At 65.4% G+C, this 56,056-nt stretch carries 59 protein-coding genes (1 of these 59 cut by a window edge); 33 read left to right on the forward strand and 26 right to left on the reverse strand.

Translation table 11 applies throughout. The features are described 5' to 3' along the window. Positions 1–79: 79 nt before the first annotated feature. The gene (locus N825_RS23435) at positions 80–877 is read right to left on the reverse strand and encodes a 4Fe-4S cluster-binding domain-containing protein (protein WP_051512827.1); all 798 of its coding nucleotides are present in this window, start codon (positions 875–877) and stop codon (positions 80–82) included. Positions 878–1,144: 267 nt separating this feature from the next. Between N825_RS23435 and N825_RS23440 the strand changes: the two genes are divergently transcribed. Together N825_RS23440 and N825_RS23445 are read left to right on the forward strand one after the other, a co-directional pair. Beyond that, positions 1,145–1,435, forward strand: coding sequence for a hypothetical protein (locus N825_RS23440; protein ID WP_037457623.1), 291 nt, complete (start codon positions 1,145–1,147; stop codon positions 1,433–1,435). A 318-nt stretch (positions 1,436–1,753) separates the two neighbouring features. Beyond that, positions 1,754–2,386: a sensor histidine kinase gene (locus tag N825_RS23445; RefSeq protein ID WP_198038866.1), complete on the forward strand. Its 633-nt coding sequence runs from the start codon at positions 1,754–1,756 to the stop codon at positions 2,384–2,386. Positions 2,387–2,498: 112 nt separating this feature from the next. On the opposite strand, the gene rplS is transcribed toward N825_RS23445, so the two are convergent. The 8 genes from rplS to N825_RS23485 form a co-directional block, all read right to left on the reverse strand. After that, positions 2,499–2,900, reverse strand: a complete 402-nt coding sequence (gene rplS / locus N825_RS23450) for a 50S ribosomal protein L19 (RefSeq protein WP_037457625.1) — start codon at positions 2,898–2,900, stop codon at positions 2,499–2,501. Between the two features lie 71 nt (positions 2,901–2,971). Then, positions 2,972–3,739 carry a tRNA (guanosine(37)-N1)-methyltransferase TrmD gene (gene trmD, locus N825_RS23455; protein WP_037457626.1) on the reverse strand — a complete coding sequence of 256 codons (768 nt, stop codon included), beginning with the start codon at positions 3,737–3,739 and terminating at the stop codon, positions 2,972–2,974. Continuing rightward, positions 3,739–4,383, reverse strand: coding sequence for a ribosome maturation factor RimM (gene rimM / locus N825_RS23460; RefSeq protein ID WP_051512830.1), 645 nt, complete (start codon positions 4,381–4,383; stop codon positions 3,739–3,741). Before rimM ends, trmD begins: the two co-directional genes overlap by 1 nt. Before the next feature lie 51 nt (positions 4,384–4,434). Further along, positions 4,435–4,812: a 30S ribosomal protein S16 gene (rpsP, locus tag N825_RS23465; protein WP_037457627.1), complete on the reverse strand. Its 378-nt coding sequence runs from the start codon at positions 4,810–4,812 to the stop codon at positions 4,435–4,437. A gap of 73 nt (positions 4,813–4,885) precedes the next feature. Continuing rightward, positions 4,886–6,250, reverse strand: coding sequence for a signal recognition particle protein (gene ffh, locus N825_RS23470; protein ID WP_037457628.1), 1,365 nt, complete (start codon positions 6,248–6,250; stop codon positions 4,886–4,888). A gap of 620 nt (positions 6,251–6,870) precedes the next feature. Further along, entirely contained in the window at positions 6,871–7,242 is a 372-nt protein-coding gene (locus N825_RS23475; RefSeq protein ID WP_037457629.1) for a type II toxin-antitoxin system VapC family toxin, read from the reverse strand. A gap of 17 nt (positions 7,243–7,259) precedes the next feature. Continuing rightward, positions 7,260–7,451, reverse strand: a complete 192-nt coding sequence (locus N825_RS23480; protein WP_037457630.1) for a ribbon-helix-helix domain-containing protein — start codon at positions 7,449–7,451, stop codon at positions 7,260–7,262. Positions 7,452–7,581: 130 nt separating this feature from the next. Beyond that, complete coding sequence (locus N825_RS23485) at positions 7,582–8,490, reverse strand: LysR family transcriptional regulator (RefSeq protein ID WP_037457631.1); 909 nt, start codon at positions 8,488–8,490, stop codon at positions 7,582–7,584. 129 nt (positions 8,491–8,619) lie between these two features. On the opposite strand from N825_RS23485, the gene N825_RS23490 reads away from it, so the two are divergent. The 4 genes from N825_RS23490 to N825_RS23505 all read left to right on the forward strand — a co-directional run bounded on the left by N825_RS23490 (position 8,620) and on the right by N825_RS23505 (position 12,429). Further along, complete coding sequence (locus N825_RS23490; protein ID WP_245613209.1) at positions 8,620–9,690, forward strand: 4-oxalomesaconate tautomerase; 1,071 nt, start codon at positions 8,620–8,622, stop codon at positions 9,688–9,690. Between the two features lie 101 nt (positions 9,691–9,791). Next, positions 9,792–10,805, forward strand: coding sequence for an ABC transporter substrate-binding protein (locus N825_RS23495; protein WP_037457633.1), 1,014 nt, complete (start codon positions 9,792–9,794; stop codon positions 10,803–10,805). 12 nt (positions 10,806–10,817) lie between these two features. Continuing rightward, positions 10,818–11,669 (forward strand): ABC transporter ATP-binding protein, encoded by an 852-nt coding sequence (locus tag N825_RS23500; protein ID WP_084165002.1) that lies wholly within the window; start codon positions 10,818–10,820, stop codon positions 11,667–11,669. Continuing rightward, positions 11,653–12,429: an ABC transporter permease gene (locus tag N825_RS23505; protein WP_037457634.1), complete on the forward strand. Its 777-nt coding sequence runs from the start codon at positions 11,653–11,655 to the stop codon at positions 12,427–12,429. Before N825_RS23500 ends, N825_RS23505 begins: the two co-directional genes overlap by 17 nt. A 66-nt stretch (positions 12,430–12,495) precedes the next feature. Here the strand turns inward: N825_RS23505 and N825_RS23510 are convergent, their stop codons facing one another. After that, positions 12,496–13,389 (reverse strand): MBL fold metallo-hydrolase, encoded by an 894-nt coding sequence (locus N825_RS23510; RefSeq protein ID WP_037457635.1) that lies wholly within the window; start codon positions 13,387–13,389, stop codon positions 12,496–12,498. A gap of 187 nt (positions 13,390–13,576) precedes the next feature. Between N825_RS23510 and N825_RS23515 the strand changes: the two genes are divergently transcribed. From N825_RS23515 to N825_RS23530, 4 genes are all read left to right on the forward strand, one after another. After that, on the forward strand, positions 13,577–14,908 hold the full coding sequence (locus N825_RS23515; RefSeq protein WP_037457636.1) for a pentapeptide repeat-containing protein: 1,332 nt from the start codon (positions 13,577–13,579) through the stop codon (positions 14,906–14,908). 23 nt (positions 14,909–14,931) lie between these two features. Beyond that, positions 14,932–15,441: a MarR family winged helix-turn-helix transcriptional regulator gene (locus N825_RS23520; RefSeq protein ID WP_198038867.1), complete on the forward strand. Its 510-nt coding sequence runs from the start codon at positions 14,932–14,934 to the stop codon at positions 15,439–15,441. A gap of 49 nt (positions 15,442–15,490) precedes the next feature. Next, entirely contained in the window at positions 15,491–15,874 is a 384-nt protein-coding gene (locus tag N825_RS23525; protein WP_037457711.1) for a tautomerase family protein, read from the forward strand. Positions 15,875–15,992: 118 nt separating this feature from the next. Beyond that, positions 15,993–16,427 carry a tautomerase family protein gene (locus N825_RS23530; protein WP_037457638.1) on the forward strand — a complete coding sequence of 145 codons (435 nt, stop codon included), beginning with the start codon at positions 15,993–15,995 and terminating at the stop codon, positions 16,425–16,427. Positions 16,428–16,614: 187 nt separating this feature from the next. Here the strand turns inward: N825_RS23530 and N825_RS23535 are convergent, their stop codons facing one another. From N825_RS23535 to N825_RS23545, 3 genes are read right to left on the reverse strand one after another with little or no spacing between them, the layout of a single operon-like run. Continuing rightward, a complete protein-coding gene (locus N825_RS23535) occupies positions 16,615–17,979 on the reverse strand; it encodes a glutamate--cysteine ligase (protein WP_037457639.1) in 1,365 nt (454 codons plus the stop codon). Between the two features lie 10 nt (positions 17,980–17,989). Then, positions 17,990–18,799: a 16S rRNA (uracil(1498)-N(3))-methyltransferase gene (locus N825_RS23540; protein ID WP_051512832.1), complete on the reverse strand. Its 810-nt coding sequence runs from the start codon at positions 18,797–18,799 to the stop codon at positions 17,990–17,992. Then, on the reverse strand, positions 18,796–19,674 hold the full coding sequence (locus tag N825_RS23545; protein ID WP_037457640.1) for an alpha/beta fold hydrolase: 879 nt from the start codon (positions 19,672–19,674) through the stop codon (positions 18,796–18,798). The genes N825_RS23540 and N825_RS23545 overlap by 4 nt, the downstream gene beginning before the upstream one ends. A 282-nt stretch (positions 19,675–19,956) precedes the next feature. Here N825_RS23545 and N825_RS23550 point away from each other — a divergent pair, with 282 nt between their 5' ends. Then, the gene (locus N825_RS23550) at positions 19,957–21,165 is read left to right on the forward strand and encodes a hypothetical protein (protein ID WP_157619501.1); all 1,209 of its coding nucleotides are present in this window, start codon (positions 19,957–19,959) and stop codon (positions 21,163–21,165) included. Positions 21,166–21,201: 36 nt separating this feature from the next. Here the strand turns inward: N825_RS23550 and N825_RS23555 are convergent, their stop codons facing one another. Further along, positions 21,202–21,465 (reverse strand): hypothetical protein, encoded by a 264-nt coding sequence (locus N825_RS23555; RefSeq protein WP_037457642.1) that lies wholly within the window; start codon positions 21,463–21,465, stop codon positions 21,202–21,204. Positions 21,466–21,717: 252 nt separating this feature from the next. Here N825_RS23555 and efp point away from each other — a divergent pair, with 252 nt between their 5' ends. The 6 genes from efp to N825_RS23585 all read left to right on the forward strand — a co-directional run bounded on the left by efp (position 21,718) and on the right by N825_RS23585 (position 28,142). Continuing rightward, entirely contained in the window at positions 21,718–22,284 is a 567-nt protein-coding gene (efp, locus tag N825_RS23560; RefSeq protein ID WP_037457643.1) for an elongation factor P, read from the forward strand. 9 nt (positions 22,285–22,293) lie between these two features. Further along, positions 22,294–23,115: an inositol monophosphatase family protein gene (locus N825_RS23565; RefSeq protein WP_037457644.1), complete on the forward strand. Its 822-nt coding sequence runs from the start codon at positions 22,294–22,296 to the stop codon at positions 23,113–23,115. A 143-nt stretch (positions 23,116–23,258) separates the two neighbouring features. Continuing rightward, positions 23,259–24,119 (forward strand): OmpA family protein, encoded by an 861-nt coding sequence (locus N825_RS36825; RefSeq protein WP_051512834.1) that lies wholly within the window; start codon positions 23,259–23,261, stop codon positions 24,117–24,119. A 68-nt stretch (positions 24,120–24,187) separates the two neighbouring features. After that, entirely contained in the window at positions 24,188–25,330 is a 1,143-nt protein-coding gene (locus tag N825_RS23575; RefSeq protein WP_037457714.1) for a hypothetical protein, read from the forward strand. Between the two features lie 38 nt (positions 25,331–25,368). Next, entirely contained in the window at positions 25,369–26,907 is a 1,539-nt protein-coding gene (locus tag N825_RS23580; RefSeq protein WP_037457645.1) for a peptidoglycan -binding protein, read from the forward strand. Between the two features lie 236 nt (positions 26,908–27,143). After that, the gene (locus N825_RS23585) at positions 27,144–28,142 is read left to right on the forward strand and encodes an Rpn family recombination-promoting nuclease/putative transposase (protein WP_157619503.1); all 999 of its coding nucleotides are present in this window, start codon (positions 27,144–27,146) and stop codon (positions 28,140–28,142) included. A gap of 57 nt (positions 28,143–28,199) precedes the next feature. On the opposite strand, the gene N825_RS23590 is transcribed toward N825_RS23585, so the two are convergent. From N825_RS23590 to N825_RS23610, 5 genes are all read right to left on the reverse strand, one after another. Next, complete coding sequence (locus N825_RS23590; RefSeq protein ID WP_037457647.1) at positions 28,200–29,249, reverse strand: sulfate/molybdate ABC transporter ATP-binding protein; 1,050 nt, start codon at positions 29,247–29,249, stop codon at positions 28,200–28,202. Between the two features lie 33 nt (positions 29,250–29,282). Continuing rightward, a complete protein-coding gene (cysW, locus tag N825_RS23595) occupies positions 29,283–30,176 on the reverse strand; it encodes a sulfate ABC transporter permease subunit CysW (RefSeq protein WP_051512836.1) in 894 nt (297 codons plus the stop codon). Continuing rightward, on the reverse strand, positions 30,166–31,014 hold the full coding sequence (gene cysT / locus N825_RS23600; RefSeq protein WP_051512838.1) for a sulfate ABC transporter permease subunit CysT: 849 nt from the start codon (positions 31,012–31,014) through the stop codon (positions 30,166–30,168). Before cysT ends, cysW begins: the two co-directional genes overlap by 11 nt. A 3-nt stretch (positions 31,015–31,017) precedes the next feature. Beyond that, positions 31,018–32,061 (reverse strand): sulfate ABC transporter substrate-binding protein, encoded by a 1,044-nt coding sequence (locus tag N825_RS23605; RefSeq protein ID WP_051512840.1) that lies wholly within the window; start codon positions 32,059–32,061, stop codon positions 31,018–31,020. 172 nt (positions 32,062–32,233) lie between these two features. Continuing rightward, positions 32,234–34,174, reverse strand: coding sequence for an AsmA family protein (locus N825_RS23610; protein ID WP_157619504.1), 1,941 nt, complete (start codon positions 34,172–34,174; stop codon positions 32,234–32,236). A 231-nt stretch (positions 34,175–34,405) separates the two neighbouring features. Between N825_RS23610 and N825_RS23615 the strand changes: the two genes are divergently transcribed. Both N825_RS23615 and N825_RS23620 read left to right on the forward strand, forming a co-directional pair. Further along, positions 34,406–34,825, forward strand: coding sequence for an organic hydroperoxide resistance protein (locus N825_RS23615; RefSeq protein WP_037457649.1), 420 nt, complete (start codon positions 34,406–34,408; stop codon positions 34,823–34,825). A gap of 16 nt (positions 34,826–34,841) precedes the next feature. Continuing rightward, positions 34,842–35,357, forward strand: coding sequence for a MarR family winged helix-turn-helix transcriptional regulator (locus N825_RS23620; RefSeq protein WP_084165004.1), 516 nt, complete (start codon positions 34,842–34,844; stop codon positions 35,355–35,357). A gap of 7 nt (positions 35,358–35,364) precedes the next feature. Here the strand turns inward: N825_RS23620 and N825_RS23625 are convergent, their stop codons facing one another. After that, a complete protein-coding gene (locus tag N825_RS23625) occupies positions 35,365–37,026 on the reverse strand; it encodes an acyl-CoA synthetase (protein WP_037457650.1) in 1,662 nt (553 codons plus the stop codon). A 172-nt stretch (positions 37,027–37,198) separates the two neighbouring features. Here N825_RS23625 and N825_RS23630 point away from each other — a divergent pair, with 172 nt between their 5' ends. The 7 genes from N825_RS23630 (at position 37,199) to N825_RS23660 (ending at position 44,978) form a co-directional block, all read left to right on the forward strand. Beyond that, complete coding sequence (locus tag N825_RS23630; protein ID WP_051512842.1) at positions 37,199–37,855, forward strand: formyltransferase family protein; 657 nt, start codon at positions 37,199–37,201, stop codon at positions 37,853–37,855. Between the two features lie 6 nt (positions 37,856–37,861). Further along, entirely contained in the window at positions 37,862–38,983 is a 1,122-nt protein-coding gene (locus N825_RS36830; RefSeq protein ID WP_051512845.1) for a glycosyltransferase, read from the forward strand. Positions 38,984–39,161: 178 nt separating this feature from the next. After that, on the forward strand, positions 39,162–41,069 hold the full coding sequence (locus tag N825_RS23640) for a propionyl-CoA synthetase (protein ID WP_037457651.1): 1,908 nt from the start codon (positions 39,162–39,164) through the stop codon (positions 41,067–41,069). Between the two features lie 220 nt (positions 41,070–41,289). Further along, positions 41,290–41,799: a sigma-70 family RNA polymerase sigma factor gene (locus tag N825_RS23645; RefSeq protein WP_051512847.1), complete on the forward strand. Its 510-nt coding sequence runs from the start codon at positions 41,290–41,292 to the stop codon at positions 41,797–41,799. A gap of 9 nt (positions 41,800–41,808) precedes the next feature. Beyond that, positions 41,809–42,723, forward strand: a complete 915-nt coding sequence (locus N825_RS23650; protein WP_037457652.1) for an anti-sigma factor family protein — start codon at positions 41,809–41,811, stop codon at positions 42,721–42,723. A gap of 171 nt (positions 42,724–42,894) precedes the next feature. Then, positions 42,895–44,202, forward strand: coding sequence for an O-acetylhomoserine aminocarboxypropyltransferase (locus N825_RS23655; protein ID WP_037457730.1), 1,308 nt, complete (start codon positions 42,895–42,897; stop codon positions 44,200–44,202). A 5-nt stretch (positions 44,203–44,207) separates the two neighbouring features. Beyond that, on the forward strand, positions 44,208–44,978 hold the full coding sequence (locus N825_RS23660) for an alpha/beta fold hydrolase (protein ID WP_037457653.1): 771 nt from the start codon (positions 44,208–44,210) through the stop codon (positions 44,976–44,978). A gap of 18 nt (positions 44,979–44,996) precedes the next feature. Here N825_RS23660 and N825_RS23665 read toward each other — a convergent pair whose 3' ends face one another. Next, positions 44,997–45,905: a LysR substrate-binding domain-containing protein gene (locus N825_RS23665; protein ID WP_037457654.1), complete on the reverse strand. Its 909-nt coding sequence runs from the start codon at positions 45,903–45,905 to the stop codon at positions 44,997–44,999. Between the two features lie 91 nt (positions 45,906–45,996). Between N825_RS23665 and N825_RS23670 the strand changes: the two genes are divergently transcribed. Both N825_RS23670 and N825_RS23675 read left to right on the forward strand, forming a co-directional pair. Then, on the forward strand, positions 45,997–46,857 hold the full coding sequence (locus tag N825_RS23670) for an alpha/beta fold hydrolase (RefSeq protein WP_037457655.1): 861 nt from the start codon (positions 45,997–45,999) through the stop codon (positions 46,855–46,857). Between the two features lie 44 nt (positions 46,858–46,901). Continuing rightward, positions 46,902–47,336, forward strand: coding sequence for an acyl-CoA thioesterase (locus N825_RS23675; protein WP_037457656.1), 435 nt, complete (start codon positions 46,902–46,904; stop codon positions 47,334–47,336). A 24-nt stretch (positions 47,337–47,360) separates the two neighbouring features. On the opposite strand, the gene N825_RS23680 is transcribed toward N825_RS23675, so the two are convergent. Together N825_RS23680 and N825_RS23685 are read right to left on the reverse strand one after the other, a co-directional pair. Next, positions 47,361–49,400 (reverse strand): methyl-accepting chemotaxis protein, encoded by a 2,040-nt coding sequence (locus N825_RS23680; RefSeq protein WP_037457657.1) that lies wholly within the window; start codon positions 49,398–49,400, stop codon positions 47,361–47,363. 292 nt (positions 49,401–49,692) lie between these two features. After that, a complete protein-coding gene (locus N825_RS23685; protein WP_037457658.1) occupies positions 49,693–50,169 on the reverse strand; it encodes an Hsp20 family protein in 477 nt (158 codons plus the stop codon). Positions 50,170–50,402: 233 nt separating this feature from the next. Here N825_RS23685 and N825_RS23690 point away from each other — a divergent pair, with 233 nt between their 5' ends. Then, entirely contained in the window at positions 50,403–50,837 is a 435-nt protein-coding gene (locus N825_RS23690; RefSeq protein WP_245613210.1) for a DUF1465 family protein, read from the forward strand. A 135-nt stretch (positions 50,838–50,972) separates the two neighbouring features. On the opposite strand, the gene rpmE is transcribed toward N825_RS23690, so the two are convergent. Then, a complete protein-coding gene (gene rpmE / locus N825_RS23695; protein WP_037457659.1) occupies positions 50,973–51,197 on the reverse strand; it encodes a 50S ribosomal protein L31 in 225 nt (74 codons plus the stop codon). A gap of 307 nt (positions 51,198–51,504) precedes the next feature. Between rpmE and N825_RS23700 the strand changes: the two genes are divergently transcribed. From N825_RS23700 to N825_RS23715, 4 genes are all read left to right on the forward strand, one after another. Further along, complete coding sequence (locus N825_RS23700) at positions 51,505–53,328, forward strand: ABC transporter transmembrane domain-containing protein (RefSeq protein WP_051512851.1); 1,824 nt, start codon at positions 51,505–51,507, stop codon at positions 53,326–53,328. Between the two features lie 9 nt (positions 53,329–53,337). Beyond that, positions 53,338–53,562 (forward strand): hypothetical protein, encoded by a 225-nt coding sequence (locus N825_RS23705; protein ID WP_037457660.1) that lies wholly within the window; start codon positions 53,338–53,340, stop codon positions 53,560–53,562. 70 nt (positions 53,563–53,632) lie between these two features. Continuing rightward, positions 53,633–54,121, forward strand: a complete 489-nt coding sequence (locus tag N825_RS23710) for an RrF2 family transcriptional regulator (protein WP_051512853.1) — start codon at positions 53,633–53,635, stop codon at positions 54,119–54,121. A gap of 127 nt (positions 54,122–54,248) precedes the next feature. After that, positions 54,249–54,851 carry a hypothetical protein gene (locus N825_RS23715; RefSeq protein WP_037457736.1) on the forward strand — a complete coding sequence of 201 codons (603 nt, stop codon included), beginning with the start codon at positions 54,249–54,251 and terminating at the stop codon, positions 54,849–54,851. A gap of 28 nt (positions 54,852–54,879) precedes the next feature. On the opposite strand, the gene N825_RS23720 is transcribed toward N825_RS23715, so the two are convergent. Together N825_RS23720 and N825_RS23730 are read right to left on the reverse strand one after the other, a co-directional pair. Next, the gene (locus N825_RS23720; RefSeq protein WP_157619505.1) at positions 54,880–55,494 is read right to left on the reverse strand and encodes a PAS domain-containing protein; all 615 of its coding nucleotides are present in this window, start codon (positions 55,492–55,494) and stop codon (positions 54,880–54,882) included. A gap of 402 nt (positions 55,495–55,896) precedes the next feature. Further along, positions 55,897–56,056, reverse strand: the end of a protein-coding gene (locus N825_RS23730) for a 3-hydroxybutyrate dehydrogenase (protein WP_037457667.1). The gene runs 623 nt beyond the window's last position; only the last 160 of its 783 coding nucleotides appear in the window; the start codon falls outside the window, past its right edge; the stop codon is at positions 55,897–55,899.

Genomic DNA, 56,056 nt, shown 5'->3' on the forward strand with positions numbered 1-56,056 from the left:
TGCCGCGGTGCGATATGTTTTGGAAGGCGCATGTCGGTTACCACGGCGCGCTACGACCTTCGCTCTTCCCGGACGGCGCTCAACAGGTGCGCAATCCATGTCCCCTGAACATGTTGCGCACCGCCCGAACCTGCGGAACGGTGGGAGGCGCCAGGGTGCGCAGGGCGGCCACAGGACAACGGTCGCGCAGCTTGATCGTGGCGAGTTGGCTGAACGGCAGCACCTCGACCCGTTCGACCTCGGGCAGGGACGCCGCGAATTCAGCCAGCGCCCTGACATGCCGGGGCTGGTCGTTGACGCCGGGAATGACCGCCAGCCGGATCCAGATCGGCTTGCCCGACGCCCGCAGCATGTCCGCGAAACGGCTGCGGATGGCGAGCGGGCCCGGTTCGAACGGGGTCAGGTCCAGCACCACCAGATCGGTCAGGTGGAGCAGTCCCTTGGCGGCGAACACGTTGCCGCCGCCTGACGTATCGAGCGCGGTTCGGACGCCCATGGCGTGGCAGCGGCGGAACAGCTCGCGGACGAACGGGGCTTGGGCCAGCGGCTCGGCCCCCGCCACAGTGACACCACCGCCCGAGACGCGCATGTAGTCGGCGTGGCGGGCGATCCTGCCGATCAGGCTGTCCATCGCGCCATGGCTGGACGGTTCGGCGATTGGTTCCGCGTCATCGAGATCGTCATGGCCACCGGCGTGGCATCCGTCGTCGTCACGCTCCGCGCATTGGGCGCACCGCAGAGGGCAACCATCCAGGAAAATGACGAAGCGGACACCGGGTCCGGCGCCAGTGCCGAGGGCGGATACCGAGTGGACCCGCCCCACCACATCCCTCGGCTTCTCCGGCGGCTTTCTCATCAGGTTGGATAAATCGGTCATGATTTCTCGCGCCGCCAATCCGGGTGCGTTCGCGCCATCGAGCCGCCGTCATGGCGTCGAGCCCGCGCGAAAACATGCGCGAAGCGGGTTGGACACGCCTTGATCCACATCAACCAGTGCTTTCGCGCCATTTGCCAGCAGATCCGGGCGGCAAACCCGCGATGGCCGAGTAACCGAATCTATACGCGTTTGGGTTACACTGGTGACGCAACTCCGCTCTTCGCGGTCGACCCATAAACAACGCGACGCACGATAATGACATCGCACATGACGTATGAACTCGTTCACAAGTTCCGCGGCCAGGGAAAAATGAACGAGGCCGAGGACTGGATGCGGGAGAACTTGAAGGGCCTTTGGGAGCTTCAGTTCCTAGGCATGTCGGAGGAAATCGATGACTTCAAGAAGACCAAGACCTATGTCTTCCACGTCCGGTTCAACTTTGGCCGCAGCGAAGATATGAAGCGTTTCAAGGACGAATACATCGACGGCAAACCACGCCGCGCGGCCACACCGAAACCCGTCAAGAAACGTGGCTTTTTCGGTCGGCTGTTCGAGTGATCCAACCCCGGTTGGGCACCAACGCTGTGATGAACCGCCCCGAGTGGAACCACTGGAAGCCGAACTCGTTTAGAGCCGGACGGACATCTCAGAACCAAAGTGTTTTTGGCAAGTTTTAGGAAAAATAGAAGTAAGTCCTGGAAGGTGCGAACGTATAAGCCGGAAAGTATATTTGAGAGTTAGCCTGTCTGCTGTACATATTGGCGCATTCGGTGGAAACTCAGCGGGTTGGATGATTTCTCCACGCCGAGCGTTTGCTCCACGGCTATGGGAACACGGTCAGGAGATCCACCTTTGACAACAGCACACGCTCCTGACATGGATGAACATACAAGGCATCTTGAACAGGCATTGAAGGAGAAGGAAGAGGCGCTGCGCGAACTGCAGCATCGCGCCAAGAACAGTCTCCAGCTCGTCATCAGCCTGCTGAAATTGCAGAGCGGACGCATTCGCGACCCGGATGCCCGTAGCGCCTATGAATTGACGCTTCAGCGCATCGAAGCCCTCGCCATCGCCTACCGCCACCTCCATGAGTCCGGCAGCGAAACACAGGTCGAGTTCGGCCGTTACCTGACCGAGCTGGTGACAACCACCAGCGCCAACGTGCCAGGTGGCGCCCAGGGCACCGACATCGACGTACAGTCTGAGAAGATCACTGGCGGACTATCGCTCGCGGTCCCCTTGGGACTGATCGTCAACGAGTTGCTGACCAACAGCCTGCGCCACGCCTTCCCCGCCAAGAGCTGGATCCGGATCTCGCTGACCCGGCCGACCCCGGAATCGATCGAGTTGGTGATCTCCGACAACGGCCGCGGCTTGCCTTCCGGCTTCGATCCCGACGCCGACGCCGGCATGCTGCTGGCGGAGGCGCTGGCGGCCCAGTTGAACGCGACCCTGATGCCGGAAACAACGGGCAGCGGCACCGTGGTGCGGATGACGGTACCGCTCTGATCCCTCGTCGGGAGCCTATCGAGGGAAACGCGTACGACCAAAGCCCGCCGAACTGGAGTTCGGCGGGCTTCGACGTTTTGGCGACACTTCCCAGCGACAAGGGTGCAAGCGCTCAGCCCTGCTTGGACGCGCCTTCTTCCTTGTTCATGCCGCGGCCGGTGGTCCGCTCGCTGATGCGCGCGCGCTTGCCGCGCAGCTCGCGCAGGTAATAGAGCTTGGCGCGGCGGACGTCGCCCTTGCGGACCAGCTCGATGCTGTCGATTCGGGGGCTGTAGAGCGGGAACACGCGCTCGACGCCCTCGCCATAGCTGATCTTCCGCACGGTGAAGCTGGAGTTGACGCCAGCGTTCTTGCGGGCGATGCAGACGCCCTCATAGGCCTGCACGCGCTCGCGCGTGCCTTCGACCACCTTCACGTTGACGCGCAGCGTGTCACCGGGGGAAAACTCCGGAACCGCGCGGCGCTCGAGCAGCTTCTGGACCTGTTCGGCCTCGATCTGCTGAATGATGTTCATCGCACTCACCCCTTACCTTAACTGATGGCGCGCCGAACCCCTGAGAGGCTCCCGGCGGACCCGTTTGTCATCTATTCCATCGTCGCGACACGGTCGCGCCGACGGCGCTTCCGAGGTTCCTCAGCCTCGCGGCCAGCCTCGTAGAGGGACCACAGATCAGGCCGCCGGGCCTTCGTGATCGCCTCCGCCTCGGCCAACCGCCAAGCCCTTACCTTTTCGTGGTGACCGGAAAGCAGAACTTCCGGCACCAAGCGGCCGCGCCAGTCGGCGGGCCGCGTGTAGTGGGGATATTCCAGCAATCCCCGCTCGAAACTCTCTTCCCCAGCGGTCTCCTCGTTGCCCATGACGCCCGGCAAAAGCCGGACGACGGCATCGATCAGGGCCAGGGCCGCTGGCTCACCACCGGACAGCACGAAGTCGCCGAGGCTGACCTCCTCGACCCGATGCTCTTCCAGGACCCGCTCGTCGACCCCCTCGTAACGACCACACAGCAGCGTCACGACGGGCTCAGCCGCCAGTTCCCTGACGAGGGGCTGATCCAGCAGGCGCCCGCGCGGCGACAGATAGATGACCCGGCCGCGCGTTTCCCCTTCCGGACCGCCCGTGGTGTCCGTCAGGGCGGCATCCAGGACATCCGGCCGCATGACCATGCCGGGACCACCGCCGAACGGGGTATCGTCGACCGAGCGGTGTTTATCGCGTGCGAAAGACCGTATGTCCACTGTTTCGAGGGACCAGATCCGGCTTTCAAGTGCCCGCCCGGCGAGGCTGAGCCCCAGCGGCCCCGGGAACATCTCCGGGAAGAGGGTCAGGACGCGAACGGTCCACACGGGATCCATCACGCCTTTTCCCCATCGCCGCCGCTACCCTCGTCCTCGCTCTCGTCATTCCCGCCGCCATGCAGGGCCCGTTCCCTGTCCAACTCGCGGTCGGACGCCTCGGGAGGCGCCAGCAGATCGCTGGTCGGATCGGCGACGATGCGTCCGCCGGCGACATCCACCACGGGCACGATCGCCTTGGTGAAGGGCAGCATGACGGTGCGCTGGTCGGGCAACCGAACCTCCAGCATGTCCCCGCCGCCGAAGTCGTGGAGGGCGACCACCGAGCCGATCCGCTCGCCATCCGGTCGCGAGACCGGCAGGCCGATCAGGTCGGCGTGGTAGAACTCGTCCTCGTCCTCGGGTGGCGGCAACCGGTCCCGCTCCACGTGGAGCAAGACGCCGCGCAGGGCTTCGGCAGCCGTGCGGTCCGCGACCCCCTCGACCCGGGCCAGCCAGAGGTCCTTCATCGCCGATTGAAGCTCGACGGTGAAGCGGCGGGTGCCGGCCTGGTCGGTCAGCGGGTTGTAGTCCGCGATGACCGCGGGGTCGCCGGTGAAGCTCTTCAGCTTGACCAGACCACGCAGGCCATGCACGCCGACGATCTGGCCGACGCACACGCGTGTGTCGGTCTGGTCGGGCTTGCGGGCGGACGGGGGAGCCATGGGAGGGAACCTGAGCCTTCGAGTTCGTGAGCCGGGAAATCGACGCTGGACTTATTCGGCGCTGCCGGCGGCCTCGGCCTCGGCGCGCTTGGCGGCGGCCGCTTCCTCGGCCTTGATCCGCTCCTGGGCCTTGGCCTTCGGGGCGGCCTTCTTCGGGTTCTGGCGCTGCGACGGGGCCGGGATGACCTCGGCGCGGCCGAGGAACAGCTCGACGCGATCGGTCGGCTGGGCACCGACCGACAGCCAATGCTTGGCGCGCTCGGTGTTCAGGACGACCCGCTCCGGATGATCCTTGGCGAGCATCGGGTTGTAGGTGCCGATCTTCTCGATGAAGCGGCCATCGCGCGGGCTGCGCGCGTCGGTGACGACGATTGCGTAGAACGGGCGCTTCTTGGCGCCACCGCGGGTCAGACGAATCTTCAAGGACATTGCGAAACTACTCTCTTCACTCTGGTTGACGGTATGTATCAGGCGAAACTGGAGGGGCCGCGGGCGGCTGGGTTCATGGGAAACCCTTGCCCTTCGGCAGAAGACCGGCCAGACCTTGGCGCATGAAGCCCTTCTGACCCATCTTCTTGACCTTTTTCATCATGGTCTGCATGTCCTGGAACTGCTTGAGCAGCCGATTGACATCCTGGACCTGCACGCCCGAACCCAAGGCGATGCGGCGCTTGCGCGACGCCTTGATGATATCGGGATTACGACGCTCGGCCTTGGTCATGGACGAGATGATGGCTTCCTGCTTCTTCAGGATGCCCTCGTCGATGTTGGCGTCCTTGAGCTGATTCTTGATCTTGCCGATGCCGGGCAACATGCCGAGCATCCCCCCCATGCCGCCCATCTTGCGGATCTGCTTGAGCTGGTTCGCCATGTCGTCGAGGTCGAAGGTGCCCTTCTCCATCTTCTTGGCGAGCTTCTCGGCCTCCGCCTTGTCGATGTTCTCGGCGGCCTTCTCGACCAGGCTGACGACGTCGCCCATGCCCAGGATGCGGCCGGCGATGCGATCGGGGTGGAACGCCTCCAGCGCGTCGACCTTCTCGCCGACACCCAGCAGCTTGATCGGCTTGCCGGTGATCTGGCGCATCGACAGCGCGGCGCCGCCGCGCGCGTCACCGTCGATCCGGGTCATCACGATGCCGGTGATGCCGACGCGGTCCTGGAAGTTGGTGGCGACCGTCACCGCGTCCTGGCCGGTCATGGCGTCCACGACCAGCAGCGTCTCGACCGGCTTGGTGGCGTCGCGGACGGCCGCGACCTCCGCCATCAGCTCGTCGTCGATCGCCAGCCGGCCGGCGGTGTCGAGCATGACGACGTCGAAGCCTTCCTGCCGCCCCATCTGCATGGCGCGCTTGGCGATCTCGACCGGCTGCTGGCCGGGGATGATCGGCAGGGTGGCGACCTGGACCTGCTCGCCCAGGATCTTCAGCTGTTCCTGAGCGGCGGGGCGGCGCGTGTCCAGTGACGCCATCAGGATCTTCTTGCGCTCCCGCGTCTTCAGGCGGAGCGCGATCTTGGCGGTGCTGGTGGTTTTCCCCGAGCCCTGGAGGCCGACCATCAGGATCGGCACGGGGGCGGCGGCTTCGAGGTTGATCCCCTCGCTGGCCGAACCCAGCATCTCGACCAAGTGGTCGTGGACGATCTTGACGACCATCTGACCCGGCGTGATCGAACGCAGGACCTCCTGGCCGACCGCCTTCTCCTTGACGCCGGCGATGAACTGCTTGACGACGGGCAAGGCCACGTCGGCTTCCAGCAAGGCGATACGCACCTCGCGAAGCGCCGCGCCGACATCCTCCTCACTCAGCGCGCCACGCCGCGTGAGACGATCGAAGATGTCTCCCAGCCGTCCGGTCAGCCCTTCAAACATGCGTCACTCGGTCATGGTTCGCGAAAGTCGAATGCCCGTCCCATGCGATGCCGTGCGCCCAAACGAAATCGCGCCAGTGCGCGAAACTCGCGGACCGGCGGGCACCCTCAGGCGCGACAGGCAGCTCATGGGATTGAGCGAGCCGCGAAACTAGGGGAGCAACGCGGCGCTGTCAACATGTTGAAACGTCGGAAGCCGAAACGCCGGGGTTCGATGACATGCTGGCGGCTTCGTAATTCCGTGGTGTGGCCACGCCAGTTCAGGCCAGGGAGTTCCAGGCAATACCAACAGGCACCATTATCAACCGTGAGTTGATAACAAGACCATGAGCACAAATTCTCTGGTGTGCTTCGACGGCATTTTCTATTTAGGAGAGGCGGACAGCGGCCGGGACTGGCCCGGCCGCCTCCGCCACGAGGGAGTGGAACGATGCGTAAACATCGGTTCTCTCTCCGGGTCTGGTTCCAGGCGTTCGGGGTCAAGGCCCTGATCACCCTGCGTTTCTAGACCGGGAGCACGGCGGTGGGGCTGCAACCCCACCGCCTACCCTCCAAAGATAGTCCAGACCCGAAATCCCTTCAATGCTGAACTGGCGCGGTGCCGATTGAGACGACGGGAAGTCAGTGGGACAACCCGTACGGCATACGCACGCTAGGATCATCCACCGGAAAATCCTTCGAGTTCCTGGTCACCAGGAGCATGCCGTTAACCTGGGCGGAGGCCCAGATCACCGCGTCCGGTAGTTTAACGCGTCTATCACGACGCAAAACGACCGCTCGTTCAGCGACGCGCGCGTCTAGTCCAATCACTTCAAAACCGTCGAGAAACGCGCGGGTAGGCGTCTCCAATCTTCCTTCGGTTCCCACCATCACCTCCATCCAGGTGATGATGCTGATGGCCCGCTCCTCGTAACGGTTCAGTTCGTCGCGGGCCTGCGAGATCGCGTTGAGATAGTCGATCAAGATGGTGGTTTCGAACAGCGCCTTCACCATTCTCCACGTATCCGCTCCTAATATGCCAATCCATCCATTTTCCGGTCACCCCAAAGACCGAACGCATCGTGTTGATCATTGACGCGGTGCTTCTTTAGATACTCTTCGATGGCCTCCCTGATGACCGCAGCCCGCGATCGCTTATCCTTTCGAGCCAAATCATCGAGCGCCTGAACCTGCGTCTCACCAAGATCGACCAACGTACGCATTGAAACGCTCCGATGTCCGATATCAAGATAACGTATCACCCTGAGGCGTCCGACTGTAGAGCGATCCGCGCGAACGCCATCAATATCGGGTAGTCGCACATTCCCGTGCCGCTGATCGATCAACACCCCCTCACCCGCCGGCCGGCTTCCGCCATACGCTGATCAGCAGGTCCAGGAAGCGTTCCGTCGCGGGTGACAGGGTGCCGCCGCGGCGGCGGACGATGCCGATGGTGCGGGACACCTCAGGATTGTGGATCGGGCGGCTGACCAGGAAGGGATGATCGGCCTGGGGAGTCGCCAGCTTGGGCAGTACGGCGATACCGAGCCCCGCTTCGACCAGCCCCAGCGATGTGGACAGGTGGGTCACCTCGTAGAACCAGCGCAGCTTCAGGTTGGCGCGCGCCAAGGCCGCGTCCAGCAGGGTCCGGTTGCCGCTGGAGCGGTGGACCGTGATCAGGTGATAGGGTTCCAGATCGGTCCAGGCGATCTCGTCCAACTTGGCCAACGGATGCTCCTTGCGGGCGGCCAGCACAAAGGGGTCGTCCAGCAGCGGCTCGAAGGTCAGATCCGGATCGGACGTTCCCATCAGGTTGATGCCGAACTCGACCTCGCCACGCGCCACCGCCTGGAGGCCGTCATTGGCGGTCAGGTCCAGGATGCGGAACCGGATGTTGGGGAAACGCTCGTTGTACTGCTTTACCACGATCGGCAGGAAGTAGAACGCCGCCGTCGGGATGCAGGCCATGGTGATCAAGCCCGCCCGTTGGGCGCCGATGTCGCGTACCGCGAAGAGCGAGCCGTCGAACTCCTCCAGCATGCGCCGGACCAGCGGCAGCAACTCGCGCCCGACCGCCGTGGTCGAGACGTGGCGTGTCGTCCGTTCCAGCAGGGGCGCTCCGATGGCGCCCTCCAGCTTTTGGATGCGGCGGCTGAGGGCGGGCTGCGACAGGTTCAGCGCGTCTGCGGCCCGGTGGAAGCTCTCCAGTTCGACCACGGACAGGAAGGCCCGAAGGTCCAGGATCTCACAATTGATGTTCAAAACGCATCATTCCCTTTGGATTTTGCATTTAACAGAATAAAGCTTTGATGAGATAACCGCAACCGAGAGCAGGAGTGATCCACTCCACGCATCAATCGTCAAGCGGGCTGTCTGCCAATGAACGACCTCATGCGAATTCCATGCGTGCTAATGCGGGGAGGCACGTCGCGCGGACCCTTCTTCCTGGCGTCCGATCTGCCGGCCGATCCAGCCGAGAGGGACAGGATCCTGCTGTCGGTCATGGGCTCCGGCCATCCCCTCCAGATCGACGGCATCGGCGGCGGCAACCCCGTCACCAGCAAGGTCGCGATCATCGGTCCGTCGAGCGTTCCGGGCGCCGACATCGACTACCTGTTCGCGCAAGTCCGGATCGATCAGCGGCTGGTCGACACCTCGCCCAACTGCGGCAACATGCTGGCCGCCGTCGGGCCCTTCTCGATCGAGGCGGGGTTGGTGCCGGTCGAGGGCGCCGAAACCCATGTCCGCATCCACAACGTCAACACGGGCAAGCTGATCGAGGCGCGCGTGCCGACCCCGGCCGGCGCCGTGGCCTATCTGGGCGACGCCTCGATCGACGGCGTGCCGGGCTTGGCGGCCCCGATCGCGCTGACCTTCGTCGACGCCGCCGGCGCCAAGACCGGCAAGCTGCTGCCGACCGGCTCGCCCCGCGACATCGTCAAGGGCATCCCGATCACCTGCATCGACTGCGCCATTCCGATGGTGCTGATGCGCGCCTCCGACCTGGGGATCGCCGGCGACGAACCGGCCGCCGACCTCAACGCCGACGCCGCCCTGCTGCGCCGGATCGAGGCGGTCCGGCTGGAGGCGGGCAAGCTGATGGGCATGGGCGACGTGCGGGACAAGGTGATCCCGAAGCCGGTGCTGCTTAGCCGGGGGCTTGCCGAAGGCACGCTCACCGTGCGTTATTTCATGCCACATGAGTGCCATCCGGCGCTCGCCACGACCGGCGCGGTCGGCATCGCCACCGCCTGCATAACCGAGGGGACCGTCGCCGCGGACTTGGCTCCGAGGCTTCGGGCACCCGCCCGCATCGGGATCGAGCATCCCAGCGGACGCCTCGACGTCGACCTCATGGATCGCGACGGAACTCCGGTGGCGGGCATCGTCCGCACCGCCCGCCGGCTGTTCGAGGGATTCGTCTTCGCCAAGCCAGCCAAGGGTTTCGATCAGGCGGCCTGAAGACAAGTTTAAGGTTTCAAGGAAGCGGGGCCCGGATATCGGGCCGGATCACATGGACAACGCGGCCAACCGAGCCGTGTCGATAGGGAGAACATCCAGAAATGCGTAATTTCGCTTTGGCCGTCACGGTCGCCGCGGCGCTCGCGGGCTCGCTGACCGGGGCCGCCCATGCCCAATCCGTACGGATCAGCGTCGGCTCCTATAATCTGAACAACCTGCCCTTCCCGGTCGCCGAGGGTCTCGGCCTCTATAAGGAGCAGGGCCTGGACGTCACGACCGAGAACTTCGCCTCCGGTGGCTCCAAGGTGCTCCAGGCGCTGGTCGCCGGCTCGACCGACATCGCGGTGGGCTTCTACGACCACACCATCCAGATGCAGTCGCAGCGGAAGGACGTCGTCGGCATCGTCCAGCTGGCGCGCAATTCCGGACTGGTGCTGGCGGGCGGTCCCAACTCCACCTTCGATCCGGCCAAGCCGGAGACGATCAAGGGCGCCAAGATCGGCATCACGGCCCCCGGCTCCTCGTCGGACTTCTTCGTGCGCTATTACCTGGACCGGCACGGCCTGTCCCAGGACAGCGTCTCGCTGATCGGCGTCGGTTCGGGCGCCGCCGCCGTCGCGGCGCTGGAGCAGGGCAAGATCGACCTGCTGGTCAACTACGACCCCGCCGCCACCTTCATCGAGGCCAAGGGCGTCGGCAAGATCCTGATCGACGCCCGCGACGACGCCGGCGCCAAGGAAGTCTACGGCGGCATCTATCCGACCTCCGTCCTCTACGCCACGGCCTCCTACATCAAGGAGAACCCCGAGACGATCCAGAAGGTGGTGGACGCCACCGTCAAGGCGCTGGAGTGGATGCGCGACCACAGCGCCGAGGAGATCGTCGCCCAACTGCCGGAAGCCTTCATCTCCGGCGACCGCGAGACCTACATCAAGGCGGTCGAGAACGCCCGGCCGATCTTCTCCGCCGACGGCCGCTTCAGCGAGACCGACGTCAAGACGCCGCTGGAGGTGCTGCGCTCGTTCAACGACAAGGTCGCCGCGACCAAGATCGACCTGTCCAAGACCTACACCAACAGCTTCGTGGACAAGGCTCCGCGAACCGCGTCGAACTGAGGGGGCACCAGCATGTCAGCAGCAGTCGTGCGGGCGGTCCCGCAGCCTCCCATGCCGGCGAGCCCCCAGGCGCAGCCGTCACAGGCCAAATCCATGGTGTCGGTCGACAACGTCACCATGGCGTTCGGCTCCTTCGTCGCCGTGCAGGACGTCAACCTGACGATCAAGGATGGCGAGTTCGTCTCGATCGTCGGACCGACCGGATGCGGCAAGAGCACCATCCTCAACGCCATCGCGGGCTTGCTCCAGCCAGCTTCCGGGTCGATCACGATCGACGCCAAACCGGTCAAGGGCATTCAGGGCAACATCGGTTACCTGTTCCAGCAGGACGCCCTGCTGCCCTGGAAGACCGCGATCGAGAATACCGAGCTGGGCCTGATGTTCCGCCGCGAGCCGGCCGGTGTCCGCCGCGAGAAGGCGATGGCCTGGCTGGCCAAGGTTGGCTTGCGCGGCTTCGAGCACCGCTATCCGCACCAGCTCTCCGGCGGCCAGCGGAAGCGCGTTCAGATGGCCCAGGCCCTGATCACCGAGCCGCAGGTGATCCTGATGGACGAGCCGTTCTCCGCGCTGGACATCCACACCCGCCACCTGATGCAGAACGAGTTGCTGCGCCTGTGGCAGGAGGATCGCCGCGCCGTCGTCATGATCACCCACGACCTGGAGGAGGCGATCGCCCTGGGCGACCGCGTCGTGATCCTCTCCGCCGGTCCACGCAGCCACATCATCGAGAGTTTCGACGTGGATCTGTCGCGGCCGCGCGACGTGGCCGAGATCAAGCTCGACCCGCATTTCATGGACCTGTACCGCAACATCTGGGCCTCGCTGCGCGGGGAAGTGGAGAAGAGCTATGAACGCCGCGACTGAACGCGCGATCCAGATCGGCATCCTCGTCGTCATCCTGGGTGGCTGGCAGATCGGCACCATGACCGGGCTGATCGACGTCTTCTTCTTCCCGGCGCCACTGGACATCGGAACCCAGATCGCCTCGTGGGTCGCCGACACCAGCTTCTACCGACATGTCGGCATCACGCTGACCGAGACGGTGCTGGGTTACCTGATCGGTACCGGCCTGGGCGTCGCCGCCGGCGTCTGGCTGGGACTGAGCCGCAGCGCCGCCCGCATCCTGGACCCGTTCATCAAAGGGTTGAACGCGATCCCCCGCGTCGTGCTGGCTCCCATCTTCGTGTTGTGGCTGGGCCTGGGACTATGGTCGAAGGTGGCGCTGGCGGTGACGCTGGTCTTCTTCATCACCTTCTTCAACGCGATGCAGGGAGTGCGGGAGGTCAATCCGGTCGTGCTGTCAAACGCCCGCATCCTGGGCGCCAACCGGCGCGACCTGCTGCGCCACGTCTATTTCCCGGCGGCGGCCAGTTGGATCCTGTCCTCGCTGCGCACCTCGGTGGGCTTCGCCGTCGTCGGCGCCATCATCGGCGAGTACCTGGGATCGTCGGCCGGCCTCGGCTATCTGATCGCCCAAGCGGAAGGCAACTTCGACGCCACTGGCGTCTTCGCCGGCATCATCATCCTGTCGATCTTCGTCCTGTTGATCGACACCGTCCTGAACGTGGTCGAGAAGCGCCTGATCACATGGCGTCCCTCGGCCGGCGAGGAACGGCCCGCGTAAAGGCTGGGCCATTCCACAAGAAAGGGGCGCGTGGGTTCACACCCACGCGCCCCTTTCTTCTTTCCGTCACCGATACGCCGATCCATCCTCGGCGCGCGCTGGGTGCTCCAGGTACTTGCCGCTTTTCGGCACCGCCACCTGATCGAACCGCTCGGCGAGGTCGTACAACGCGGTCCGCATCTCGACACCCCGCATCGCCTCGCCGTGGCCGGTGATCACGAGATCGGGGTCGAGGGCGGCCAGCGCCGCGACCGATCGCTTCGCCTTGTCCCACTCCACCGTGTAGTAGGTCGGCGGACCATGCATCTCCGCCCGCTGGACCGCGACCGCATAGGCCGACTCCTGCCCCGTCGTGACGAAGGCGTCACCCGCGATTATGGTTCGGTCCGCCTCGCGCCAGAACGACACATGCCCGACGCTGTGGCCGGGAGTGTGGATCCAGCGCCAGCCCGGCATCCCCGGAACCGTGCCGTCCTCCGGTAGCGGCCGCAGCCGACCGCCGACATTCACGGGACCACGCGGATAGAACCGCGCCAGCGCCGCCATGGCGCCGCCACCGACCGATGGGTCACCCGGCGGATAGGACGCCCCGCCGTTCAGGTAAGGGTGTTCCAAGGGATGGGCGTAGACGGCTACGTCCCACTCTTCCGCCAGATCCTCCAGGGCGCCGATATGGTCGAAATGCCCATGGGTCATAACGATCGCGGCGGGACGCGCGCCGACGCCGAACCGATGCTCGGCGGCCGACTTGATCATGCCCTTGGTGCCGGGGATGCCGGTGTCGATCAGCACCCACCCGCGATCACCGGAGGCCGCCGGACCGGAGTAGACGACGTTGACGATGCCCAGCCGGCGGTAAGCGAGATCGGTTGCGATCTCGTGCGTCTTATCGCCACGCGCCGCGTCCAGTTCCGGATCGACGGCGCTGGCGTTTTGGGACAGGTGGATCTGTTCTGCCATTTCCAGGGGGTTTCCGATTATAGGGTGGACGGAGTTTCCCTTCCAACCGGCCGCCGGGGCCCGGCGTTCCCGGACCGTTCGCGGGAACGCCCCCTCCAGGGCCCACACTGATCACAGCGCTTTTTAACGAATTGTTCGTCAACCGACCCGTAGGCTAGGCGGCGAAGCCTCAGGAATGCGTCGGCAAATGGCCTCAGCCTCCAGCGAAACAAACGACATCCAGCGCGCCAAGCTCTCCCAGCAGGAGCTGAACGCGCTGACCGTTCGGCATCGGGCGTTCCTGAAACGGCAGCCCGGTGGTACCCGCGCCATCTTCAAGATGCGCGACCTGTCCCACCTCGACCTCAGCGGCCTTGATCTCACCGACGCGGATTTCAGCGGCGCCAAGCTCTACAGCGCCCGGCTGCTCGGCTGCAACCTGAGTGGCGCGGACCTTTACGGCACGGACCTGAGGCTGGCGAACCTGACCGGGGCCACCCTGCGGAAGACGGACCTGCGGGGTTCCTGCCTACGCGGCGCCATCCTGAACGAAGCCATGATGATCGACGCGGACCTGCGCGACGGCATGCTCATGCACATGGGCGCCTCGGGGACAATGTCGTCGGTCAATAACGAGGCGGTCAAGCTGACGACCGAGATGACCTGCGCCATCATGCGCGGCACCAACCTGTCGCGGGCGCGGGTGTCCAACGCCTTCGTCATGCAGACCGACATGACCGACGCCATCATGCGGGGCGCCAAGTTCATCCGGGCGAACCTGACCAATTCGGACCTGACGGGCGCCGATCTCCAGGACGCCGATCTGACCGGCGCCAACCTGTCGGGCGCGCGGCTGACCGGAGCGATCCTGTCGGGCGCGTTGCTCGAAAAGTCGCAGATGAGGAACGCGATCCTGGTCGGGGCCATCCTCGATGACGCCCAACGCCGCTCACCGGAATTGGCCGGCGCCGTGATGGCGAAGGGCTTCGAGGCCCTTGCCCGCGGCATGCCGAAAATCGCGGCGGACCACGCGTCGTGGATGGACAGCGGCGGCAAGGAGGGGTGCCGCGCGGATTTCGGCGGCCACGACCTGAGCGGCTTCGATCTCCACGGATTGAACCTGTCGGCGGCGCTGCTGCAAGGCGTGACCCTGGTCAAGGCCAACCTGTCGGCCACTCAACTCGCCATGGCGGACATGTCGCTGGGCGATCTCCGCCACATCAACCTGTCGAACGCCGATCTGCGCGGCGTCAACCTGGAACGGGCGACCCTGACCGGGGCGGACCTGAGGGGAGCCAAGCTGAATCCGGTCCTGATCCAGAGCGGCAGTGGCCACGTGTGGCGCGCCAACATGCACCGCGCCCGCTTGGAAGGCGCCAATCTCCAGCAGGCCGACCTGCGCAAGGTCAACCTGACCGACGCCAACTTGAGCCGGGCCGATCTGAGTGGCGCCGACCTACGCGAGGCGATCCTGGTCGGCACCGACCTGAGTGGCGCCCGGTTGGAAGGCGCCGACCTGACGGGTGCGACTGGCCTTTGAGCTAGTCCCAACCGCGCTCCGGCGTGCCGGGCGACGACCCCATTTCCCGGGCAAGCCGCTTCGTGATCCCAGACTTCCGGGTTGCGCCGTCCCGAAAACGGGCATATACCCGCTTTATGATGAGCAACACACCCTGCGCCTGCACGACGCTCCGCCGCGTTACGCGCGCGGTCACCGCCGCCTACGACGCGGCGCTCGCGCCCTCGGGCCTGCGCGTCACCCAGTTCTCCGTCCTACGCACGCTCGCACGCCTTGGCCCACTGCCGGTGACGCGCTTGGCGGCCGAGGCCGCGCTCGACCGCTCCACCATGGGCCGCAACCTCGACCCGCTCGAACGCCGTGGTCTGGTCCGGATCGCGGTGGGCGACGCGGACCAGCGCGAGCGCGTCGCCCACCTCACCGCCACTGGCGAGGCCGCGATCGAGGCTGCGCTGCCTTATTGGCACGAGGCGCAGCAGCGGGTCACCGCGCTCGTGGAGCCGTCCGCTCTCGGCGCGCTCTCCGATCGGCTCGACGCCCTGCGTGAGGCGTGAGCACCGTTCCACACCCAGAAGCGGGTATATGCCCGCGAAGGAGACCAATATGCCTTTCGCCCGTATCGATCTTGTCCAGGGTAAGTCCGCCGACTACCGCCGCACGATCGGCGAGGTCATCTACGATGCCATGGTCGACATCCTGAAAGCGCCGCTGGACGACCGCTTCCAGGTGATCAACGAGCACCCCGCCGAAAATCTCATCGCCGACCCCAACTATCTTGGCATCACGCGCACGGGCGACTGCATCCTCATCCAGCTGACGCTCAACGCGGGTCGCACGGTCGAGCAAAAGAAGGGCTTCTACAAGGCCGTGGCCGACGGCCTGCACGATCGCTTGGGTCTGCGCCGCGAGGACGTCTTCATCAGCCTCGTCGAGGTGCCCAAGGAGAACTGGTCCTTCGGCAACGGCGAAGCCCAATACGCGACCTGATCACCGGCACCATAGCCGCACCTTCGCCCGCTCTGGGGCGGAGCGGCCGGAGCGAAACGGCGGCTTCCCTCCGATCCATGTGGGGCCACACTGAACAACCAAAACAGGGATATCGCACATGCCAACATATGCGTTCTCAACCGCGAAGGAGTTGACCGCCGAGCAGCGAGCCAAGCTCGTCGAGAGCGTCACATCCATCCATCAGGTGGAAGCGGCGGCTCCGCGCTACTTCGTCCAAGTCATCTTCCACAAGATCGAGCCAGGCTCGATGTTCATCGGTGGCGAAGCCGCATCACCCGATCATGTTTGGGTGCGCGCCGATATTCGATCGGGAAGAACCAACGAACAAAAAGCAAATATACTTCGGCGCGTCATGCGGGAGACGAGTGAAATTCTTGGGATAGCGGAACAAGCAGTTTGGGTTTACATCTCTGATATTCCGGCACAGGGGGTCCTGGAATTTGGCAATGTTCTACCGGAGCCCGGCGGCGAGGAGCAGTGGCTCGCATCTTTGCCAAGCGCGTTACGCGAGAAACTCATGCGCTCCGCCTGACAGACATGAGCTAGCTCGACGGCTTGGGTGGGAAGCCGAAGCCGTCGAGCAAGTCCAATGCTTGGTGCCCACGCCTCGCGGCGGCGATGGAATGGGCGCCCTGCCTAGTCGCGCGTCAAACCCTGATTAGCCGCGGGAGAACTCGATGGGTTCTCCCGCGCTCCCAAACTCCCGAGGATAACTCCTTTTAGTAGGAGAACTCCTTGAACACCCGGTCGATGTCGCCCTGCCACTCGCCGTGATACCGGTTCAGCAGCACGGTCGCCGGAGTCTCACCCGATTCGACCACTTCCAGCAGCGTATTGATGAAGTGGGTTTCGTCGTCACCCCAACGGTCATTGCGGGCGCGCCGGCTCAAACCGCCCTCGGCGATCTTCAGGACCTCCCTGGCGACCTCGCTGAGCGGGCGTCCCCTGTGGGTCGCGTTCAGCGCCTTGCGCGGCACCTCGGCGCGGAGATGCGCCCTCTCCTCCGACGTCCAGTCCTTAACCAAGTCCCAGGCTGCGTCCAGCGCCGTATCGTCATAGAGCAGTCCAACCCAGAGGGCCGGCAGCGCGCATAGCCCACGCCAGGGCCCGCCATCGGCGCCGCGCATCTCCAGGTATCGCTTCAGCCGGACTTCCGGGAACAGCGTCGTCAGGTGGTCCGCCCAATCCGTCATCAACGGCAGTTCCCCGGGCAGCGCTGGCAGGCGGCCAGCCAGGAAGTCCCGGAAGCTCTGACCCGAGGCGTCGATGTACTTGCCGTCGCGGTAGACGAAGTACATCGGAACATCCAGCGCGTAGTCGGCGTACTGCTCGAACCCAAAGCCCTCCTCGAACACGAACGGCAGGTCGCCGCACCGGTCGGGGTCGGTGTCGGTCCAGATGTGGCTACGGAAGCTCTGGAACCCGTTGGGCTTCCCCTCGGTGAAGGGCGAGTTGGCGAACAGGGCCGTCGCGATCGGCTGCAAAGCCAAGCTGACGCGGAACTTCTTGACCATGTCGGCCTCGGACCCGAAGTCCAAATTGACCTGCACGGTACAGGTCCGCATCATCATGTCCAGGCCCAGAGTGCCGCGCTTGGGCATGTAGTCGCGCATGATCTTGTAGCGGCCCTTGGGCATCCAGGGGATCTCGTCCCGCTTCCATTTGGGATTGAAGCCCAGCCCGATCATGCCGATGCCCAACTCACGCCCGACCTGCTTGACCTGATCCAGGTGCTCGTGGACCTCGGCGCAGGTGTCGTGGAGCGTCTCCAGCGGAGCGCCGGACAGTTCCACCTGCCCGCCCGGTTCAAGGCTGATGTTGCAGGCGCCATGGGTCAGCGCGATGACGTTGTCGCCCTCGCGCACTGGCTCCCAACCGAAGCGCGTCATCCTGTTCAAGAGTTCGCCTATGCCATCCGGCCCGTCATAGGGGAGCGGGCGCAGGTCGCTGGTGCGGTACGCGAATTTCTCGTGCTCGGTCCCGATGCGCCATTCGGTCGCGGGCTTGGAGCCCCCTTCCAGATGGCTCACCAGAGCTCTGGGGTCGGAAATCGGTTCGCCGCGGGACTTCGGGGGGGCGGACATGGATGCCTGATCAACCTGGTTCTTGGGAACGGAACGGGGGACGCGCGTCGGCACCGCCTGTCGCCCAGTCCCCAGCCAGGGCCTGCCAACAAGCGAGTGCGGCGAGCGCCGCCGTGTCGGCACGCAGGATCCTTGGCCCCAGCCCGACTGGAACAACAAATGGCAGTTTCAGCAACCCGTCAAGCTCATCCTTGGCGAAGCCCCCTTCGGGACCCGTCAGGATCGCCACCGGTCCGGGCTTCAACCCCGCCACCGCCGCGGCGATCGGCTTGACCGGCCCAGCCTCCGCGCATAGCAGGATCGTCCGATCGGAAGACCAATCGCGTGTCACCTGATCGAGCTTGGCCGGCTCGCGCAGGTCCGGCACGGTCAGCCGCTCACACTGTTCCGCCGCCTCGATCGCGTTGGCGCGTAGCCGATCGACGTTGACCCGGGCGACATCGGTGTGGCGGGTGAGCACCGGCCAGACGACCGAGGCACCAAGCTCCGCCGCCTTTTCCGCCACGAAGTCGATGCGGGTCCGCTTTATCGGCGCGAACAGCAGCCATAGATCGGGTTCCGGCGCCTGGGGACGGCGCTGGCGGTCGACAGCCAGACTGCACCAGCCCTTGCCGAAGCCATCGATTCGGGCCGACCATTCGCCATCCCGTCCGTTGAACAGCGCCACCCGATCGCCCCGATCCAGCCGAAGCACGTGACGCAGGTAATGGGCGCGCTCGTGGTCGAGCCCGACGGTCGCACCCGCCGCGAGAGGCTCGTCGACATGCAGACGCGTCTTCGGCGGGGCCTCGGGACTTCCGGTTTCCGTTTCGATCGTCATGGCTCCAGAAAATCGAGCAGGGCCGCGGTGAACTCCTCCGGCCTTTCCTCGGGGATGTAATGTCCGCAGTCGATCGCCTGGCCCTGGACGTCCAAGGCGACGTCACGCCATGTCGCCAGCACGTCGAAGCTCCTGTCCATCGTCGCCCGTCCGCCCCACAGCGCCAGCAGCGGACAGCGCACCTTGACACCGGCGGCGCGGTCGGCGCGGTCGTGTTCCAGGTCGATCGTCGCGGCGGCGCGGTAATCCTCGCACATGGCGTGGATCGCGGACGGGTTCTTGAAGCAGCGGATATACTCCGCCATCGCCTCGGCCGTGAAGTGCGCGGTGCCCACCCCCCACATGTTCGTCTTGCGGCGAAGGTAGAATTCCGGATCCAGCCCGATCATGTGCTCCGGCAGCGGATGCGGCTGAATCAGGAAGAACCAGTGATAGTACGCCGAGGCCAACTGCTGGTCGACACTCTCGAATGTGGTGAGCGTCGGTACGATGTCGAGGACGGCCAGTCGCTTGACACGGTCCGCGTGATCGACCGCCATGCGGTGCGCGACGCGGCCGCCGCGATCGTGGCCGACCAACTGGAACCGCTCGAACCCCAATATGCGCATCACCTCGACTTGGTCACGCGCCATCTCCCGCTTGGAATAGGAGGAGTGATCCTCGGCCGTCGCCACCTTCTCGCTGTCGCCGTAGCCCCGCAGGTCCGGAGCCACGACGGTGAACCGCTCCGCCAAGGCACCGGCGACCTTGTGCCACATCACGTGGCTCTGGGGAAAACCATGCAGCAGCAGGAGCGGTGGACCATCGCCGCCAACCACCAGGTTGATCTCGGCGCCACTGGTGGCGATGCGTCGCCGCGTGAATCCCTCGAACATCCCGTATCTCCCGAAGCTTCTTTACTGGGCCGTTCCGTCGGGTGGCAGCTTCCCATACCGCTTCCCCATTTGTCCGCAAGTTCCGACGGACCTGTCGCGATGACACGTATGGATTAACTCATTTTAGAACACTGTTGAGGCTGTGCCAGACCTCCGTTCGAGGGATGATCACGAGTCATACCCCTTAAGGAAGATTTAATTCAAGTAAAAATCAGGTTAATTGATAGTGGTGCATGACAGATGAAATCATGACGAACCACCTACCCTGGCACGGCGATACCCATGGCGCAGATCTCCTCCCGGACCCCATCCACCCCACACCCCCACGCGCCGTGGCAAGTCGATCGCCCGCACGTCCGCAATGACATCCGCGCCGCGTTGCGCTCCGCTGATACCATCACCCCCCGGCGACGCGAGCATCGACGTCACGAGTCGGCGTTGCGTCGTTTCTGCGAACCCTTCGCCGACTTATTGTGCGAGACCGTCCCGCCCCACCGCAGGGTCGGCCAGATCCCCCGTTCGGTTCTGCGCCCGCTGTGGACCCTGCTGGAGGCGGAGCGCGCCGGTTCCACGATCGGGTCGGTGGAGGTGGCGGCGGTGATCCGCCGGGCTGGCCGCGACCCCGAATTCGCCGAACGCGCGGCTGACGCCCATCCCGATTTCTGGGACATCGTGGACGACATCCGGGCCGTGCTCATCCTGGAGGATAGGGTCCAGGATGCCCGCGATCATCTCGGCGCCGCCGCCGCCGCGGGCTTCATGCCGCATTGGCTGCTCGACCACCTCGCCGCCTCGGTCGCCGGACTGTCGGCCTCCGACCCCAAGGCCGCCGACCTGTTCGTCATGCTGATCGCGAAGCATCGGCCGGTCGCCCACACCGCGCTGGAGATGCTGGATCGTTTGGGCGACAGGCCGGAAACCCGGCGGCACGTCACCGGGTTGATCGACCGCCTCGCGGAGGATGTCCGAACCCGCGCCTTCGCCGCGGTGCCGGCGAACGCCGCCGCCGATCCGCGGGCCCTGGAGACCGCCGTGCGGGATCTTCTGGCGCTGAGACTGACCGCTGGCCGCCTGACGCTGGCGAAGGCTCCGTTCGACGCCTTGGCGGACGATCTCCGGGATCTGGTGACCGGCCGCTTCCTGGCCACGGCCGCCGAACGCGTCGTCCGGTTCGTCCCCACCGACAGGACCGACCTCCGTCATCCCGAAGGTGCCCGCCTGCGGGCCGCGCTGGCCGTGTTCGGCCGCGGCCGGAAGCTGTGTGGAGCCTTGGGCGTCCAGGTCTTCCACGACGAAGCCCTGGTGGCGCTGCTCGCCGACACCGCGCACCGGCTGGCCCTGCTGGATGTCCTGTCGCACGGTCTGCCGGCGGACGAGCGCCAAGCCGCCCGGGCGGCACGCGAAGACACCCTCGCGGCGTTCCTGCTGGTGGCACCGGCATCTGCCTTTCAAATGTCGGACGAGCCGATCGCGCGGTCGGACGCCGCCTGACCTTGGAAACCGGCGGACACGGCAAGGCGCGCGGCTTCAGTCGTAATCGTTATCCTGGGCCATCTCGTCGGCCAGTTCACCCGCCAGTTCCGCGAACAGCGTGGCGTCGACGTCCAGGCCCTGATCCTCGCAGATCCGCGTGAAGACCCGATAGGCGTGCAGGATCGCCACATCCAGCACGGCCTCGTCGCCGTCCTCGCTGTGCCGGTCCGCGATCTCCCGCTCCTGGATCGTCCCCACGATGTCGTGCTGGGCCGCTTGGAGAACCGCTTCCATCGCACGCCTGTGGAGATTGGACATTTCGAAAATTCCTCTGACGCAAGTGTTGGCCCGGCTCCCAATCCATCCCGTTCCAGCCGTGGAACGCATCAACCGGGACTGAAAGCGGTAACCGTCATAGCAGGTTCACGTTCACTTCGTCCTCGCCGATTTACCCCCATTCGGCGGCGAAACGCCGATTCGCCCGATCGACGCCGACCGCTCATTGCTACCGCCTTTCCAACCTGATAGGTTCCGCGCTTTCAAAAGCAGCGTCAACGACGGTCAAATACCATGAAGGTCAACGCCAACCAGATGCGGCCCGGCCACGTCCTGGAGCATAATGGCAAGCTGATGGTGGTCCTCAAGACCGCCATCGTGCAGCCCGGCAAGGGCGGCGCGTTCATCCAGCTCGAGATGAAGGACGTCCGTTCCGGCAACAAGATGGTCGAGCGGTTCCGCACCCAGGAGACGGTCGAGCGCGCCCGCCTGGATGAGCACGACATGCAGTTCCTGTTCTCCGAGGGTGACAACTACACCTTCATGGACAAGGAAACCTTCGAGCAGATCGTCATTCCGCGCGACATCATCGGCGACCCCGCCGTCTTCCTCCAGGAAGGCATGTCGGTCGTCGTGCAGACCCACGAGGGCTCGCCGCTTGGCGTCGAACTGCCCGCCACCGTGACGCTGCAGGTCGTCGAGGCCGATCCCGTCGTCAAGGGACAGACGGCGTCGTCCTCCTACAAGCCCGCCAAGATGGACAATGGCGAACGCGTCCTGGTTCCGCCCCATATCGAGGCCGGCACCCGGATCGTCGTCAACACCAGCGACGGCACATATCTGGAACGTGCGAAGGACTGACAACTCGTTATGGCAAGCCGCTCGGCAATCATCAACGTGATGGCGCGCGCCGCTGAGAAAGCGGCGCGCGGGCTGGTTCGCGACTTCGGCGAGGTCGAACACCTGCAGGTCTCCCGCAAGGGACCGGCCGATTTCGTCTCGACCGCCGACACGCGGGCGGAACAGACGCTCAGGGCCGAACTCCAGAAGGCGAGGCCCGATTTCGGTTTCCTGATGGAGGAGACCGGAGAGAGCGTCGGCAAGGACGCCAGCCACCGCTGGATCGTCGATCCGCTGGACGGCACCACCAACTTCCTGCATGGCCTGCCGTTCTGGGCCATCTCCATCGCCTTGGAACGCGAGGGCGAGATCGTCGCCGGCGTCGTCTACGAACCGCTCCGCGACGAGCTGTTCTGGGCCGAGAAGGGTGCGGGAGCCTGGAACAACCACCAGCGCCTGCGCGTCTCCGGGCGGCGCAAGCTGGACGAGGCGGTGATCGCCACCGGCCTGCCCTTCAAGGGCAAGGGCGGCCATCCGGAACACGCGGCGCAGCTTCAGGCCATGATGGCGGAGACGGCCGGCATCCGGCGCTTCGGCTCGGCGGCCCTCGACCTCGCCTATGTGGCCGCTGGCCGGTTCGACGGCTACTGGGAAAGCCACGTCCAACGCTGGGACGTCGCGGCCGGCATCCTGATGGTGACCGAGGCCGGCGGATTCGTCACCGAGATCGGTGGCGGACGCAATCCGCACGGTGGAGACAGCGTCCTCGCCGCCAATTCGCACCTGCATCTCATGATCGCCAAGGTGCTGCGCGCCTCGACGGCGAACCGAAAGACACAGGCGGAAGGTTGACCGACGCGTGTGGCGGATGGCGGGTTGTCGGATTCCCGCCGTTGGGCTATCGTGCGCGCTTGTCGCCAAGGGTGCGCCAGTCTGGCTAAAGGACTGGAAATCCTGAGATGGCGGGTTCTTCGAAGGCTTGGGTCCGGGGGCATATGAGTCGCTACGTTCCGTCTTCCGTCCGCCGCGTGGCGCTCGGTTGCGCGCTCGGCGCCGCGACTCTTCCGTGGCTCGCGCCGGTGTCGACCTTGGCGCAGCAAGCGGTGGCGCAGACCTCGACCACCACGGCTCCCGGGGTTCCCGCGCGAAAGCCGCGCGTGCCGGAAACGACGGCCCAGGCCGCTCCGGCTCCATCCGGTGGAACCGCCGCCATCGACCCCGGCCGGCCACTGCCCGTCCCGGCGGAACCCAGTCTCCAGGCAGCTCCGATCGGCCCCGCCGGACGCCGGGTTCCAGCGCCGCCGGGACTGCAAGCCGGTGTTCCGCCGGAGATCGCGGGCACCGAGATTCCCGCCCCACCGCCGGACATGCCCCAAACCCTGGCTCCCGCCGGCGTCCAGTTCGACACGCCGGTTCCGCCCCCCTCTCCGGGTGAGCCCCGCCAGATCACATCCATGCCGGGGCTGCCGCGAGACCAAGGCGGCGCGCCCCCGCCCCAGGTCGCGGCGATCCCGCCGACCGTTCCGCCCGGTGACCTGCCCACCGGAACCGAATTCCGCGTCATCTTCCCGGATTCCGCATCGGAGAGCCTGTCGCCCAAGGACACGGCGCTGCTCAACGGTGTCGCGGCGCGGCTGCGCCAGAACGACACCATACGCCTGCAGGTGATGGGCTACGCCAGCGGCACGCCGGAGACCAACCGGGACGCCCGCCGCCTGTCCCTGGAAAGGGCGCTGGCGGTCCGCGGCTATCTGGTCGACCAGGGAATTCGCCCAACCCGCATCGATGTGCGGGCACTCGGCTTCCAAGCTCCCGACGGTCCCACCGACCGCGTCGACCTGCTCCTGGTGAACTAGTGGCATATCCTGCCGATCCCCTCCGCAACGCCTCGTCCACCGAGAGCCCTCCGAAGAGCATGATGCCCATGTCGCGGCCGCAACGTTACATCACCCGGATGGTCCTGTTCGTTGTCGTCGTCCTCGGCATCGCGGTGATGCTTTTCCCGGCGCTGGAACAATCCTTCATGGCCAATCCGGGCCTGAACGGCTTGATCATCGCGGTGTTGCTGCTGGGCATCGGCTATATCTTCCGCCAAGTGCTGATCCTCAAGCCGGAAGTGGACTGGCTGGAGAGCTTCCAGACCAACCGGCCCGCCTCCGACGCGGTCAGGGAGCCGGTGCTTCTGGCCCCGATGGCCCGCATGCTGGGCGAACGCAAGGGCAGGCTCAGCCTGTCGGCCTTGTCGATGCGCTCGCTGCTGGATGGCATCGACGCCCGGCTGGACGAAACCCGCGAGCTTTCCCGCTACCTGATCGGATTGCTGATCTTCCTGGGCCTGCTCGGCACCTTCTGGGGCCTGCTCGGCACCGTCAGCGCGGTCGGCGGGGTCATCTCCAGCCTGTCGGTCGAGGGCGACGACATCGGCATGATGTTCGGCAACCTCCAGCAGGGGCTTCAGGCGCCGCTGTCCGGCATGGGCACCGCCTTCAGCTCCTCGCTGTTCGGCCTCGCCGGCTCGCTGGTCCTGGGATTTCTGGAATTGCAAGCCAGTCAGGCGCAGAACCGCTTCTACACCGACCTGGAAGATTGGCTGTCCGGCGCCACCCGGCTGTCGAGCGGGTCGGGATTGGGAGAGACCGAGCAGTCGGTTCCGGCCTATCTGCAAGCCCTGCTGGAGCAGACCGCCGAGAACATCGAGAACCTGCAACGGACCGTGGCGCAGTCGGAGGACGGCCGCCGCTCGGCCAATCAGAACCTGATGGCGCTGACCGAGAAGCTGAGCACGCTGACCGACCAGATGCGGACCGAGCAGACGCTGATGCTGCGTTTGGCAGAGAACCAGATGGAGTTGAAGCCGATCCTGGGACGGCTGGCCGATTCGCTGGGCGGGCAGCAGCTTGGCATGGACGAGGCGACGCGCCAGCACATCCGCAACATGGATGTCTACACCGCCCGGCTGCTGGAGGAGGTCGCCACCGGCCGCGTCCAATCGGTTCAGGAGATCCGCAGCGAGATCAAGCTTCTGGCGCGCACGATCGCGGCCCTCGCCGAAGACAGCGAACGATGATCGCGGGCACCGCGAAACGCCGGAACGGATAACGGACAATGGCCTCCATCGGTCGCGGACGGCGCAGCGGCGAACGCTCGATCAACATCTGGCCAGGCTGGGTCGACGCCTTGTCGTCGCTGGTCATGGTCGTGATCTTCGTGCTGATGGTCTTCATCGTAGCACAGTTCTACCTGTCCAACACGCTGTCGAACCGCGATCAGGCGCTGACCCGGCTGAACCGCCAGCTTTCGGAGTTGAGCGAGTTGCTGTCCATGGAGCGCGAGGCCAACGCCGATCTGCGCGTCAACATCGCCCAGCTTTCCGCCGAACTCCAAAGCTCGACCGCCAACCGGGAGTCGCTGACCGCCAGCCTCGCCGAGGCCCAGGCCAAGCAGAGCGAGTTGACCGCCCAAGTCTCCGCCCTGTCGCGCCGGGGCGAGCAGGCCACGGGTGAGGTCACCCAGGTCAGCCGCGACCTGGAGGACGCCTATAAGGTGATCGAGGCCGACCGCCAGAAGATCGAGGCGTCGCTCCGTGAGATCGCCAGCCTGCAATCAGACATCCAAGCCCTGCGCGAGGTCCGGGAACGCCTGGAGGGGCAAGTCGCCGCCCTTGCCACCCTGTCCCGGAAAGCGGAGGCCGACCGTACCCAGACGGCGGCCACACTGGAACGAACCGAAGCGGCGCGGGCCGAGACGGCGGCCACTCTAGAACGGACCGAGGCGGCTCGCGCCCAGGCGACCGAGGAACTCCGCCTGACAAAGGAGCAGCGCGAAGCCCTCATGGCGGAACTATCGGCCGTCCGCGACCGCAGCCAGCAACTCGACGCGCAACTCAGTAGCGAGCGGGAACGCACCACCCTGGCGCAACGTGAGATCCAGCAGCGTGAAACCCGGATCGACGAGTTGGTCATCGCACTCGACCAGACCCAGGCGGCGCTGACCGGCGAGAAGAAGCTGACCGACGAGGGACGCTCGGAGGTGGCCCTGCTGAACCAGCAGATCGCCGCGCTGCGCGAACAGTTGAACCGGTTGACGGCATCGCTGGATCTGGCCGAGTCGAAGAGCACCGAACAGCAGGCCCAGATCTCCGACCTCGGCCGCCGGCTCAACCTGGCGCTCGCCAGCAAGGTCGAGGAATTGGCCCGCTACCGTTCGGAGTTCTTCGGCCGCCTGCGTGAGGTGCTGGGCAGCCGACAGGATATCCGCATCGTCGGCGACCGCTTCGTGTTCCAGTCCGAAGTGCTGTTCCCCAGCGCGTCGGCCACCCTGGAGGAAGGCGGCAAGGGCCGCTTGGCCCAGCTCGCCGCGACATTGCTGGACATCGCCAACCGGATCCCGCCGGAGGTCAACTGGATCCTCCGCGTTGACGGCCACACCGACCCGCGTCCAATCTCCAACTATCAGTTCCCATCGAATTGGGAGTTGAGCACCGCCCGCGCGATCTCGGTCGTCAAGTTCCTGGTCGAACAGGGCGTGCCGTCCGACCGCCTGGTCGCCGCCGGTTTCGGCGAGTACCAGCCGCTCGACCCAAGCCGAAGCGACGACGCCTTCGCCCGCAATCGCCGCATCGAAATGAAGCTGGATCAGCGCTGAAACAGGATCGGCGATCTGAGCCCGCCACTAAGGATTTTTGGCAATTTTCTCAAATACTTAGGGCGTCCGAGACGATCGGTGGCGAGATCGGCGATCGATGGCACCTCAAAAGTGATTTTGGCAAACATTTCAACCTCTTAGATTCAATTAAGATCGGCAACCGCAATGATGGGCTTGATCGAAACACTAGGCATGGTGGCGCCTTGCTTTCCGGTGGTAGGGCCCAGGACGACATCATGAGCGAACCGACCACGACGAACGAAGACACAGGCGGCGAACGCCGCCTGATCCGCATGCATGACCAATTCGCCAAACTCGTCTTGGACCGGCCCGGCAACGCCGACACCTTCCTGCGGGAGCGTTTGCCGGCACCGGTAACCGCCTTGCTGACGGCGGAGCCCGCCACCGACCGGTCGGAAAGCTTCGTCGATCCTCTCCTCGCGGAACTGCGCGGTGATCGGGTCCACAGCTTCGGCTTAAGTGACGGCCGTCCTTTGCTGATCTGGACGGTGACCGAGCATAAAAGCGCAGGAGAAGGCGATTCGCTGATCCAGGTGCTTGGCTATCTCAATGGTGCGGCGATCCGCGGCGCCCGTCGCGTCCAGAACCCCGATGGCACCGTTCGCGTGGTGCCGGCGCTGGTGCTCGCCGTGATCCTGTATCACGGCACTGGACGCTGGCCGCATCCACCCACCTTCGGCGAGGCCTACGGCATGCCCAAGGAATTTCTGGCGGCGGGCCCGATCGATTTCAGCTACACTCTGGTCGATCTCTCGACCATTCCCGACGCGGAGCTCTCCCGCGATCCGGATCTGCAAGCCGGGTTGCTGATGCTGAAATACGCGACCCGCGACGGCGATCCGGAGATCACGCTGGAAAGACTGCTGAGCGCCGCCGCGGTGATCGGCTTGACCGTCCTGCGCGCCGTGGTTAGATATCTCTTCGTCACCGACGAGGACCGCAATCGGGATCGACTTCGCGCGGTACTTGGCCGCGTGGTGCCTGGACAAGAGGACAAGATCATGCCGACGATCGCCGAAGCGTACATCGCCGAGGGCAAGGCTGAAGCCAAGGCCGACACTCTCCTCCGCATGGTCGGACGGCGCCTGGGCACCGTGCCCGCGACGGTGACCGCCAAGGTCGCGTCGGCCTCGGTCGATGAGATCGACCAGTGGATCGACGCGATCACGGATGGGACCGACGTGAACGAAATCTTCCGGGAAGCCACGCACTGAACGGGTGGCATCACTCATCCCCGATCACGGCGGGGATGCCAAACCCTGTCCCAACGCTCAGCGCGGGAACACCCGCGCGTTGTTGATCCGCAGGGCGCACCACGCCCCGACGCTCAGGCTCAGCGCCGGCAGACGGTCGCGGCCGACCTCGACCTCCAGGATGTGGCCGGCGTAATCCAACTCGACGCGGGCGTTGGGGCCGATCTGGTGGATCAGCCTGACCTGGGCCGCCTCCGGTCCCTCACGGTCGATCGGAACGAGATCGATCTCGTGAGGGCGGACGAAACAGGTGGCCGCACCCCGTGTCCCGTTCAATCCCGGCATCCGCAGTTCGGCGCCTTGGGTCGTCCGCGCCAAGCCGTTCTCGATCTCGCAGTCGAAGCGGTTGACCTGCCCGAGGAAGTCGCAGACGAAGGCCGAGGCCGGCTCGTCATAGACCTCGGCCGGGGAGCCGATCTGCTCGATCCTGCCGTGGTTCATCACGACGACCCGGTCGGCCAGTTCCAGCGCCTCCTCCTGGTCGTGGGTGACGAAGACACTGGTGATGTGCATTTCCTCGTGCAGGCGCCGCAGCCAGCGCCGCAGTTCCTTGCGGACCTTGGCGTCAAGCGCGCCGAACGGTTCGTCGAGCAGCAGCACCTTGGGCTCGATCGCCAGCGCGCGGGCCAGGGCGACGCGTTGCCGTTGGCCACCTGAAAGCTGGCTCGGATAACGATCCGCCAGCCACTCCAATTGGACCATCCGCAGCAACTCGGTCACCCGCGCCGAGATCGCGGCGTTGGTCTGCCGGTCGGCGCGCGGGCGGACCCGCAACCCGAAAGCCACGTTCTCGAACACGCTCATGTGACGGAACAGCGCATAGTGCTGGAAGACGAAGCCGACCTCGCGGTCCCGCGGCGCGCGGTCGCCGGCGTCCTCGCCATTCAGGCGGATCTCGCCGAAATCGGCGAACTCCAAACCAGCGATGATCCGCAACAGGGTGGTCTTACCCGATCCGGAGGGTCCCAGAAGCGCCAGCAACTCCCCGTCACGCACACTCAGATCGACATTGTCCAGCGCCGTGAAGGCGCCGAACCGCTTGGCGATACCCTTGACCTCGATACCCATTCCTGGGGCCATCCTCTCTGTCTTCGCCGCGGGTCAGCGGCGAGTCGCCTTGATCTGATCCGCGTAGCGCCACTCCAGCAGGCTCTTCACCACCAAGGTGACGAGCGCCAGCAACGCCAGGAGCGACGCCACCGCGAAGGCGGCGACGAAGTTGTATTCGTTGTAGAGAATTTCGACATGCAGCGGCATCGTGTTGGTCTCGCCCCGGATATGGCCGGAGACCACCGACACGGCGCCGAATTCGCCCATGGCGCGCGCGTTGCACAGCAGAACCCCGTACAGCACGCCCCAGCGGATGTTCGGCAGGGTCACGCGGGTGAAGGTCTGCCAGCCGCTGGCGCCCAGCACGCGGGCGGCTTCCTCCTCGTCGACGCCCTGCTCCTGCATCAGTGGGATCAGCTCGCGCGCGACGAACGGGAAGGTCACGAAGACCGTCGCCATCACGATGCCCGGCAGGGCGAAGATGATCTGGATGTCATGGGCGCGCAGCCACGGTCCGATCCAGCTCTGGGCTCCGAACAGCAGGACGAAGACCATGCCGGAGATCACGGGCGATACCGAGAACGGCAAGTCGATCAGGGTGATCAGCAGGCTCTTGCCGCGGAACTCGAACTTGGCGATGCACCAAGACGCCGCGACTCCGAACACGAGGTTCAGGGGCACCGCGACCGCCGCCGCCAGCAGCGTCAACTCCATCGCCGCGACCGCGTCCGGTTCGACCAGCGCGTCGAAATAGGGGCCGAAGCCCTGGTGCAGCGCCTCGTAGAAGACGGCGACCAGCGGGATCACCAGGAACAGGAGCAGGAAAACCAGCGCGACGCCGATCAACGCCGCTTTCACCAGGGGTGACTCACCCAGCGCCGGTCGTGGGATGGACCGCTGTCCAATGGCTGGCGCCGTGCTCGCGATGACGATTTCAGCCGGCATGACGCGCCCTCGTCCAATGCTGAAGCAGGTTGATCGCGAGCAGCAGGCAGAAGGACGCAACCAGCATCATGGTCGCGATCGCGGTGGCGCCGGCGTAGTCGAACTGCTCGAGCTTGATGATGATCAGCAAGGGAACGATCTCGGACACGCCGGGAAGGTTGCCCGCGATGAAGATGACCGACCCGTACTCCCCGACACCCCGGGCGAAGGCCAGCGTGAAGCCGGTCAGCAGGGCCGGCATGATCGCGGGAAAGACGACGCGGGTGAAGATCTGCAGCCGGTTGGCGCCAAGACAGGCGGCCGCCTCCTCGACCTCCGGTTCGGTATCCTGAAGGACGGGCTGGACCGTGCGGACGACGAAGGGCAGACCGATGAAGGTCAGCGCCACGACGATGCCCAACGGGGTGAAGGCGACACGGAATGGCAGGAATTGGCCGATCCAGCCATTATTCGCGTAGAGCGCGCTGAGCGCTATGCCGGCCACCGCCGTCGGCAGGGCGAAGGGTAGGTCGACGAGCGCGTCGATCACCCTGCGGCCGGGAAACTCGTACCGGACCAGCACCCAGGCGACCAGCAGGCCGAACACCGTGTTGATCAGCGCCGCCGCCAAGGCGGTCAGGAAGGTGACCTTGAACGCCCCGATCACGCGCGGTTCCGACATCACCGCCCACAGCCCGCCGAACCCCAGGCCAGACGCGCGGAGCGCCAAACCGGCCAAGGGTATCAGCACGACCAAGCTGAGATAGGCCACCGTGAAGCCCAGGGTGATCCCGAACCCTGGCAGGATGCTGGGCTTGCGGAAGCCACCTGTCAGGGTCGTGGAGGCGATTTCAGCCATGGATCACTTACCCGCGTTCGCCGAGATCTTGTCGAAGATGCCGCCATCCGCGAAGTGCTTCGCCTGCGCCTCGGTCCAGCCACCGAACTTCTGGTCGATGGTGAAAAGCTTGACCTGGGCGAACTGATCGGCATGGCGTGCGGCCACCTCGGCCAACCTGGGCCGGTAATAGTGCTTGGCGGCCAGCTCCTGTCCCTCAGGGGAGTACAGCAGCTTCAGATAAGCCTCCGCCGCCGCGCGGGTGCCGCGCCGGTCGACGACCTTGTCCACGACGGCGACCGAAGGCTCCGCCAGGATGCTGAGCGACGGCGTGACGATATCGAATTGGTTCGGGCCCAGTTCCTCGACCGCCAGATAGGCCTCGTTCTCCCAAGCCAGCAGCACGTCGCCGATCTGGCGCTGGACGAAGGTGATGGTCGAGGCGCGGGCGCCGGTGTCCAGCACGGGGACGTTCTTGAACAAGGCCTGCACGAACTCCCGCGCCTTGGCCTCGTCACCGCCGAACTTTTCCAGCGCGAAGCCCCAGGCCGCCAGATAGTTCCAGCGGGCGCCGCCCGATGTCTTCGGGTTCGGGGTGATGACCTGCGTGCCCGGCTTGATCAGGTCATCCCAATCCTTGATCTGCTTCGGGTTACCCTTGCGGACCAGGAACACGATGGTCGAGGTGTAGGGCGCGCTGTTGTCGGGCAGCCTGTTCTGCCAGCCCTTGTCGATCAGGCCCGCCTCGGCGATGGCATCGACGTCATAGGCGAGCGCCAGGGTCACGACATCGGCGTCCAGGCCGTCGATCACGGAGCGGGCCTGCTTGCCCGAACCGCCATGTGATTGCTTGATGGTCGCCTTGTCGCCGTTGTTCCCGGCCGCCCACGTCTCGGCGAACAGCTTGTTGAACGCGACATAGAGTTCGCGGGTCGGATCATATGAAACATTGAGGAGAGTCGTGGACGCCGCCGCGGATGGGTTTGTTCCCAACCCAATCGCTCCAATGGCGACTCCCACCGAGACTACGAAGGCCGCGACGCCGCGGGCGAATATCTGGAACGTCATGCGAAATCTCCTGGACGGGGTCCTCGGGAGGGATCTGGCCATTTCACAAAATTCTAAGGCACAAATCTCGACCGATTTAGTGGAGTTTAGACACGCGTCCGGAGAGCCGCCAAGCGGTTTTTTCGGCTTGATGTGCTTTTGGGGGTGCCTCACCTCCCCCAAAAGCCTTGGATCAGCCCCGATTCTCCGCCCGGTTGATCAACCGGGAGCATGGGCTATCCTGCCCCTCGCCCGGCTCGAGGAGCGGCAGGATCGCGGCCAGTGGGGTCAGCAATACCCCCAAGGCCACGGCGGCGGCTCCCCGCGCGATGGCCGCCGTCGGATCGACGGTGACGTGCGGATCCGCGAAAGTCCCTTCGGCACCCACGGGAGTCCTCGCCGACAAGGGGCTGAAGTCCTTGGGATGGGCCAGCATCTCGATGTCGAAGCGTTCGTTCTTTAGGTTGGCGGAAGCCTCGCCGATGACGTTGGTGTCCTCGGTGTCGAACACCAACGCCTTGGACTTCATCAATCCATCGGTGATGCCGAAGTCGGCGACCATGCAGCGCACGCCGACAGGTTCGTCCTCCGATAGGGCGAAGCCCAGCGCTTCTGCGATGTCGATACCGACCACTTCCAGGATCAGGTTGCTGACCTTGCCGCCCTCCATCACCATGGACATGTGTCCATTGCTGGAGCCGAGCATGCTCCGCACGGTGTCCCCCCTACCCTTGAGCTGTAACTTGCCGCCGAAAGTGCCGCCCATATCCTGGGCGAACTGGGTGCCCTGGAAGAACTTCGCCAAGTCGAGCGCCCGCATCTCCAGGTCCATGTCGATCGTCGGTGGGGTCTGCTGGGCGTCGATCTGGATGATGCCACCCGCCTTGCCTCCCGCGACCAGCAACCGCACCGGCTCGATCCGGGCGCGGCCATTGTCGACGATGATCCGGGCGTCGAACTCGTTGGCGGGGACATTGGGCACCAGCAACTTGTCGGCGTGGTACCGCATCTCGACGTCGACCGCCTTCAGCATCTCGACATTGATCGGCGTGTTGGGGATGACGCGGCCCTCCCGGTCCAACTGGCGGGCCTGCTCGACCTGCTTCGGTGACGCGGTCTCACCTTCGCCGACGGCGGGAGGCGCTCCGATGAAGCCGGCGAGATCGTCGTAGTCGAGGTTCTTGGACCGCAGGTTGCCGGTGACCTTGGGGCGCTCGTGGCCCAGGTCGATCTGGACTTGGCCACCAACGTCACTGTCGCCGACCCTGCCCTCCGCGTCGGTCATCGCCCAGACCTTGCCATGGCGCTCCAGCCGGCCGGAAACGTCGAAGGGAGGGGTCGATGGCGCCGGGAAACCGATGATCGGGAACAGGTCGGCCAAGTCCTGGCCGCGGATATCCACCGTCACATCCATTCCGGCCAATTCCTGCGGATCGGTCAGCGAGCCCTCGATGACCGTGCGCGTGCTGCCGACCGACGCCTCGGCCCGCACGGGGAACGGCGTCTGTCGGTCGCGCAGGGCCAGGAAGGTGCCGGTGGTCGCGTCGAGGTGAAACGGTTCATCGGCGTAATTGCCGTCGGCGACCATGCGGACGCGGTCCTCGCCCTGCTCGTTCCGCTCGGTGTTGACCGTGCTGGCGACCTGGATGTTCAGTCCATCGTCGCGGTACTCGACCTCGCCGCCCTTGATCTCGATGTGTCCGATCTCCGGTAGGTTAGGGCTGCCGTCGCCCTCCTGCGGTGGATCACCCTCGACATTGGCGAAATCCCAATTCCCCGTCCCTTCGGCATTGCGGGCCAGTTTGATCTTGGGGTCGATCAGCGTGATCTGTGGGATCACGATGGTTCCACCGACCAGCTTCCTGAGGTCCAGCGTGACCTCGACGGCGCCGATGTCGGCCATGTCGCCCTCACCGGCCCATTCGGTGTTGGCGAGATGGATTCCACCGGCGCGGATGCGCGGCGTCAGGGACCAGTCGATGTCGAAGTTCTCATCGATGCGAACCTCGCGCCCCAAGGCGGCGCTGGCCCGTTTGGCGACGAACTCGCGAGCCCAACTCGTCTCCAGCATCAGCAGGGAGCCGACGACCAGCAGCACGAGCACCCCAATCACGATCCCGAGCCACTTCAACACTCGACCCACAACGCCACCTCGCCCAATCCATCAGGTTAGGAGTCAACCGGCGTGGCGAGATAACGTTTCAAACTCGATGGATTTGCCCCATGCGCTTCATGCCAAAAATGCATTGCTCACAATACAATTGCACATGAGATAATTTATTGCCTACGATTTGATTGTGCGCAATCATTTCTCCATCGAAACACGGCGCTCCGGCCAACCCGACGCCGCACGGGAGTGAATGTCATGAAGGTTCTGTATTCGACCAAAGCTCGCGCCACCGGTGGACGTGACGGCAAGGCCACGACCGATGACGGTCTGCTGTCGGTTTCCCTCGCCACTCCAAAGGAGTTGGGCGGACCAGGCGGCGCCACCAATCCCGAGCAGTTGTTCGCCGCCGGCTATTCCGCCTGCTTCGTCGGCGCCATGAAATTCGTGGCTGGCAAGACCAAGATCGCCATCCCCGCAGACGCCTCGGTCTCGGCCACGGTCGGCATCGGAGCCCGCGACGATGGCGAGGGCTTCGGCATCACGGTGGCGCTCGCCGTCGACCTGCCCGGCATGGAACGCGCCGCCGCCGAGGATCTCGTCGCCCGCGCCCACAAGGTTTGCCCTTACAGCCACGCGACGAAGGGTAATATAGAGGTGACGACCACCATTTCGTGAGAACCCGGACCCAACCATGACCGAGTCCCGCGTCACCGAGCCCCGCCATCCGGAGAACACCCTTGCCGGAACCGGCGCCACCGAAGCCGGTGACAACCCGCTGCTGCTCGCCAATCAGATCTGCTTCGCCCTCTACTCCGCCACCCACGCCATGACCAAGGCGTACCGTCCCCTGCTCGACGACCTTGGCGTGACCTATCCGCAGTATCTCGTGCTGCTGCTGCTGTGGGAACGGGATGGCCGATCGGTCAAGGAGTTGGGCGAGCATCTGAGCCTGGACAGCGGGACGCTCACCCCCCTGCTGAAGCGCCTGGAGGGACAAGGTCTGGTCAGCCGGTCGCGCGACCGCGCCGACGAGCGGTCCGTCCTCATCCATCTCACGGTCCAGGGCAAGGCGCTCCACGACAAGGCGGAGTGCCTGCCCGCCCGGATCACCGAGGCGTCGGGCTGCTCGACTGCGGATCTGGCCGGCTTGCGCGACCAGATCCTGCGGTTGAGGAACGACCTGACGGCGGCGCTCCGGAAGACGTGAGCCTCCGCTATTCCTTGGCGGACGCCCGCTCGTTCAGCTGTCTCGCCATATCGCGCAGGACGAACTTCTGGATCTTGCCGGTCGAGGTTTTCGGCAGGTTGGTGAACACCACCGTGCGCGGGCTCTTGAAGTGGGCCAGATGCTCGCGGCAGAAGGCGATCAGTTCCGCCTCCGTCACCACCACGCCATCCTTGACGGTCACGAAGGCGCAGGGGGTCTCCCCCCAGCGCTCGTCCGGCCTGGCCACCACGGCGGCGTCGAGCACGGCGGGGTGACGGTAGAGCACGGCCTCGACCTCGATCGTCGAGATGTTCTCGCCGCCCGAGATGATGATGTCCTTGGACCTATCCTTCAGTTCGATGTAGCCGTTCGGATGCATCACGCCCAAATCGCCGGTGTGGAACCAGCCGCCCTCGAACGCCTCCTGGGTCGCCACCGGGTTCTTCAGGTAGCCCTTCATCACCACGTTGCCGCGCATGAAGACCTCGCCGATCGTCTCTCCGTCGTTCGGCACCGGCTCCAGCGTCGTGGCGTCCGCCACCATCAGACCTTCCTGGACGACATAGGTGACACCCTGGCGCGCCTTGAAGACGGCGCGCTCCTCGATCGGCAGGGCGTCCCACTCCTCGTGCCAAGCGCAGACCACGTCCGGGCCGTAGACCTCGGTCAGGCCGTAGACATGGGTGATCGCGAAGCCCATCCGCTCGATCTTCTCGATCACGGCGGCGGGCGGGGCGGCGCCGGCGGTCATCATGCGGATGCCGGCGGGGATCTCGCGGCGCTGGTCCTCGGGCGCGTTGACCAGCAGGCCCATCACGATCGGGGCGCCGCACATGTGCGTGACGCCATGGTCGGCGATGGCGTCGTACATGCCCTTGGCCGAAACCGCCCGCAGGCAGACATGGGTTCCCGCCATGGCGGTAATGGTCCAGGGGAAGCACCAGCCGTTGCAGTGGAACATCGGCAATGTCCACAGGTACACGGGATGGTGCGGCATCGCCCAGGTGACCGAGTTGCCGATCGCGTTGAGATAGGCGCCGCGGTGGTGATAGACGACGCCCTTCGGGTTGCCGGTGGTGCCCGAGGTGTAGTTTAGCGCGATCGCCCGCCACTCGTCGTCCGGGGGTTGCCACGCGTGATCGGGATCGCCGGTCTCCAGGAATTGTTCATAGGTCATCTGGCCGATCAGGTCGCCGGTCTTGGCCAGCGGGTCGTCGATGTCGATCACGATCGGCCGGTGCTTTGGGTCGATCATGTGGATGGCCTTGTTGATCACCGGCGAGAACTCGCGGTCCGTGATCAGCACCTTGGCCTCGCCGTGCTGGAGCTGGAAGGCGATGGCCTCCGCGTCGAGCCGGATGTTCAGCGCGTTCAGCACGCCGCCGGCCATGGGCACGCCGAAATGCGCCTCCATCACCTCGGGGATGTTGGGAGCCATCACCGCGACGGTGGTCCCGACGCCGACCCCGCGCTTCGACAGGGCCGAGGCCAAGCGCACGCAGCGCTCGTAGGTCTCGGCCCATGTGCGGCGGACATCGCCATGAATGACCGCGATCCGGTTCGGATAGACCGAAGCGGTGCGGCGGATGAACGACAGGGGGGAAAGCGGGACGAAGTTCGCCTCGTTCTTGTCCAGTTCAACCTCGAAGGGGTTGCGGTGCTGAGTCATCCGATGAGTTCCCGGGATTGCGGTGGACGCCCTTGATGGGCATTCTTGTGGCGGCGGAGCATACTCCTTAGCGGGGGCGGTATGGAATGCTCCGCTGCGCCATCACCGCGGCACTTCGCCCCGTCACTCCGGTTCATCCCACAACCCTTGGCCCCTCGAGTCCCACCCCCGAATGGCAAGCGCCCTCATCCTGCTGACCGGATACCGCGAAGCACCTTATCTGATCGACTATCTGCGCGGTTACAGCGACACCTTGCCGATCCACCACGTCACCGACCTGGAGGAACTTGACCGCGAGTGCCTGCCGGGCCGGGTGCTGATCGCGTTCTGCACGGCGGTCATCGTGCCCAAACGGGTGCTCGACCGCCTCGGCCGTCCGGCCTTCAACTTCCATCCGGGACCGCCAACCTATCCGGGCCGCAGTCCGGAGAGCTTCGCCACCTACGACGGCGTCACGAGGTTCGGAGCCACTTCCCACATCATGGCGCCGCGCGTCGACGAGGGACCCATCGTCGGGGTCGAATGGTTCGACGTGCCGCCGGACACCGGACAGATGACGCTGGCCGATCTGGCGTTCCAGGCGACCCTGCGGTTGTTCGCCCGGCAGGCGCCGATCATGGCGCTGTCATCGCAACCGATGAAGGTGCTGGACATCCAGTGGTCGGGCCGCAAGACCAGCAAGCGGGACTACGACATGATGACCGACTTGGCCCCCTGCATCGACGCCGCCGAGTTCAACCGGCGGCTGAGGGCGTTCGGCGAGGACCCGGAGACCAGCATCACGGTCACGCTGCACGGCCACCGCTTCGTGCTGCGGCACGAGGTCTGAGCGCCCATGCGGCTGTGCCTCGTCGATCCGCTGCCTTGGGACTACGACGCCGACACTCCCTTGGAACGGCCGCTCGGTGGCATGCAATCCGCCGCCTGCCATCTGGCGGCGGCGTTGGCGGATCTGGGGCATGAGGTGGCGCTGGTGACGCACACGACGCGGCCGGGCGCGCGCCGGGGCGTCGCCTGCCTGTCGCTCGGCACTCCAGGCGGCCGGACGGAACTACGCGACCGCGCCTGGGATGCCATGATCTCGCTGAGCGCCTTGGCCGGTCCCGTCCGCGCGCTGGTGGCGCCGGGAACCCCGGCCATCCTGTGGACGGGCCACGCCGAGGACCAGCCCGCCGTCGCCTGCCTGGGAACCCCGGCGGAACGTGACGCCTGGGACGGCGTGGCGCTGGTCAGCGAGTGGCAGCGGCTCCGCTATGCCGAGACCTTCGGATTGCCCGCCTTCCGCACCGTCGTCCTGGGGAACGCCATCGCGCCGGCTTTCGAGGGGTTGTTCCAGGATGCCGACGATCTCCAGGCGGCCAAGCGGGCGCGCACGGTCGCCGACGGCGGCCCGATGACGCTGGCGTACACCTCGACCCCCTTCCGGGGGCTCGAGCTTCTGACCGGCATGTTCCCGCTGATCGCGCGACCAGCCCGCCTGCGCGTCTTCTCCGACATGGCGCCGTACCGGACGGGGCCCGCCGACAGCCAGTTCGCCGCCCTGTACGAGCGCTGCCGCGCCACGCCCGGCATCGACCATGTCGGCACTTTGCCCCAGCCCGATCTCGCCCGCGCCTTGAGGCCGATCCCGATCCTGGCCTATCCCTGCACCTTCCCGGAGACCGCCTGCATCGCCGTTCTCGAAGCCATGGCGGCCGGCTGCGCCGTCGTCTCCAGCGACCTGGGCGCTCTGGCCGAGACGACGGCCGGGCACGCCCTGCTGGTCGATCCCGGTGAGGACTGGAGTAGCTTCGCGCCCCGTTACCTGGGCGCCCTGGATCTCGTGATGGCCTCGGTGACATCTAAGGCCGGGATCGAACGCCTGTGGGAACAGGTCCGGTTCGTCAACCAGACGGCGACTTGGGCCGTACGCGCCCGTCAATGGACGGATACGCTGGCGTCCTGGCCACCCCGCTGAAAAGGGGGCCGAATTATTGGTAAGACCGGTATCACGGTCCAAAATGTCGCAGCACCGCCAAAACACGAAACACATTTGCAAAATCTTCGCGCCGTGAAGCACTATCACGCCCGCGTCGCGGGGTTGAACGCCCTGGCGCGGAATGAAACCAACGCTCCAAAAAAGAAGAAGGCGTCCCATGACCGGTCGTTATGCCGAGCTTCACACCCGCTCGATCACCGATCCCGCAGGCTTCTGGGGCGACGCCGCCCGCGAAATCGATTGGATCAAGCCGTGGGACAGCGTCCTCGACAGTTCCAACCCACCTTTCCATCGCTGGTTCACCGGCGGTTTGCTGAACACCTGCCATAACGCGGTCGACCGGCACGTCGACGCCGGGCGTGGCGACCAAGCGGCCATCATCTACGACAGCCCCGTCACAGACACCGTCCAAACGATCACCTATTCCGAGTTGAGGGATCAGACCGCCCGCTTCGCCGGCGCACTGCGCGGCCTCGGCGTCGCCAAGGGCGACCGGGTGATCCTGTACATGCCGATGATCCCGCAGGCGGTCGTCGCGATGCTCGCCTGCGCCCGGCTGGGCGCCATCCATTCCGTGGTGTTCGGCGGCTTCGCGCCGCACGAGCTGGCGACCCGCATCAACGATTCCAAGCCCAAGGCGATCGTCACCGCGTCATGCGGCGTCGAGGGCAAGAAGGTCCTGCCCTACAAGCCGATGCTGGACGCCGCCATCGAGCAGTCGGATCACAAACCCGATCACGTGGTCGTGTTCCAGCGGCCGCAGGTGACGGCCGAACTGGTGGGGCCACGCGATGTCGACTGGGCGGCGGCGGCCGCCGCGGCGGAACCGGCGGAATGCGTCCCGGTCGCCGCGACCGATCCGCTCTACATCCTCTACACCTCCGGCACCACGGGCCAGCCCAAGGGCGTCGTCCGCGACAACGGCGGCCACGCGGTGGCGCTGAAGTGGACCATGACCAACATGTACGACATCAAGCCGGGGGAGGTCTTCTGGGCCGCCTCGGACGTCGGCTGGGTGGTCGGCCACTCTTATATCTGCTACGCGCCGCTGCTCCATGGCTGCACCACCATCGTGTTCGAGGGCAAGCCGGTCGGCACGCCCGACCCCGGCACCTTCTGGCGGGTGATCGAACAGCACAAGGTCTCGGCCCTGTTCACCGCGCCCACCGCCTTCCGGGCCATCAAGCGCGAGGATCCCAAGGCCGAACTGGTCAAGAAGTATGACCTGTCCAGCCTCCGCACCCTGTTCCTGGCGGGTGAGCGTTCCGACCCCGACACGCTGCACTGGGCGGAGGACAACCTCAAGGTTCCGGTGATCGATCATTGGTGGCAGACGGAGACCGGCTGGGCGATCAGCGGCAATCCGATGGGCATCGAACGGTTCAAGGTCAAGTACGGTTCGGCCACCAAGCCGCTGCCGGGATGGGACGTGCGCTGCCTCGACATCTCAAACAACGAGGTCAATCGCGGCGACATCGGCGCGATCTCGGTCAAGCTGCCGTTGCCTCCCGGCACGCTGATGACGCTGTGGAACGCCGACCAGCGCTTCGTCAAATCCTACATGACGGACTATCCCGGCTATTACCAGACGGGCGACGCCGGCTTCATCGACGATGACGGCTACGTCTACATCATGGCCCGCACCGACGACATCATCAACGTCGCCGGGCACCGGCTGTCCACCGGCGGGATGGAGGAGGTCCTGTCCGGACACCCGGACGTGGCGGAATGCGCCGTGATCGGCGTCGCCGACGAGTTGAAGGGACAGGTTCCGCTGGGTTTCCTGGTGCTCAAGAACGGTGTCGAGCGCGATCACGCCGTGATCGTCAAGGAAGTGGTCCAGCGGGTCCGCGACGAGATCGGCCCCGTCGCCGCCTTCAAGCTGGCCATCGTCGTGGACCGTCTGCCCAAGACCCGCTCCGGCAAGATCCTGCGTGGCACCATGCAGAAGATCGCCGACAGCGAGTCCTACAAGATGCCAGCGACGATCGACGACCCGCTGATCCTGAGCGAGATCTCCGAAGCCCTCCAAGGTATCGGCTACGCGAAACCTGGAATGGTTTGACCCTGCCCCTTTGGCGTGGGACATGGCAATGACCGCGCCCCCGAGGGCGCCGTCATTTTTTTGACAAACGGCTGGCGTCCTTTGGAATAAGGCGTGACCGCCGGTGTTCGTGGGATTGAGTTTCGGCTCTTGGCTTTTATCCACGCTCGGGACCGCCGGCATCGGAACTTTCATGAACATGGAAGGTTTCGCCTGAATTATCCACCAACCGGATGACGCAGTGAGCAGATTCGGGACTGAGCTGGAAGTACAGATCTCTTCGCTTCGCCGCTACGCGCGGGCTCTCCTGCGCGATAAGAACGACGCGGACGATCTCGTCCAGGAATCGCTGGCCCGCGCGCTGTCGCGTGCCGACCGATTCAAGCCGGGGACGAACCTCCGGGCCTGGTTATTCACGATCATGCATAACGTGCATGTCAATCAGGTCCGCCAGAAGATCTCAAGACCGGTCGAGGTGCCGGTCGAGGATCATGAGATGCGGCTGATCACGCCAGCCCGCCAAGAAACCAGCATAGAGCTGCGCGACATGTCCAGGGCGCTCGCCGAGTTGCCGGAGGAACAGCGTCAGGTCCTGTTGCTGGTGGCGTTGGAGGGTCTGAAATACGACGAGGTCGCCGCCGCGTTGCGCATTCCGATCGGCACCGTGATGTCGCGCCTGAGCCGGGCGCGCGAGGCGGTTCGGATCAAGCTCTCGAACGAGGGCGGAGTACCCCTCCGCCGGGTCAAGTAGGACATTAACATGGTGGCGCGCCCCGTCGAAGACCGCGATCTTCATGCATACGTTGATGGCTGCCTGGACACCCAGCGGCGCATCGAGGTGGAAGCTTGGCTGGCGGAAGACCCCGCCTCGGCCGAGCGGGTGAACGCGTACCGAAGCCAGATCGAACAATTGCACGACCTCTTCGACGGTGTGCTGCGCGAGCCCGCCACGCCGGAGATGGAGGATCTGCATGACAAGTTGTCCGGCCGGATGGCTGGCAACGACAACCACCGGCGCGGCCTGCTGCGTTCGCCCTTCGCCCGCATGGCGGCGGCCGTCGTGCTGCTGCTGGCCGGTGGCACCGGCGGCTGGATGCTGCGCCCTCCATCCGACCCGGTCGCGGTCGAGCAGCAGCCAGCCCTGCAGTCCTTCGCCCAGGAAGCCGTCCAGGCCCACACCTTCTACGCGACCGACAACCGGTTCGCCGTCGAGATGGGGGGCGAGGACCGGGGAGCCCTCGATAGCTGGCTATCCGAGCGGCTGGGCCGGCGTATCTTCGGCCCCGACCTGTCCTCCTCCGGTTTCCGCCTGATCGGCGGCAGGTCCCTCCCGATCGCGGCAGGCGCCGGCGCGCAGTACATGTATGAGAACGACAGCAAGCGCCGCCTGACCCTGTTCGTCGGAACACCAAGCAAAGCCGGGCAGGAAGCCGCCTTCAGCTATGTGCAGAAGGGCGACGTGTCGATGTTCTATTGGGTCGAGGGGTCGATCGCCTACGCGCTGACGGGCCGGTTCGACCGTGACCAACTAATGAACATCACCCAGGTCGTCTACCGCGAGTTGAAGGGACGGAATGTGCCGCCCCCGCCGGCCCCCGCTCCGCCACCCGATGCCGCCAAGCCGCCACAGCCGGGACCACAGCCGGTCGGCGACATAAAGCGGAAGGACATGTGAGCGGATCCGTCCGATCAGCCAATCAATGCCAACAGCCTTGCCCAACCGTCTTGACTGCGGTGATTTGACACAATAGGTTCATGTCCATCGCTCGAGTTGAGCAGGCGAGGCAATAAAGAAAGAGGGCCGCATCCAAGCGGCCCTCATCTTTTTTTGGGGGAGGCGCTGGCCATGGCGGATGGTCCGTTCTTGAAGTTCGATACGCTCAGCCTGCATGCCGGCCAACGGCCGGATCCAGCGACCGGCGCCAGGGCCGTGCCTCTTCACCAGACGACCTCCTATGTCTTCCAGGACACCGACCACGCGGCGGCGCTGTTCAACCTGGAACGTCCCGGGCACATCTACAGCCGGATCTCCAACCCGACGGTGGCGGTCCTGGAAGAGCGGCTGGCGGCCCTCGAAGGCGGTGTCGGAGCCGTCTGCACCGCCAGCGGACAAGCGGCGCTCCACCTCGCCATCGTGACGCTGATGGGAGTGGGTGGCCACATCGTCGCCTCCAAGGCGATCTATGGCGGCAGTCATAACCTGTTCACCCACACCCTGCCCCGCTTCGGCATAACCACCAGCTTCGTCGATCCGCGCGACTCCGCCGCGTTCCGGGACGCGATCCGGCCCGAGACACGGCTGGTCTTCGCCGAGGTGATCGGCAATCCGGGGCTGGAGGTGCTCGACCTGCCGGCGGTTGCGGAAGTCGCCCACGCGGCGGGCCTACCGCTGATGATCGACAGCACCTTCACCACGCCCTATCTGTGCCGGCCCTTCGAGCACGGCGCCGACATCGTGATGCACTCCGCCACCAAGTGGCTGGGCGGGCATGGCATCGCGATCGGTGGCGCCGTCATCGACGGCGGCCGGTTCGATTGGGAAGCCTCCGGGCGGTTCCCGACGCTGACCGAGCCCTATGCCGGGTATCACGGCATCGACTTCGCCGAGGAGTTCGGCCCCGCCGCCTTCATCACGCGGGCGCGGGCCGAAGGCTTGCGCGATTTCGGCGCCTGCCTCAGCCCGACCAACGCCTTCCAGATCCTCCAGGGTGTCGAGACCTTGCCGCTGCGCATGCGCGCCCATGTCGACAACGCCCGCCGGGTGGCAAGCTTCCTCGAGGACGCCGACGGCGTCGCCTGGGTGCGCCATCCCGACCTGCCCAGCCATCCCGACCATGACTTGGCGAAGCGGCTGCTTCCCCAGGGCGCCGGTTCGGTCGTCACCTTCGGGATAGCCGAGGGGAAGGCGGGGGCTCGACAGGCCGGCAAGCGGTTCATCGAGGCGCTCCGGCTGTTCTCGCATCTCGCCAATGTCGGTGACGCCAAGTCGCTGGTGATCCACCCCGCCAGCACGACCCACCAGCAGATGGACGCGGAGGCGCTGCGGGCCGCCGGCATCGGCGAGGAGATGATCCGGCTGTCGATCGGCCTGGAGGACGGCGGCGACCTGATCGGCGATCTCAAGCAGGCGCTCCGCGCCGCCCAGAAGGGCTGACGGCCATGGAACTGACTGTCGATGGGCACAAGGTCTTCGCCTCGACCGGCGGACGGCTTCTGGACGCGAAGGCGCCCCTGGTGGTGCTGATCCACGGCGCTGGCATGGACCACTCGGTCTGGAGTCTTCAATCGCGCTATCTCGCCCACCATGGCCGTTCCGTCCTCGCGGTCGATCTGCCGGGGCACGGCCGTTCCGGCGGGGCCGCCCTGACCAGCATCGAGGATCTAGCCGACTGGGTGGCACGCCTGATCGAGGCGGCCGGCTTCGAGCGGGCGGCGTTGGCCGGGCACTCGATGGGAGCCTTGGCGGCTTTGGAGACGGCCAACCGCCATCCCGACCGCGTCAGGGCCTTGGCCCTGCTCGGCGTGGCCGAGCGGATGCCGGTCCATCCCGACCTGCTGGCACTGGCGGCGGCGAACGACGACAAGGCCATAGCGATGGTGATTGGCTGGGGCTTCGCGACGTCGCGGGGCGGCTCCGCCGCTCCCGGGCTCTGGCAGGTCGGCGCGGGCATCCAACTGATGCGGGCCACCAAGCCCGGCGTGCTCGGCCTTGATCTGGCGGCCTGTGACGCGTGGCGCGGCGCGCCCGAGATCCGGTGCCCGACCACGCTGATCCTGGGATCCAGCGACCGCATGACGCCCGCCAAGGCGGGTCAGGCGCTGGCCGCCAGGATCGCGGGGTCCCGCGTGGTCGTGCTGAAAGGCTCCGGTCACATGATGATGGTCGAGGAGCCGGACGCCGTCACCGACGCCTTGGCGGCCGCCCTCTGACCTGACCTGACCGGCCCGCTACCGCTTCACGCCGCGCAGGCCCGCCATCCGGGGCACCGCCATGCGGTCTAGCACGAAGCGGGTCAGGCGGTCCGCCGCGGGAGTGGGCGTTCCGAACCGGGTGACCAGCGCGATGGCGCTGTCCGGCAGGTTGGGGAAACCCTCGTCCGGCGTCAGCACGCGCATTCCCGGCAGGATCGTGCCGCGCGCCAGCGCCGTGACGCCCAGCCCCGCCAGGACCGCCGCCTGCAAGGCCGCCACGGCGGCGCTGGTGCAGCGGATCTCCCAGGATCGCCCCACCTGTCCCAGGGCCGCCAGCATGAACCGGCGATAGAGGCAGGGTGCCGGGGACACCGCCAGCGGGACCACGCCGTTCGGCGGATCGGTCCAGTCGGCGCGCGCCACCCAATGCAGGGGTTCCCGCCAAATGGTCTGGCCGGGATCCTCCAGCGGGACGTGCTTGACCAGGACGACATCGAACAGCCCCGCCTCGACTCCGGATTGAAGCACCGCCGAGGTGTCCACCGTGATTTCGGGGACGATGGTCGGAAAGCACCGGGCGAAATCGCCGAGGATGTCGGATAGGAACTGCGTCGCGAACTCCTCCGCGGTGCCGAGGCGCACCGTACCGCCGATCGGCGGCGCCACCAAGCGGCCGACCGCCTCGTCGTTGATCGCGAGAATGCGGCGCGCGTAGCCCAACAGGTGCTCACCCGCTTCCGTGGGCACCACGAATCGACCGCTACGGTCGCAGAGCCGGGCGCCGACCTGATCCTCCAGCCGCTTGATCTGCACGCTGACCGCAGACTGTGTCCGCCCAAGGATCTCGCCAGTCCGAGTGAAACTCCCAGTCTCGGCGACAGTCAGAAAAGCCCGCAGAAGATCCATATCGAGAGTGGGAGGCGTGGGGCCATGACGGGATGGCATGCGGTGAATTCACCTTATCAATTTTTGTTCGGACCGCGCCAAGGCTAGGCTCTGGTCGACTGAGAACAATTTTGTCATCCGGGAGGTTCAGTTGAACAAGGATTTTACCGAACAGCGATTTATCTTGGATGGGGTGGAGATCAAGTTCACCACTGGTGGCAAAGGTCCGCCCTTGCTTCTGCTGCACGGTTATCCCGAAACCCGCGCGACCTGGAACCGTGTGGCGCCGGCCCTCGCGGGGCGTTTCACCATCGTCGCTCCCGATCTCCGCGGTTATGGCGATGGCACCGTTCCGCCGGGCGCCGATTTTTCCAAACGGGCCATGGCTCTGGATCAGGTCAACCTGATGACCAGCCTGGGATACGAGCGTTTCTCGGTCGTGGGCCATGACCGTGGCGGCAGGGTCGCTTATCGGCTGGCGCTCGACCATCCGGGCCGCGTCGATCGCCTAGCGGTGCTCGACATGGTGCCGACACTCGACATGTGGGAGATGATGGACGCCTCCATGGCAATGGCGAACTATCACTGGTTGTTCCTGGCGCAACCTGGAGGCCTACCCGAGAACCTGCTCGGGCGGGACCCGGATGGCTACCTCGATCACACGGTGCTCGGCTGGTGCGGTACGCCCGGAGCCCTGGACCCGGTGGTCGCGGAGTATCGCCGCTGCTTCCGCCGGCCGGAGGTTATCGCCGCCGCCTGCGGGGACTATCGCGCGGGTGCCGGCATCGACCGGACCCATGACGCCGAGGACCGCGCCGCCGGCCGGCGCATCGGTTGTCCCGTGCTGGCGCTGTGGGCGGGTGGAGGAACGGACGGGCTTTCCCATGACACATTGGAGATCTGGCGGCGTTGGGCCGACGACGTGTCAGGCCACGCCATCCCCTGCGGCCATTTCCTCCAGGAGGAGGCGCCGGATGAAGTCGCGCGTGCCCTGATCGCGTTTTTCGACTAGGAAACCACGAGAACGCGGAACTCACCACGAAAGGGCTCGGGCACGTGACTGCAGCCAACGAAACCAGGGAAGCCTATGGGCATTTTCTCGCCATCCCGACGCGCTGGATGGATAACGACATCTATGGCCACGTCAACAACGTGGTCTACTACTCGTATTTCGACACGGTCATCAACGAGTACCTGATCCGCGAGGGTGGCTTCGACATCCACGCCGCCGAGGTGATCGGCGTCGCGGTCGAGACCATGTGCAAGTTCCGCAAGTCGCTGGCTTTCCCCCAGACCGTCGACGCCGGTCTGAGGGTCGGCAAGCTCGGCAACTCCAGCGTCCGCTACGAGGTCGGCCTGTTCGCCGCCGGCGACGCGGAGCCGGCCGCGACCGGGCATTTCGTCCACGTCTTCGTGGAACGGGCCACGATGCGGCCGGTGGCGATCCCGGCGGCGCTCCGATCCTGCATGGAGCGCCTGCTCGTGGCGTGAGGCCGGTGTCTCGACGAACGCCGCTCAGGCCGCCCGTACGGTGGCGATGAACCGGGTGACCTCCGCGCGAAGCTGCTCGGCTTCCCGGGCGAGACCGCTGGCCGCGCCGAGCACCTGTTCGGCGGCGGAGCCGGTTTCGACCGACGCTTGATTGACGCCGACGATGTTCATTGAAACCTCCTGGGTTCCCTTCGAGGCTTCGACGACATTGCCCGCGATGTCGCGCGTGGCGGCTCCCTGTTCCTCGATGGCGGCGGCGATGGTGGTCGAGATCTCGCTCATCCGGCCGATCGTCGCGCCGATGCTCTCGACCGCGGTCCGGGCCCCGCCGGTGGCGCCCTGGATTTCGCGGACCTTGGCCTGGATCTCCTCGGTCGCGCGCGCCGTCTGGGTCGCCAGGGTCTTGACCTCGCTGGCGACGACGGCGAAGCCCTTGCCGGCTTCGCCGGCACGAGCCGCCTCGATCGTCGCGTTCAAAGCCAGCAGGTTGGTCTGCCCGGCTATGCTGTTGATCAGTTCGACCACGGCGCCGATCTGATCCGCCGCCGAAACCAGTCCAAGGATGGTCCTGGTGGTTTCATCGGCCTCCTGGACCGCCCGTCCCGCGATCCGGGTCGAGTTCTCCACCTGCCGGCCGATCTCCGAAATGGACGCGGACAGCTCCTCCGTGGCGGAGGCGACGGTCTGGACATTGGCGGAAGCCTGTTCGGACGCGGCGGCGACGGTGGTCGCCTGCTGGCTCGCCTGGGCCGCCGTCGCCGACATGGCCGTGGCCGAGCTTCGCATCTCGGTCGCGGCGAAGGCGACGGTCTCGACGATGCCCTGGACGCTGGCCTCGAAACGGTCGGCCAAGTCGATCATCGACCGCTTGCGCTCCGCCGCCACGCGGGCCTGCGCTTCCTTGGCGTCCTGTTCAATGCGCCGGGTCCGGATCATGCTGTCCCGGAAGACCTGGACGGTGCCCGCCATGTCGCCGATCTCGTCGCGCCGGCCAACCGCAGGGATCTCCGCGTCGGTATCGCCGTCGGCGAGCCGCCGCATCGTCGCGGTCATCGCCTTGACCGGCACCGCGATCCCACGCGAGATCAACCAGGCGAGCACCAGACCCAGGGCCAAGGCGGCGCCGGACAGGCCGGCGGACATGGTCTTGGCGTCACGCGCGTCGCTGATGGCGGCGTCGGCGACGACCTGTTCCGCCCGGGCCGCGTGTTCGCTGATCAGGGCCGACTGCTCGGTGATCGTCCGGCCGATGGTGCCGAGATCGGCGATCACATCGTCACTCGCAACCAGATCCGCCGCGATCCGCTCGAAACCGCCCGCGAATTCGGTGATGCCGCGATCCACGACGTCCAGCCTCGCGCCCTGTCCGGAAGCGGCGGGCATTTCACGCAGCAGGGCGATATCCTTCTTGATCTCCCCCAGGAATTCCCCGACCTGCTTCCTGTCCTCCGGTTTCCGGTCGATCACGAAACGGCCAGCCACTGTGCGGGCCAGGAGAAGATTGGTTTCCAGCCGCGTGGCGACGAGCAGGGTATCGATGTCGCGCGCCTCGGCCTCGACCTTGATGATCTCGGCGAACCGTTTGCGAAGCGTGATCCCCGCATCGTTCAGGACCGAGCCCATCAAGGACTCCTGGTCGCTCCGCAAGGCGACCAGCTTGTCGAAGTCCGCCGCGTACCGCGCCGTCAGTTGAAGCAACCCGTCCGCGATGGCGGCATCATCCGATGTCGCCTTCTCCTTCATTTCCAGGATGTAGCCATTGGCCGCCAGGAGCGACGTCCCCAAGGCCCGCGCGTCGGATGCCTGCCCGAGAGCGTAGAAGCGGTTGACGGCAAGTCGCGCCTCGGCGATTTCCGTGTCGGTCCGCGCGCTCAAAAGGGCCGTGTTCGCTTGCGCCGTGAAGTCGGCGAGATTTCCCTCACCGGCATCGGCGGAATACCAGGAAGCGGCACCCAAACCCACCAGCAACACCAAAACGGAGCCAAATCCAGCGTAGATCTTCGTTCCGGTTCTCAAATTGGAGAAGAAACCGAATTTGGCGGCGTTTTCCACCGTGGTACCCATACTTGAAGTCTCCTGATGACGCCGGTCCGCGCGTGTTCAGTGGCGGAAACCAGCAAGCCATCGGAATATTGAATTAAATATCTTATGATACGTTAACGTATGCTTAAGTACATAATTTAAATCTGTATTCATATATTATTCAGGCGCTTGTTGGACGCTGATCCGGACAACGCTCCTATACCTGCGGAAAGCGGATATCACTTCCGAAATAACTTGGCGATTGTAGAATAGAAAACGGCACCCCGGTTGCCCGGGGCGCCGTTCGAAGCGACGCGCGTGACACCCGATGGCGTTACGCGGCCTGCTGCTGATCAGATTGCTTGTGCTCCAGCACCTGCGAAGGCGCCGCGGCGGCTATCTTGATCGTACGGGGCTTCATGGCCTCCGGGATCTCGCGGACCAGCTCGACATTCAAGAGCCCGTTCGCCAAGTTGGCGCCGGTTACTTTGATGTGATCGGCTAGCTGGAAGCGGCGCTCGAATGCTCGCCCCGCGATACCGCGATAGAGGTATTGGCCGTTTTCCGCGTCATTCTTAGTTTTACCAGTGATCACAAGCAGGTTTTCCTGCGAGGTGATGTCCAAATCCTCGGCACCGAAGCCGGCGACAGCCATCGAGATCCGGTAGGCGTCGTCGGAGATCTTCTCGATGTTGTACGGGGGATAGGACAGAGCCTGGTCATCGGTCTTGAGCGCGGACTCCAGAACCCGGGTCATGCGGTCGAAGCCGACGGAAGAACGGAACAACGGCGACAGATCATACGTGCGCATTTCATACCCTCCAAAGAGCGATATCAGCGTCGGGGTTCACCACCATGGTCCAACCCCTCAGTGTCGTGGACCGGACCCGATAGCGGCGTCCCATCCACGAAACATGAGATAATCACGCCGATACGGGCTTCAAGAGGAAAATCGCACTGCTGATTCTGTCGCAGGAGCGGCGCGCGATTGGGGGTGCCTGTCGCGGGTCATTGATTTTTAATCTGTGGCAGGGACCATCGATCATGGGACTTCAGATCCCCGGAACGGGAGACAGCGTGAGCGGTCCAACGGCTTTCTTCAACCGCACATACGACGAGACGATGGCCCTGCTCATCGAGGCGAGGAACTACATCGCCTACAACGAGACCGCCGACCAGCGCGGTCTGCCGCCTCAAGTCCGCTTGCAGGTCAGCTATGAATCGTTGCGCGTGACCAGCCGCCTGACCCAGGTGATGGCTTGGCTGCTCGCCCAGAAGGCGGTCCACGCGGGCGAGTTGACGACCCAGCAGGTGGCCGGGGACGAGTACGCGCTGTCGGGCGGCGATGTCTGCACCGACCCATCCGGCCCCGACAACGAGGATCTGCCCGCGGGCCTGCGCAGCCTGCTGGAGCGCAGCCACAAACTCTACATGCGGGTCGAGCGTTTGGATGAGCAGGTCAGGCGCGCCGTCGCCTGACCCGCCAGATGGCTCCCCACCGTCCAGACATGCGAAAAGGCGTCCGGGTCGCGGACGCCTTTTCACTTGGTCGGTATCATATCAGGCAAGGCCTTCGAAAGCGTGCGGCTAATGGGCTTGACGCCCTGAAGCGGCTTACTTCTTGAGACCAAAGCTGCCAAAGCGCTTGTTGAACTTCGCGATCTGACCGCCGGTGTCGAGCAGCTTCTGCACACCCGTCCAAGCCGGATGCGACTTCGGATCGATGTCCAGGCGCAGCGTGTCGCCGGCCTTACCCCACGTGCTCCGGGTCTGAAACGAGCTTCCGTCGGTCATGACGACGTTGATCTCGTGATAGTCCGGATGGATGTCTTTCTTCATGGCCCAGTCCCCGAAAAAGAGCGCGCCTTATAGCGAACCAGCGCCGAAGACGCAAGCGGCATCTCCGGGAAGAGTCGATCATCCCGGTCTTGATCCCTGGCGTTCGGCACTCGGGGGAGCGGGCTGATGTGACGCGGACCGCTCCGCTTGTTGCGCTGGCGGCACCTTGCTATACCAGCGACGGCCGTTCAAGCTCCGTCACTGCGGGAATCTCCTGGTGTTTCGAGAACAAACCAACGCCGCGCCCCTGTCCGGACCAGTATCCGGCCGGGCATCCGGTCAGACGACCAGACCGACCGCGGCACCCGTGATCGACGCCAAGGCCGAAGCCCGATCGGCGCCCCGCAATCGCGACCTCGGACCGCTGCGCCAACTGCTGCCCTTCCTCAGGCCTTACCGTCTCGCGATCGCGGCGGCCGCCGTGTCGCTGACCGTGGCCGCCGGCACCGTGCTGGGGCTGGGCGCGGGTCTCCGCGCGCTGGTCGACCAGGGTTTCGCCGCCGGCAACGCAGGGTTGCTGGACGAGGCGCTGCTGGTGATGCTGGGTGTGATAGTCGTCCTGGCTGCCTCCACCTTCGGACGCTTCTATCTCGTCTCGTGGATCGGCGAGCGCGTCGTCGCCGACCTCAGGCGCGCCGTGTTCGACCATGTGGTCAAGCTGAGCCCCTCCTTCTTCGAGTCGACCCGGACCGGCGAGATCCTGTCGCGGCTGACGACGGACACCACCGTGCTCCAGGTGGTGGTCGGCTCGACCATCTCGATCGCGCTGCGCAACGCGCTGCTGCTGATCGGTGGCTCCGTCATGCTGCTGATCACCAGTCCGAAGCTGACCGGCTTGGTCTTCCTGGTCGTGCCCCTGGTGATCGTGCCGATCGTCTTCTTCGGCCGCCGGGTCCGCAAGCTGTCGCGTGAGAGCCAGGACCGCGTCGCCGACGTCGGTTCCTTCGTCGACGAGACCCTGGGCGCCATCCGCACCGTGCAGGCCTATGGGCACGAGGATGCCGAACGGCGCAACTTCGGCGCCCGTGTCGAGGACGCGTTCGACGTCTCGGTCCGCCGGGTGCGGGTGCGCGCGATCCTGACGGTCATCGTCATCGTGCTGGTGTTCGGGGCGATCGGCACGATCCTGTGGGTCGGTGGGCATGACGTGCTGGCCGGACGCCTCAGTGGCGGCGACCTGTCGGCCTTCGTCTTCTACGCGGTCGTCGTCGCCGGGTCGGTCGGCGCCATCAGCGAGGTCATCGGGGATCTCCAGCGGGCCTCGGGTGCCACCGAGCGGCTGTTCGACCTGATGGCGACGGTGCCGGAGATCACGGCGCCGGCCAATCCCGTCCCCCTGCCGCTGCCCGTCAGGGGCGCGGTCGCCTTCGACGCCGTCCGCTTCCATTATCCCTCACGGCCGGATGACGCGGCCCTCGAGGATTTCAGCCTGTCGGTCGAGCCGGGCGAGACGGTCGCCCTGGTCGGCCCGAGCGGCGCCGGCAAGACGACGGTGTTCCAGCTGCTGCTGCGCTTCTACGATCCGCGCCAGGGCCGCGTGCTGGTTGATGGCGTCGACGTCAGGACGGCCGACCCCTCCGACGTGCGCGCCCGCATCGGGCTGGTGCCCCAGGACCCGGTGATCTTCTCCACCAGCGCGCTCGAGAACATCCGCTACGGCCGGCTCGACGCCACCGACGAGGAGGTCCGCGCCGCCGCCGACGCCGCCCACGCGCTGGACTTCCTGGACCAGTTGCCGAATGGCCTGAACACCTATCTGGGCGAGCGCGGCGTCAGGTTGTCGGGCGGACAGCGCCAGCGCGTCGCCATCGCCCGCGCCATCCTCCGCAACCCGCCGATCCTGCTGCTGGACGAGGCGACCAGCGCGCTCGACGCCGAGAGCGAGCGAGTCGTCCAAGCGGCGCTGGAGAGGCTGATGGAGAACCGCACGACGCTGATCATCGCCCATCGCCTCGCGACGGTGCTGAACGCCGACCGCATCGCCGTCATGGAGCGGGGAAAGCTGGTTGCAACCGGAAGTCATGGCGAACTCATCAAGCAGGGCGGTTTATACGCGCGCCTCGCCTCGCTCCAGTTCGACCTCCGCGATGATGACGGCGCGGCGCTTGCCTTGCGAACCGTGGCGGAGTAAGCATTTCGCATGGTTGACACGCGCCCCACTGGTCCAAACACCAATCTTCCCGTCCGCGCCGATGCCGGCAGCGGCCGGGCTTCGCCTGGACGCGCCGTCGAGGAACTGCGGGCGAAGCGGTCCCACAGCGGACGCGTGCCAAGCCTGAAGCAACTCGCCAGCCTGATGGTCGACGGCATTCTGACGCTGCCCTCATATTACCGGCGCGGCATGTATCTCGACCTGCTGGTCTGAGCCGGCGATCACCGCCAACGCTTCGACCATTTCACTCTCCGGCCCCCGGCGATAGGCGCCTTCCTAAGAAATGCTGTCCCAGAAGGCCAAGTACGCCCTCCGCGCCCTCTTGATGCTGGCGGAACGATCGGAGGATGACTTGGTCATGATCGCCGACATCGCCGAGCGGGAGAACGTACCGCGCAAGTTCCTCGAGGCGATCCTGCTGGACCTGCGGAAGCGGGGGCTGCTGGACAGCCGCAGGGGCAAGAACGGCGGCTACCGTCTGGCCAAGCCTCCCGCCGCGATCTCGTTCGGCGAGATCATCCGGATCGTCGATGGCCCCCTGGCTCCCCTGCCCTGCGCCAGCAAGAGCGGCTTCCGCCCCTGCGAGGACTGCACCGACGTGGACACCTGCTCGGTGCGCTGGCTGATGCTACGGGTCCGCGATGCCACGGCGGATATCCTGGACAATTGCTCCCTGGCGGATGGGCTGAAGCATCGCCGCGCCACCGGCGTCCTGCCCGGTGAGGACGTGCCCGACGATATGCCCGGAAGCATGGCGGCCACCCCTCTTTGACACCGATGCCCGCCGGGAGTTTACGTGACGATGCCGGGCACACCATGTTTAATACATTCTGAATTCCAGATGCCGCCGCGACCTCGTCAATCCCGTCGCCGCGGCATCGATGCAGGAGTGCTTGATCATGGTGCGGAATCACCGGCGGCCGTTCGACCTCCGGGCCTTGACGCTCGGACTGATGCTCGCGGCGATGCTGGCACTGGCCCCAGGCGCCGTCAGGGCGGCCGACAGGGCCACGCTCCAGAAGTTCATCGGTAACTACGTCGGCCAAAGCATCTCTCTGGCCGACCAGGGACTCAGCGAACGCGATCTGGCGGTGACCATCAAGCCCTATGGGGACGATGGTTTCTCGCTGGACTGGACGACCATCACGAAACGCCCGGAAGGCAAGTCGAAGCAGCAGAGCTATTCGGTCGCGTTCGAGCCGACGCCGCGCGCTGGGATCTTCCGCGCGGCGCAACGGCGCAACATGTTCGGCCACTTCACCCCGCTCGACCCGATGGCGGGCGAACCGCTGCTGTGGGCGCATCTGGGGACCGACACCCTGACCGTCCAGGCGTTGCTGATCACCGAGGACGGCGGTTACGAGATCCAAACCTACGAGCGCAAGCTGGCGGCCCATGGCTTGGACCTGACGTTCTCCCGCGTGGCGGACGGCAAGGTTCTCAAGACGATCAGCGGCGTGCTTCGCAGGGTAAAGGACGGCCAACCGCTGCCCGTGAAATAACGAACGTCCAACGTGGTTGAACTCCGGCCTAGTCGAGGACGGTCGCCCGGATGTTGATGAAGCGGGTGATCGTGCCGAGCCAGCCGGGTGACAAGCCTATCCCGCGTAGGAATAGACAGCCCACCAGCCGAGAGACGCGCCCGTCCGCGTCGGCGAACGGTAGCAGCAGCCGCTCGCACGCCACGGGTGCCGCACCCCTGCGCCGGAGTTCGTCGTCCGACCACATGACCAAGCCGGACTCCCGAACCTTGAGACAGTCACTGTCAAGCCGTTCGCTGCCCGGTCCCAGCAAGCCGGTCCGCAGGTCCCGCCCCGTGAGGTCGACTCCGACGGTCCGGGCCAAGCCACTGCCGAACCGGCTGAGCCACGCGCCATTGTCGCCGAACCTGACCTCGAACATGTCCGGCAGCCACGGTCCCATCTCCGGGACGATGTCGATCGACCAGGGCGGCGGGCCATCGGGGGTGGTCTGATGGCGCAGCCAGAACTCGTACATGCACCAGAGGCGCTGGTCGCCGGGATAGAAGCTGGCGAAGTTCCAGGAAAAGTGCTCCGGATGTCCGGCGGCCGCCACGGAATGGGCGACGGACGGTTCGCTATAGAACCTGTCCAATTGGGCCATGACGGTTTGCGCTATGGACATTGTTGCCTCGCCGATTGGCTTTCAGGGATTTCTCTGTCCATTCAGCTGAAGCAGGAAGCATGCCAATATAGTCCGTATGGATTAATCCATCCGTTGAAAGGCGGTGATCTTTCGATGGCGGAAAAGCGCCTTCGCTATTCGCCGCGAATGCCGGGCAAAACCTGCCGATCGGAAGATCCTGCCGGAGAGCCCATCCAGCCAAACGCCCTGATCATCGTAGCGGAACCGGTGTTCCACGCCGCGGCGCGACTTGGGCAAAATGCGCGTGTGGCCGATCGGCCGCGCGCTTTCGTTCGCGATTTGCGAAGCGAGCCCAAACGCGTCTCCCCTCGGCGACAAGATCCCGGCGATCGGCCGCCGCCGGGATCTTGTCCACCCAGGGTCTCGTTTATTGGACCGTGGTTACTGAGCCGTCCAGCCACCATCCATGGTCAGCGCGGCACCCGTCATGTTGCTGGCCGCGTCGGAACTGAGGAACACAGCCAACTCGCCCAATTGATCCGGCGTGACGAACTTCTTGGATGGCTGCTTCTCGCCCAGCAGGTCGCGGGCGGCTTCCTCG

Source organism: Skermanella stibiiresistens SB22, assembly GCF_000576635.1.
Classification (GTDB): Bacteria; Pseudomonadota; Alphaproteobacteria; order Azospirillales; family Azospirillaceae; genus Skermanella; species Skermanella stibiiresistens.

Coding starts and splice junctions, on each gene's coding strand:
- N825_RS23435 (WP_051512827.1), bottom strand. CDS start 877: ATGACCGATTTATCCAACCTGATGAGAAAGCCGCCGGAGAAGCCGAGG.
- N825_RS23440 (WP_037457623.1), top strand. CDS start 1,145: ATGACGTATGAACTCGTTCACAAGTTCCGCGGCCAGGGAAAAATGAAC.
- N825_RS23445 (WP_198038866.1), top strand. CDS start 1,754: ATGGATGAACATACAAGGCATCTTGAACAGGCATTGAAGGAGAAGGAA.
- rplS (WP_037457625.1), bottom strand. CDS start 2,900: ATGAACATCATTCAGCAGATCGAGGCCGAACAGGTCCAGAAGCTGCTC.
- trmD (WP_037457626.1), bottom strand. CDS start 3,739: ATGGATCCCGTGTGGACCGTTCGCGTCCTGACCCTCTTCCCGGAGATG.
- rimM (WP_051512830.1), bottom strand. CDS start 4,383: ATGGCTCCCCCGTCCGCCCGCAAGCCCGACCAGACCGACACACGCGTG.
- rpsP (WP_037457627.1), bottom strand. CDS start 4,812: ATGTCCTTGAAGATTCGTCTGACCCGCGGTGGCGCCAAGAAGCGCCCG.
- ffh (WP_037457628.1), bottom strand. CDS start 6,250: ATGTTTGAAGGGCTGACCGGACGGCTGGGAGACATCTTCGATCGTCTC.
- N825_RS23475 (WP_037457629.1), bottom strand. CDS start 7,242: ATGGTGAAGGCGCTGTTCGAAACCACCATCTTGATCGACTATCTCAAC.
- N825_RS23480 (WP_037457630.1), bottom strand. CDS start 7,451: ATGCGTACGTTGGTCGATCTTGGTGAGACGCAGGTTCAGGCGCTCGAT.
- N825_RS23490 (WP_245613209.1), top strand. CDS start 8,620: ATGCGAATTCCATGCGTGCTAATGCGGGGAGGCACGTCGCGCGGACCC.
- N825_RS23495 (WP_037457633.1), top strand. CDS start 9,792: ATGCGTAATTTCGCTTTGGCCGTCACGGTCGCCGCGGCGCTCGCGGGC.
- N825_RS23500 (WP_084165002.1), top strand. CDS start 10,818: ATGTCAGCAGCAGTCGTGCGGGCGGTCCCGCAGCCTCCCATGCCGGCG.
- N825_RS23505 (WP_037457634.1), top strand. CDS start 11,653: ATGAACGCCGCGACTGAACGCGCGATCCAGATCGGCATCCTCGTCGTC.
- N825_RS23510 (WP_037457635.1), bottom strand. CDS start 13,389: ATGGCAGAACAGATCCACCTGTCCCAAAACGCCAGCGCCGTCGATCCG.
- N825_RS23515 (WP_037457636.1), top strand. CDS start 13,577: ATGGCCTCAGCCTCCAGCGAAACAAACGACATCCAGCGCGCCAAGCTC.
- N825_RS23525 (WP_037457711.1), top strand. CDS start 15,491: ATGCCTTTCGCCCGTATCGATCTTGTCCAGGGTAAGTCCGCCGACTAC.
- N825_RS23530 (WP_037457638.1), top strand. CDS start 15,993: ATGCCAACATATGCGTTCTCAACCGCGAAGGAGTTGACCGCCGAGCAG.
- N825_RS23535 (WP_037457639.1), bottom strand. CDS start 17,979: ATGTCCGCCCCCCCGAAGTCCCGCGGCGAACCGATTTCCGACCCCAGA.
- N825_RS23540 (WP_051512832.1), bottom strand. CDS start 18,799: ATGACGATCGAAACGGAAACCGGAAGTCCCGAGGCCCCGCCGAAGACG.
- N825_RS23545 (WP_037457640.1), bottom strand. CDS start 19,674: ATGTTCGAGGGATTCACGCGGCGACGCATCGCCACCAGTGGCGCCGAG.
- N825_RS23550 (WP_157619501.1), top strand. CDS start 19,957: ATGGCGCAGATCTCCTCCCGGACCCCATCCACCCCACACCCCCACGCG.
- N825_RS23555 (WP_037457642.1), bottom strand. CDS start 21,465: ATGTCCAATCTCCACAGGCGTGCGATGGAAGCGGTTCTCCAAGCGGCC.
- efp (WP_037457643.1), top strand. CDS start 21,718: ATGAAGGTCAACGCCAACCAGATGCGGCCCGGCCACGTCCTGGAGCAT.
- N825_RS23565 (WP_037457644.1), top strand. CDS start 22,294: ATGGCAAGCCGCTCGGCAATCATCAACGTGATGGCGCGCGCCGCTGAG.
- N825_RS36825 (WP_051512834.1), top strand. CDS start 23,259: ATGAGTCGCTACGTTCCGTCTTCCGTCCGCCGCGTGGCGCTCGGTTGC.
- N825_RS23575 (WP_037457714.1), top strand. CDS start 24,188: ATGTCGCGGCCGCAACGTTACATCACCCGGATGGTCCTGTTCGTTGTC.
- N825_RS23580 (WP_037457645.1), top strand. CDS start 25,369: ATGGCCTCCATCGGTCGCGGACGGCGCAGCGGCGAACGCTCGATCAAC.
- N825_RS23585 (WP_157619503.1), top strand. CDS start 27,144: ATGAGCGAACCGACCACGACGAACGAAGACACAGGCGGCGAACGCCGC.
- N825_RS23590 (WP_037457647.1), bottom strand. CDS start 29,249: ATGGGTATCGAGGTCAAGGGTATCGCCAAGCGGTTCGGCGCCTTCACG.
- cysW (WP_051512836.1), bottom strand. CDS start 30,176: ATGCCGGCTGAAATCGTCATCGCGAGCACGGCGCCAGCCATTGGACAG.
- cysT (WP_051512838.1), bottom strand. CDS start 31,014: ATGGCTGAAATCGCCTCCACGACCCTGACAGGTGGCTTCCGCAAGCCC.
- N825_RS23605 (WP_051512840.1), bottom strand. CDS start 32,061: ATGACGTTCCAGATATTCGCCCGCGGCGTCGCGGCCTTCGTAGTCTCG.
- N825_RS23615 (WP_037457649.1), top strand. CDS start 34,406: ATGAAGGTTCTGTATTCGACCAAAGCTCGCGCCACCGGTGGACGTGAC.
- N825_RS23620 (WP_084165004.1), top strand. CDS start 34,842: ATGACCGAGTCCCGCGTCACCGAGCCCCGCCATCCGGAGAACACCCTT.
- N825_RS23625 (WP_037457650.1), bottom strand. CDS start 37,026: ATGACTCAGCACCGCAACCCCTTCGAGGTTGAACTGGACAAGAACGAG.
- N825_RS23630 (WP_051512842.1), top strand. CDS start 37,199: ATGGCAAGCGCCCTCATCCTGCTGACCGGATACCGCGAAGCACCTTAT.
- N825_RS36830 (WP_051512845.1), top strand. CDS start 37,862: ATGCGGCTGTGCCTCGTCGATCCGCTGCCTTGGGACTACGACGCCGAC.
- N825_RS23640 (WP_037457651.1), top strand. CDS start 39,162: ATGACCGGTCGTTATGCCGAGCTTCACACCCGCTCGATCACCGATCCC.
- N825_RS23650 (WP_037457652.1), top strand. CDS start 41,809: ATGGTGGCGCGCCCCGTCGAAGACCGCGATCTTCATGCATACGTTGAT.
- N825_RS23655 (WP_037457730.1), top strand. CDS start 42,895: ATGGCGGATGGTCCGTTCTTGAAGTTCGATACGCTCAGCCTGCATGCC.
- N825_RS23660 (WP_037457653.1), top strand. CDS start 44,208: ATGGAACTGACTGTCGATGGGCACAAGGTCTTCGCCTCGACCGGCGGA.
- N825_RS23665 (WP_037457654.1), bottom strand. CDS start 45,905: ATGCCATCCCGTCATGGCCCCACGCCTCCCACTCTCGATATGGATCTT.
- N825_RS23680 (WP_037457657.1), bottom strand. CDS start 49,400: ATGGGTACCACGGTGGAAAACGCCGCCAAATTCGGTTTCTTCTCCAAT.
- N825_RS23685 (WP_037457658.1), bottom strand. CDS start 50,169: ATGCGCACGTATGATCTGTCGCCGTTGTTCCGTTCTTCCGTCGGCTTC.
- N825_RS23690 (WP_245613210.1), top strand. CDS start 50,403: ATGGGACTTCAGATCCCCGGAACGGGAGACAGCGTGAGCGGTCCAACG.
- rpmE (WP_037457659.1), bottom strand. CDS start 51,197: ATGAAGAAAGACATCCATCCGGACTATCACGAGATCAACGTCGTCATG.
- N825_RS23705 (WP_037457660.1), top strand. CDS start 53,338: ATGGTTGACACGCGCCCCACTGGTCCAAACACCAATCTTCCCGTCCGC.
- N825_RS23710 (WP_051512853.1), top strand. CDS start 53,633: ATGCTGTCCCAGAAGGCCAAGTACGCCCTCCGCGCCCTCTTGATGCTG.
- N825_RS23715 (WP_037457736.1), top strand. CDS start 54,249: ATGGTGCGGAATCACCGGCGGCCGTTCGACCTCCGGGCCTTGACGCTC.
- N825_RS23720 (WP_157619505.1), bottom strand. CDS start 55,494: ATGTCCATAGCGCAAACCGTCATGGCCCAATTGGACAGGTTCTATAGC.